Consider the following 57671-nt stretch of genomic DNA (forward strand, 5'->3'; position numbering starts at 1 on the left):
ATCAAATTAAGTAGTAAGCCGGTGCATAAATCCGGTGGTTACAAGCAGTCTTCGGTGGAGCGGTAGTTCAGTCGGTTAGAATACCTGCCTGTCACGCAGGGGGTCGCGGGTTCGAGTCCCGTCCGTTCCGCCACTTATTAAGACATTAAGCCTGCCTTATCGGCAGGCTTAATGGCAAAAACTTTAGGGGCGTAGCTCAGTTGGTAGAGCACCGGTCTCCAAAACCGGGTGTCGCGAGTTCGAGTCTCTCCGCCCCTGCCATATAGAATCCTTTGCTTCGGCAAAGGATTTTTTTTGCCTGAAACGCTGCAGAAAACGCTCTTCTTAATTTTTCAGCCAGCATTCCTGCTGGCTGATGTATCAATCCATTACATTGATTTTTAACAGATCTTTTATCTGTGATTGCTTATCACTGTTTTGCAGCCAAATCGCATACAGCGGCCTGGTAAGCGTGGTGGAATCCAGCACCGTATGCAGCCCCGCTTTAGTATCTGCCCAGCGCACAGGTAACCAGGTACAACCTCTCAGCAAGGGCAGCTGCTGACAGGCGATCTCTGCAGAGCTGGTCGTTAACTGCGGAACATCATCAGGTGCGATCAATCCCGTCTCATGCTGCTGGAAATCTGGCCCCCATTCCAGGCGCAAATAGGTCAGGTCTGCCTTCATCATTGAAGGTTCAGAGGCATAAAGCGCCAGTCCAAACTGACCCACAATCTGGCTGCTAAATTCGTCCATCTTGGGGGCTTCGGTTGTGATCAGAAGATCAAGCTGGCGCTCATGAAGTTGCTTAACCAGCGACTGCCGTTGCGCAATCCTGGCTTCGAATTGCAGGTGACTGTGTGAATGATAAAGCCGGGTAAGCCACTGACTTAGCATACATTCCCACAGGGAAGCGCTGGCCCCTATCGAGAACTCATTATGCCTCGACGTATGTGCCACCTCTTTGCGTGCCGCCTGCCAGGTATTCATAAGCGTTTCAGCGTACGGCAGCAGTTTCTCGCCGGCAGGCGTTAAGCGAATATTGTTACGATGGCGGGTAAAAAGATTCACACCCAGTTGATTTTCCAGCTGTCGAATACGAAAACTGACGGCTGACTGCGTCAGGTAAAGGGCTTCAGCTGCTCGCCCAAAGTGGCGTGTTCTGCTCACTTCAAGGAAAGTTTTAAGCAATTCCGTATCCACATCTTTCTCCGCAAAATTATTTGTCGTTATGATTTAAATGTTTTGTTTTACACTCTGTCAAGCGTAACTAATACTCCGCGCCATAAATAGCTCGGCCAAAGAATTAGGAGCGTGTAGGATGGCGGAAAGCTTTACGACGACTAATCGTTTTTTCGACAATAAACATTATCCGCGCGGGTTCTCTCGTCACGGCGATTTCACCATCAAAGAAGCTCAACTGCTTGAGCGCCATGGTTATGCCTTTAACGAGCTGGATCTGGGTAAGCGTGAACCTGCAACCGAAGACGAAAAACAGTTTGTTTCTGTTTGCCGTGGTGAGCGTGAGCCGCAGTCTGAAGCGGAACGTGTGTGGATCAAGTACATGGCGCGCATTAAGCGTCCAAAGCGCTTCCATACGCTGTCTGGCGGTAAGCCGCAGATGGAAGGTGCAGAAGACTACACCGAGTCTGATGACTAAGATGATAAGAAGGGGCTACGGCCCCTTTTTTATGCCAGCAACTTCTGCAGATGCAGCAGCAAACGATCGATAGCGCGATAGCTCAGCGCCTCCTGCAAATGTTTCCTCTCAATGTCAGTGCACCCCTCCACGTCAGCAATGGTTCTGGCCACTTTCAACAAACGCTGCCACGCACGTATGGACAGCCCGAACCGCGTCAACGTCTCCTCCAGCCATCCCGCATCCTCAACGTTAAGAGAACAAAACTGCCGGATCCCGGCATTATCGAGCCGCGCATTTAGCCTGTTCTGACGAGCGTACTGCCGCTTCTGGGCTGCAATCACCCGCTCGCGTACCTCTGCTGAGCTTTCACCCGTGATGCCCGTTTGCCTGAGCAGACCCGGTGGGGGAAGCGGGATTTCGAGAGATAAATCGAAACGGTCGAGGAACGGACCGGATAACTTACCGAGATAGCGCAATGTCTGCTCTGGCGTACAGCGGTTATGGTTGCCCTGGTAGTGACCCGTCGGGCTGGGGTTCATCGCGGCGACCAGCTGAAACTGCGCGGGATAGCTTATTTTGGCCCGCGTGCGCGATATATGTATTTCGCCGGATTCAATGGGTTCTCTCAGTGCATCCAGCACGCGGCGCTCAAACTCCGGCAATTCATCAAGAAACAGAATGCCATTGTGTGCCAGCGAGATCTCACCCGGCCCGGGGATAGACCCACCGCCGACCATTGCCGTCAGTGAAGCGCTATGATGTGGGGAACGAAAAGGGCGACGGCGCCACTGTTTTTGCAACGATGCAGAACTGATGAGGCTGTATATGGCGGCACTTTCCAGCGCTTCATGATTGTTGAGCGGTGGAAGCAACCCACTCAACCTGCTCGCCAACATGGTTTTACCCGTACCCGGCGGACCAATTAACAGAAGATTGTGTCCCCCTGCAGCCGTAATCTCCAGCGCCCGTTTCCCTTGTTCCTGCCCCATAATCTCGCTGAGATCCTCTGGAGCATCCGCTATAACATCATCACACTCCTCCGGCTCGGACAGTTCATGCCGCCCTTCCAGCCATGCACAAACTTCCTGTAAATGCCCCGCGATGAGGCATCCTTTTTCCGCGATAAGACTCACTTCTGATGCGTTTTCATTGGCCACAATGATTTGCCGCCCTGCACGTATGGCTTCCAGCGCTCCCGATATCGCCCCGGGAACGCCTCTTAACGCGCCTGTAAGCGCGAGTTCGCCAACGAACTCATACGAGCCTAGCCGTGTCGTATTAAGCTGCTCAGAAGCCGCGAGAAGGGCAATTGCGATAGGTAAATCGTATCGTCCCCCCTCTTTAGGCAGATCGGCAGGAGCAAGGTTGATGGTGATCTTCTTCGCGGGGAAGGCATAACCGCTATTTATTATTGCGCTGCGGACGCGATCCCTGGCCTCTTTAACCGTCGTTTCAGGTAATCCGACAAGCGTGAGTCCGGGCAGCCCATTACTCAAATGTACCTCTACGGAAACAAGCGGTGCCTTTACCCCGAGAGCCGCACGCGTATAAACAACTGACAGTGACATTTGCACTACCTCCTGGTGTGACTATGTCAGTGCTCGTTATATTTGTTTAGCGCCATTTCGTGAATTTACGCCGCTTGTTCAGGGATTTTAATGGTGTATTGCAACAATCTCATAATCGTGGAAACCTCCTCGCAGAACGTAAAAAATCCTGTTTTGACGGTTAGCGCCACAGTAAAAAAATGAAAAATATTCATTTTCTAATTTCCGTATATAAAACAACGCTTTTAAGAAATATGATTCGCGGACTAACCAAATCCGTCATAAATAAATCTTGTGTTTGATTTGAAAACTGTGATAACTCTTTAGGTATTCCTTCGAACAAGATGCAAAAAGAACTGAAAATGACAGCCCTTCTACGAGTGATTAGCCTGGTCGTGATTAGCGTGGTGGTGATTATTATCCCACCGTGCGGGGCTGCACTTGGACGAGGAAAGGCTTAGAAATCAAGCCTTAACGAACTAAGACCCCCGCACCGAAAGGTCCGGGGGTTTTTTTATGACTAAAAAACGCAAATGAGGAGCAGAGCATGACGACTAGCACAAAATTCTGTTTCTCCCGATTTATGACGGGGAACTAACTATGAATGGGGCACAGTGGGTAGTACATGCGTTGCGCGCGCAGGGAGTCGAGACAGTATTCGGTTATCCGGGTGGCGCAATTATGCCGATTTACGATGCACTGTATGACGGCGGCGTGGAACATCTCTTGTGCCGACACGAGCAGGGCGCAGCGATGGCAGCCATCGGCTATGCCCGCGCGACAGGTAAAACGGGCGTATGTATGGCGACTTCAGGCCCGGGCGCAACTAACCTCATCACCGGCCTGGCTGACGCGCTGCTGGATTCCGTTCCCGTTGTCGCCATCACCGGGCAGGTGGCGTCTCCGTTCATCGGTACCGACGCTTTCCAGGAAGTCGACGTCCTCGGTTTATCGCTGGCCTGCACCAAACACAGCTTCCTCGTCCAGTCTCTGGAAGAGCTGCCGCGCGTAATGGCAGAAGCGTTCGAAGTGGCAAACTCAGGTCGTCCTGGTCCGGTTCTGGTCGATATCCCGAAAGATATCCAGGTGGCATTCGGCGATTTGGAACCGCACTTCTCAACCGTTGAAAGCGACAATGCGTTTCCGGATGCGGAAGTTGAAGAGGCCCGTCAGATGCTGGCGCAGGCGAAACAGCCGATGCTGTACGTCGGCGGTGGCGTCGGCATGGCGCAGGCCGTCCCAGCCCTGCGCGAATTTATCGCAACAACGCAGATGCCAGCGACCTGTACGCTGAAAGGTCTCGGTGCCGTCGACGCGGATTACCCATACTATCTGGGCATGCTGGGGATGCACGGCACCAAAGCGGCAAACCTGGCGGTGCAGGCGTGCGATCTGCTCATCGCCGTAGGTGCCCGTTTTGACGACCGCGTCACCGGCAAGCTGAATACCTTTGCGCCGAACGCCAAAGTGATCCATATGGATATCGACCCGGCGGAGATGAACAAGCTGCGTCAGGCGCACGTTGCCCTGCAGGGCGATCTCAACGCGCTGTTACCGGCATTGCAGCAGCCGCTGGATATCAATGCATGGCGTCAGCACACCGCAGACATGCGCGCCGAGCACGCCTGGCGTTACGACCACCCCGGCGAGGCCATCTACGCGCCGCTGCTGTTGAAGCAGTTGTCCGACCGTAAACCGGCTGACAGCGTCGTCACCACCGACGTAGGCCAGCACCAGATGTGGTCCGCGCAGCACATGACCTACACCCGCCCGGAAAACTTCATCACCTCCAGCGGGTTAGGGACGATGGGCTTCGGTCTGCCAGCCGCCGTTGGCGCACAGGTTGCCCGCCCGAACGATACCGTTATCTGTATCTCCGGTGACGGCTCCTTCATGATGAACGTTCAGGAGCTCGGCACCGTTAAGCGTAAGCAGTTGCCGCTGAAGATCGTGTTGCTCGACAACCAGCGTTTAGGGATGGTTCGTCAGTGGCAACAGCTGTTCTTCCAGGAGCGCTACAGCGAAACGACGCTCACCGATAACCCCGATTTCCTCACCCTGGCCAGCGCCTTTGGCATCCCTGGTCAGCACATCACCCGTAAAGGTCAGGTTGAAGCGGCGCTCGACACCATGCTGAACAGCGATGGGCCTTACCTGCTTCATGTCTCAATCGATGAACTCGAGAACGTCTGGCCGCTGGTACCGCCTGGTGCCAGTAACTCACAAATGATGGAGAAATTATCATGATGCAGCATCAGGTCGCCGTACAGGCTCGCTTCAACCCGGAAACCTTAGAACGCGTTTTGCGCGTGGTGCGTCATCGTGGTTTTCAGATTTGCTCTATGAATATGGAGACGGCCACTGACGCCCGGAATATCAGTATCGAATTAACCGTTGCCAGCCCGCGGTCGGTCGACTTACTGTTTAGTCAGTTATCAAAGCTGGTAGACGTTGCCCATGTTGCCATCTGCCAGAGCACAACCACATCACAACAAATCCGCGCTTAAGCGTGACAGGACGAAAAAATGACGACAAAAAAAGCTGATTACATTTGGTTCAACGGTGAGATGGTTCGCTGGGAGGACGCGAAGGTCCACGTGATGTCCCACGCGCTGCATTACGGTACCTCCGTGTTTGAAGGCATCCGCTGCTACGATTCTCACAAAGGGCCAGTGGTGTTCCGCCATCGCGAACACATGCAGCGTCTGCATGACTCAGCCAAAATTTATCGTTTCCCGGTATCTCAGAGCGTGGATGAGCTGATGGAAGCCTGCCGCGACGTGATCCGTAAGAACAACCTGACCAGCGCCTATATTCGTCCGCTGGTCTTCGTGGGCGACGTCGGTATGGGCGTGAACCCGCCAGCGGGCTATACCACGGATGTGATCATTGCCGCGTTCCCATGGGGTGCCTACCTGGGTGCAGAAGCCCTGGAGCAGGGGATCGACGCAATGGTCTCTTCCTGGAACCGCGTTGCGCCAAACACCATCCCGACCGCCGCGAAAGCGGGCGGTAACTACCTCTCTTCACTGCTGGTCGGTAGCGAAGCGCGCCGTCACGGCTATCAGGAAGGTATCGCTCTGGACGTAAACGGCTACATCTCCGAAGGCGCAGGTGAAAACCTGTTTGAAGTGAAAGACGGCATCCTGTTCACGCCGCCGTTCACCTCGTCCGCGCTGCCGGGCATCACACGTGATGCCATCATCAAGCTGGCGAAAGATCTGGGTATCGAAGTGCGCGAGCAGGTGCTGTCTCGCGAATCCCTGTACCTGGCGGATGAAGTCTTTATGTCCGGTACCGCGGCTGAAATCACGCCGGTGCGCAGCGTAGACGGTATCCAGGTGGGCGAAGGCCGCTGTGGCCCGGTCACCAAACGCATTCAGCAAGCGTTCTTTGGCCTCTTCACCGGCGAAACAGAAGATAAATACGGCTGGTTGGATCAGGTTAATCACTAAGTATAAATTTGGGACGGCACGCACCGTCCCATTACATAGTCAGACGGGAGTAAATAAAGCATGCCTAAGTATCGTTCAGCCACCACCACCCATGGCCGTAACATGGCGGGTGCCCGCGCACTGTGGCGCGCCACCGGAATGACCGACGCCGATTTCGGTAAGCCGATTATCGCCGTGGTGAACTCCTTCACCCAGTTCGTTCCGGGCCACGTTCACCTGCGCGATCTGGGTAAGCTGGTTGCCGAGCAAATCGAGGCCTCCGGCGGCGTGGCGAAAGAGTTCAACACCATTGCGGTGGATGACGGTATCGCGATGGGGCACGGGGGCATGCTCTATTCACTGCCGTCGCGCGAGCTGATCGCCGACTCGGTGGAGTACATGGTTAACGCCCACTGCGCCGATGCAATGGTCTGTATCTCCAACTGCGACAAAATCACCCCGGGGATGCTGATGGCCTCCCTGCGCCTGAATATTCCGGTGATCTTCGTCTCCGGTGGCCCAATGGAAGCGGGGAAAACCAAGCTCTCCGACAAAATCATCAAGCTCGACCTGGTTGATGCGATGATCCAGGGTGCTGATCCGAAAGTCTCTGACGAGCAGAGCGATCAGGTTGAGCGCTCCGCGTGCCCGACCTGCGGCTCCTGTTCCGGGATGTTCACGGCGAACTCCATGAACTGCCTGACCGAAGCGCTGGGTCTTTCTCAGCCGGGCAACGGCTCGCTGCTGGCGACCCACGCCGACCGTAAGCAGCTGTTCCTCAATGCCGGTAAACGTATCGTTGAGCTGACCAAACGCTACTACGAGCAGGATGACGCCAGCGCGCTGCCGCGCAGCATCGCCAGCAAAGCGGCGTTCGAGAACGCCATGACGCTGGATATCGCCATGGGCGGTTCCACCAACACCGTTCTGCACCTGCTGGCCGCCGCGCAGGAAGCCGAAATCGACTTCACCATGAGCGACATCGACAAGCTGTCCCGTAAAGTGCCGCAGCTGTGTAAGGTCGCGCCGAGTACGCAGAAGTACCACATGGAAGACGTGCACCGTGCCGGTGGCGTCATCGGTATCCTCGGCGAGCTGGATCGCGCCGGGCTGCTGAACCGTGACGTGAAAAACGTCCTCGGCCTGACGTTGCCGGAATCGCTGGACCAGTACGACGTGATGCTGACCAAAGACGACGCGGTGAAAAAAATGTTCCGCGCGGGTCCTGCCGGTATTCGCACCACCCAGGCGTTCTCGCAGGACTGTCGCTGGGATACCCTGGACAATGACCGCGCCGAAGGCTGCATCCGCTCGCTGGAACACGCCTACAGCAAAGACGGCGGCCTGGCCGTGCTGTACGGTAACTTTGCGGAAAACGGCTGCATCGTGAAGACCGCTGGCGTGGACGACAGCATCCTGAAATTCACCGGTCCGGCGAAAGTGTACGAAAGCCAGGATGAAGCGGTAGACGCTATCCTGGGCGGTAAAGTGGTGGAAGGCGACGTGGTTGTCATCCGTTATGAAGGGCCGAAAGGCGGCCCGGGCATGCAGGAGATGCTCTACCCAACCACCTTCCTGAAATCGATGGGCCTCGGTAAAGCCTGCGCGCTGATCACCGACGGACGTTTCTCCGGCGGCACCTCCGGCCTCTCTATCGGTCACGTTTCGCCGGAAGCGGCAAGCGGCGGCAACATCGCCATCATCGAAGACGGCGACCTGATCGAAATCGACATTCCGAATCGCGGCATTCAGCTCAAGCTGAGCGACCAGGAAATTGCGGCCCGTCGTGAAGCGCAGGAAGCCCGCGGCGACAAAGCCTGGACGCCGAAAGACCGCCAGCGCGAAGTCTCCTTCGCCCTGCGCGCCTACGCGAGCCTTGCCACCAGTGCAGATAAAGGCGCGGTGCGCGATAAATCTAAACTTGGGGGCTAATGATGGCCGAGTCGCAACCCTTATCCGCCGCCCCCGAGGGGGCGGAATACCTCAGAGCGGTGCTGCGCGCGCCGGTCTATGAAGCCGTGCAGGTCACACCCCTGCAGAAAATGGAAAAACTCTCTTCGCGCCTCGACAACGTGATCCTGGTCAAGCGCGAAGACCGTCAGCCGGTGCACAGCTTCAAGCTGCGCGGCGCCTACGCGATGATGGCCGGGCTGACCGACGAGCAGAAAGCGCGCGGCGTGATTACCGCCTCAGCGGGCAACCACGCGCAGGGTGTAGCTTTCTCTTCGGCCCGTTTAGGTCTGAAAGCGCTGATCGTGATGCCGGTCGCTACCGCCGACATCAAAGTCGATGCGGTACGCGGTTTCGGCGGCGAAGTGCTGCTCCACGGCGCCAACTTTGACGAAGCGAAAGCCAAAGCGATCGAGCTGGCGCAGCAGCAGGGGTTCACCTGGGTGCCGCCGTTCGACCATCCGATGGTTATTGCCGGGCAGGGGACGCTGGCGCTTGAACTGCTGCAGCAGGATGCCCATCTCGACCGCGTGTTTGTGCCGGTCGGCGGCGGCGGTCTGGCCGCGGGCGTGGCGGTGCTGATCAAACAGCTGATGCCGCAGATTAAAGTCATCGCCGTTGAAGCGGAAGACTCTGCCTGCCTGAAAGCGGCGCTGGATGCGGGTCACCCGGTAGATCTGCCGCGCGTCGGGCTGTTTGCCGAGGGCGTGGCGGTGAAGCGCATTGGCGACGAAACGTTCCGCCTGTGTCGGGAATATCTCGACGATATCGTCACGGTGGATAGCGATGCCATCTGCGCGGCGATGAAAGATCTGTTCGAGGATGTGCGCGCGGTGGCGGAACCTTCCGGCGCGCTGGCGCTGGCAGGGATGAAAAAATACATCGCGCAGCACAACATTCGCGGCGAGCGGCTGGCGCACGTGCTGTCTGGTGCCAACGTGAACTTCCACGGTCTGCGCTACGTTTCCGAGCGCTGCGAACTGGGCGAACAGCGGGAAGCGCTGCTGGCGGTGACCATCCCGGAAGAGAAGGGCAGCTTCCTGAAGTTCTGTCAGCTGCTGGGTGGTCGTTCTGTGACGGAATTTAACTACCGTTTTGCCGATGCCAAAGACGCCTGTATTTTTGTCGGCGTGCGCCTGAGCCGCGGCGTGGAGGAGCGCAAAGAGATCCTCAACCTGCTGCATGAGGGCGGCTATAGCGTGGTCGATCTCTCTGACGACGAGATGGCGAAGCTGCACGTGCGCTACATGGTCGGCGGGCGTCCATCGAAGCCACTCAGGGAACGTCTGTTCAGCTTCGAGTTCCCGGAATCGCCGGGCGCGCTGCTCAAGTTCCTTCACACGCTGGGCACGCACTGGAACATCTCTCTGTTCCACTACCGCAGCCACGGCACCGACTACGGGCGCGTGCTGGCGGCGTTTGAACTGGGCGAGCACGAGCCGGATTTCGAAACGCGGCTGAACGAACTGGGCTATGAGTGTCACGACGAAACCCATAACCCGGCCTTCCGCTTCTTCCTCGCGGGCTAAGGGCTGGCCGGGTAAGCGCAGCACCATCCGGCTTTAGTGGTTCGGCAATATCGTCCAGAACGCATCAATAAGCGGCTCATGCAGCCGCTTTTTTTGTGCGCACACGCCAAGCTCAAACGGCGTCTTCTCGTCGCTGCGCTCCAGAATCATTACGCGATTGCGCACCGGTTCCGGGCTATTTTCCAGCACCACTTCCGGCAGCAGCGCCACGCCGCAGCCCAGCGCCACCATCGACACCATCGCCTCATGGCCGCTGACCGTGGCGTAAATCGACGGGTTGCTGATTTTCTGACGGCGGAACCACAGCTCAATGCGACGTCGCACCGGCCCCTGATCGGCCATGATAAACGGCACCGTGGACCAGTCCGGTTTTTCCACCGACACCTGATTACGCACCGGGCAGGGCAGCGCGGGGGCAATCAGCACCACCGCCAGATTCTCCAGCATTGAGAATGCCACCGCGCCCGGCAGGGTTTCCGGCTTCCCGGCAATGGCGAGATCCGCTTCGCCCGTCACCACTTTCTCCATTGCGTCGGAGGCGTCGCCGGTAGTGAGTTTAATTTCAACCGACGGATGCGCCGCGCGGAAGCGGTCGAGAATGGGCGGCAGATGGCTATAGGCGGCGGTCACGGAGCAGAAAATATGCAGCTCACCGGAAAGTGACGGCCCCTGCTGGTCAATCGAGTGACGCAGCTGCTGGTACTGCAACAGCGTCTGCTGGGCAAAAATGCGCAACTCTTCGCCCGCTTCCGTGAGGGTGACGGTGCGGTTGTCGCGCACGAACAGCGGCTGGCCGAGGTCTTCCTCAAGGCGCTGGATCTGGCGCGAAAGCGTGGAGGGGCTAACGTGCATCGCCCGCGCGCTGCGGCCAAAGTGACGGCTTTCCGCCAGGTGCAGGAACATTTTCAGATCGCGTAAATCCACTGATTCCACTCCCTCTTTTTATATTGCAAAAATTGCAACGTGACGTTGTGAATATATCAATTTCCGCAATAAATTTCCTGTTGTAATGTGGGTACATTCTCGCTGAAACGCGAACCGAACAATAAGACACACAACATCACGAGGTATCACCCATGGCTAACTACTTTAATACACTGAACTTGCGCCAGCAGCTGGCGCAGCTGGGCAAATGCCGCTTCATGGCGCGCGACGAATTTGCCGATGGCGCGAGCTACCTTCAGGGTAAAAAAGTGGTCATCGTCGGCTGTGGCGCACAGGGTCTGAACCAGGGCCTGAACATGCGTGACTCCGGTCTGGATATCTCCTACGCCCTGCGTAAAGAAGCGATTGCCGAGAAGCGTGCTTCCTGGCGTAAAGCGACCGAAAACGGCTTCAAAGTGGGTACCTACGAAGAGCTGATCCCGCAGGCGGATCTGGTGGTTAACCTGACCCCGGACAAACAGCACTCAGACGTTGTGCGTTCCGTACAGCCGCTGATGAAAGACGGTGCCGCGCTGGGCTACTCCCACGGCTTCAACATCGTTGAAGTGGGCGAGCAGATCCGTAAAGACATCACCGTAGTGATGGTGGCACCGAAGTGTCCGGGTACGGAAGTGCGTGAAGAGTACAAACGTGGCTTCGGCGTGCCGACGCTTATCGCAGTTCACCCGGAAAACGATCCGAAAGGCGAAGGCATGGCGATTGCCAAAGCATGGGCAGCGGCGACCGGCGGCCACCGTGCGGGCGTGCTGGAATCTTCCTTCGTTGCCGAAGTGAAATCTGACCTGATGGGCGAGCAGACCATTCTGTGCGGCATGCTGCAGGCCGGTTCTCTGCTGTGCTTCGACAAGCTGGTAGAAGAAGGTACTGACCCGGCCTACGCGGAAAAACTGATTCAGTTCGGCTGGGAAACCATCACCGAAGCGCTGAAGCAGGGTGGTATTACGCTGATGATGGACCGTCTGTCCAACCCGGCAAAACTGCGTGCTTACGCGCTGTCTGAACAGCTGAAAACCATCATGGCGCCGTTGTTCCAGAAACACATGGACGACATCATCTCCGGCGAGTTCTCTTCCGGTATGATGGCGGACTGGGCGAACGACGATAAGAAACTGCTGACCTGGCGTGAAGAGACCGGTAAGACCGCGTTCGAAACCGCGCCGCAGTATGAAGGTAAAATCGGCGAGCAGGAGTACTTCGATAAAGGCGTCCTGATGATCGCGATGGTGAAAGCAGGCGTTGAGCTGGCGTTCGAAACCATGGTCGATTCCGGCATCATCGAAGAGTCTGCGTACTACGAATCACTGCACGAACTGCCGCTGATTGCGAACACCATCGCCCGTAAGCGTCTGTACGAAATGAACGTGGTGATCTCTGATACCGCAGAATACGGTAACTACCTGTTCTCTTACGCCTGCGTACCGCTGCTGAAAGAGTTTATGACCACTCTGCAGACGGGCGATCTGGGCAAAGCGATTGCGGAAGGTGCTGTGGACAACGCGCAGCTGCGCGATGTGAACGAAGCCATTCGCAGCCACCAGATCGAGAAAGTGGGTCACAAACTGCGTGGCTACATGACCGATATGAAGCGTATCGCGGTAGCGGGCTAACAATCTTGTCGGGTGGCGCTTCGCTTACCCGACCTACAAAACCGTAAGATGTAGGCCGGGTAAGGCGCAGCCGCCACCCGGCTTTTTTATTTGCGATACAGCACTTTAATCACGTGGTAGCCGAACTGCGTGTGCAGCGGGCCGGTTGGCTCCAGCACCGGGCAGGAGAAGACCACTTTATCGAACGCCGGAACCATCTGACCCTGGCGGAATTCACCCAGATCGCCGCCGCGTTTGCCTGACGGACAGATGGAGTGCTTCTTCGCCAGCTTGCCGAAGTCGGCGCCGTTTTTGATCTGCTCCAGAAGATCTAAAGCCAGTTTCTCTTCTTTAACAAGAATATGCAGTGCTGCTGCTGTTTTTGCCATGATCGTGCCTTGAATAGGTTGAGATAAATCGGGGCGCAATATACCACGCGTCAGCGGCGATAAAGCACCTTAATGATATGGTAGCCAAATTTGGTTTTTACCGGGCCGTAGGGCTTCAGAAGCGGGCAGCTAAAGACCGCCTGATCGAACGGGCCGACCATTGCACCTTGTTGAAACTCCCCAAGATCGCCGCCATTGCGCCCGGACGGGCATTTAGAGTAACGCTTCGCCAGATGATCAAAGCTGATGCCGCGCTCCAGCCTGGCCAGGATCTCCTGGGCCAGTTTCTCTTCTTTTACCAGAATATGCAGGGCTGCTGCGGTCTTTTTCATGGTTCTGCTCTAAGGGTTAAACGCGATTTCTCCACTTTATCATTAGCCGGTAAATCTGCGCCCGGCTTTCTGCTACAATCCACACCCCGTTCGAAGATTGAGCAATACTCCCATGCGTTTAAACCCTGGACAACAACAAGCGGTCGAATTCGTTACTGGACCATGCCTGGTGCTGGCAGGGGCCGGTTCGGGTAAAACCCGCGTGATCACCAACAAAATCGCCCATCTGATCCACAACTGTGGGTATCAGGCGCGACACATTGCGGCGGTCACCTTTACCAATAAAGCGGCGCGCGAGATGAAAGAGCGTGTCGGTCAGACGCTGGGCCGTAAAGAGGCGCGCGGCCTGATGATCTCCACCTTCCACACGCTGGGGCTGGATATCATCAAACGCGAGTATGCGGCGCTGGGAATGAAGTCCAACTTCTCGCTCTTCGATGACACCGATCAGGTGGCGTTGCTCAAAGAGCTCACCGAGGGGCTGATCGAAGATGACAAGGTGCTGTTGCAGCAGCTGATCTCGACGATCTCAAACTGGAAAAACGATCTGATGACCCCGGCCCAGGCCGCGGCGATCGCCAAAGGCGAACGGGATCGCATCTTTGCCCACTGCTATGGTCTGTACGACGCGCACATGAAAGCGTGCAACGTGCTGGACTTCGACGACCTGATCCTGCTGCCGACGCTGCTGCTGCAGCGCAATGAAGAGGTTCGCGAGCGCTGGCAGAACAAAATCCGTTACCTGCTGGTAGATGAGTATCAGGACACCAACACCAGCCAGTACGAGCTGGTGAAGCTGCTGGTGGGGCAGCGCGCGCGTTTTACCGTTGTAGGCGACGACGATCAGTCAATTTACTCCTGGCGCGGCGCGCGCCCGCAAAACCTGGTGCTGCTGAGCAAAGATTTCCCCGCCCTGCAGGTGATTAAGCTGGAACAGAACTATCGCTCCTCCGGGCGTATCCTGAAAGCAGCTAACATCCTGATTGCCAATAACCCGCACGTGTTTGAGAAGCGTCTCTTCTCCGAACTGGGTTACGGTACGGAGCTGAAAGTGCTCAGCGCCAACAATGAGGATCATGAAGCGGAGCGCGTGACGGGTGAACTCATCGCCCACCACTTCGTCAACAAAACCGAATATAAGGATTACGCGATCCTCTATCGCGGCAATCACCAGTCGCGCGTCTTTGAAAAGATGCTGATGCAGAACCGCATTCCGTACAAAATCTCGGGCGGCACGTCGTTCTTCTCACGACCAGAAATCAAAGATCTGCTGGCCTATCTGCGCGTGCTCACTAACCCGGATGACGACAGCGCGTTTCTGCGCATCGTGAATACGCCAAAACGCGAGATTGGCCCGGCGACGCTGCAAAAGCTCGGCGAGTGGGCGATGACCCGCAACAAAAGTATGTTTACCGCCAGCTTCGACATGGGGCTGAGCCAGACGTTAACCGGACGCGGGTATGACTCGTTAACCCGCTTCACCCACTGGCTCGGCGAAGTGCAGCGTCTCGCGGAGCGCGAGCCGGTGGCGGCAGTGCGCGATCTCATTCACGGCATCGACTATGAGTCCTGGCTGTACGAAACGTCGGCCAGCCCGAAAGCGGCTGAGATGCGCATGAAGAACGTTAACCAGCTCTTCAGCTGGATGACCGAAATGCTGGAAGGCTCTGAAATCGACGAGCCGATGACGCTGACGCAGGTGGTCACTCGCTTTACCCTGCGCGACATGATGGAGCGCGGCGAGAGCGAAGAAGAGGCCGATCAGGTTCAGCTGATGACGCTGCATGCGTCAAAAGGTCTGGAGTTCCCGTATGTCTATCTGGTCGGTATGGAAGAGGGGTTGTTACCGCATCAGAGCAGCATTGATGAAGACAACGTCGACGAGGAACGCCGTCTGGCCTATGTGGGGATCACCCGTGCGCAGAAAGAGCTGACGTTCACGCTGTGTAAAGAGCGCCGTCAGTATGGCGAACTCGTCCGCCCTGAGCCGAGTCGTTTCCTTCTGGAGCTGCCGCAGGATGACGTGATCTGGGAACAGGAGCGCAAAGTGATTACCGCAGAAGAGCGGATGCACAAGGGGCAGGCTAACGTGGCAAACATCCGCGCCATGCTGGCAAAAGCCAAAGAGAAAGGATAATGATGAGTAGGCCGGGTAAGGCGAAGCCGCCACCCGGCAATGTTCAGCGTATTACTTCACTTCCAGCACCCAGTGCACATAGCTCTGCCACTGGCACTCCTGCTCGATCATCTCTGCCCCAAGCGGGTGACGATCAATCCAGTTCTCCGGTAACGTCAGCGAAAGCTTCTCGTCATCGGCCACCAGACTAATGGCTGGCAGCAAATCATCGCGGCGGCGGCTGGCAAACAGGATCGCCAGACGCAGCAGGCGGCACAGATGCTCGGCCACGCGCGGCGGTACGGCGTTTTGCTGATGCAAAGACGAGAGATCAACGGCATTGGTCTGGTTCAGCAGCAGCGTTGCCAGCAATTTTTTCTGCGCAGGTGTATAGCCCGGTAAATCCAGGTTGCGCACCAGATACGCTGCATGAGCCGGTGCCTGCTTAAAATCAATGCTCAGCCCCACTTCATGTAGCGCACAGGCGCTTAGCAATAAATCTCGGCTCAGAGGATCAAGATCCCAGACGTTAGCGACCTGATCGGCGAAGCGTGACGCCAGCTGCGATACGCGTCCTGCCTGATCGATATCAACCAGAAAACGACGCTGCACGTTGCGCAGGGTACGGCTGCGGATATCCTGATCGACCGACAGATGCAGCATCCCGTAGACCAGACCTTCGCGCAGCGCGCCGCCGGCCAGGGTCATACACTGGATGTTCAGCTCGGTGAAAATAGCGATAAGAATGGCCAGTCCGCTCGGGAAGACCAGCGCGCGCTCCAGCGTCAGGCCTTCAATTTCCAGCTCTTCCAGGCGTCCGCACTGAATGGCGCGCTGTTTCAGCTGCTGAAGTTTGGCAAGCGTAATCCGTTCGTCCATTCCCTGCGCCATCATGATTTCCTGCAGAGCCTGCACGGTACCCGAGGCACCCACGCAGACTTTCCAGCCGTGATAGCGCAGCTCGTCCATCACCGGGCGTAACACTTCGCGCGCGGCGTTCTCTGCCTCGTCGAAGTTCTCTTTCCCGAGATTACGATCGGTAAAGTAGCGCTCAAGCCAGGTCACGCAGCCCATCGACAGGCTGAACAGCGACGTTGCCTGCGCGCCGGTGCCGGTCACAAGCTCGGTACTGGCACCGCCGATATCCACTACCAGGCGACGATCGTCACCCCCCGTGGTGTGTGCAACACCCTGATAAATCAGGCGAGCTTCTTCTTCACCGCTGATAACCTGAACCGGACAACCGAGAATTTCCTGCGCTCTGGCAATAAAATCCACGGCGTTAACCGCCAGGCGGAGTGTCGCAGTGGCGACCACGGTGATTTGGGCATGCGGGATATCCTGCAGACGCTCGGCAAAGAGCCGCAGACACTGCCAGCCACGTTCCATGGCTTCAGGTGAGAGGTGATTGTCGCTGCTCAGGCCCGCCGCGAGGCGGACCTTGCGCTTAATGCGCGTCAGCGTTTGTATGCTTCCCGCCACCTCGCGCACAACCAGCATATGAAAACTATTCGAACCGAGATCAATTGCCGCATAAAGCGAGGTGGAGCTGAGCATATTTTTTAACCTGAACGACGACGATTACGCGGTGCGCCGCCTGAACGACGCGGACCATTGCCGGAGCGTGGGCGGGTTAGACGCTTAGGCGGCGGCAGTTCGCTTAACAGCGCTTCCGGATTGTATTTGCTCTGCGGAATAGAGTGACCGATATAAGTCTCAATGGCTGGAAGATTCAGCGCATACTCTTCACACGCAAGGCTAATCGAGTGACCGCTTGCGCCCGCACGACCGGTACGACCGATACGGTGTACGTAGTCTTCGCAGTCGTCTGGCAGATCGTAGTTAAAGACGTGCGTCACGGCCGGAATGTGTAAACCACGTGCCGCCACGTCGGTTGCGACCAGAATATCGAGATCGCCACGGGTAAATTCTTCAAGAATGCGCAGGCGTTTTTTCTGCGCCACGTCGCCGGTCAGCAGGCCAACACGGTGACCGTCTGCAGCCAGATGGCCCCAGATGTCTTCACAACGGTGTTTGGTGTTCGCGAAGATAATGGCGCGATCGGGCCATTCTTCTTCGATCAGAGTTTGCAGCAGACGCATTTTCTCTTCATTGGAAGGATAGAAGAGCTCTTCTTTAATGCGGTGACCCGTTTTCTGCTCCGGTTCCACTTCCACGTATTCGGCGTTGTTCATCTGTTCGAACGCCAGTTCGCGCACACGGTAGGAGAGGGTTGCAGAGAACAGCATATTCAGGCGCTGATTGGCCGGAGGCATACGGCGGAACAGCCAGCGGATGTCTTTAATGAAGCCCAGATCGTACATGCGGTCAGCTTCATCGAGCACCACAACCTGGATTGCACCGAGGTTAATGTGGTTCTGTTTAGCGTAGTCGATAAGACGGCCGGTGGTACCGATCAGGATATCCACACCGCTTTCCAGCACTTTCAGCTGTTTGTCGTAGCCGTCGCCGCCATAGGCCAGTCCAAGCTTAAGGCCGGTAGCCTGCGCCAGGGGTTCAGCGTCTGCATGGATCTGTACCGCCAGTTCTCGCGTCGGGGCCATAATTAGCGCGCGCGGCTGGTTAACTTTGCGGTCTGCAATCGCTGGGTGAGAAAGTAAATAATGAAACGTTGACGTTAAAAACGCCATCGTTTTGCCGGTACCGGTTTGCGCCTGCCCGGCAACATCGCGACCGGCCAGCGTCAGCGGCAGCGCGAGGGCCTGAATGGGCGTGCAGTTATGAAACCCTTTATTTTCAAGGGCTTCAATCACCTTCGGGTGCAGCGCGAAGTCGGAAAACTTCTGTTCTGTTAAATGTGTTTTGCTCATAGTGTGGTAGAATATCAGCTTACTATTGCTTTACGAAAGCGTATCCGGTGAAATAAAGTCAACCTTTAGTTGGTTAATGCGACATCAACACGTCGTTGGTGGAGACAAAACCAACGTACCAGGCTTATTCCTGTGGAGTTATATATGAGCGATAAAATTATTCACCTGACTGACGACAGTTTTGACACGGACGTACTTAAGGCTGACGGGCTGATCCTCGTCGATTTCTGGGCTGAATGGTGTGGTCCTTGCAAAATGATCGCCCCGATTCTGGATGAGATCGCCGACGAATATCAGGGCAAACTGACCGTTGCCAAGCTGAACATCGACCAGAACCCGGGCACCGCACCAAAATACGGTATCCGTGGCATTCCGACCCTGCTGCTGTTCAAAAACGGCGAAGTGGCGGCGACCAAAGTGGGCGCGCTGTCCAAAGGTCAACTGAAAGAGTTCCTGGACGCTAACCTGGCGTAAGGTTTCTCCGCTGTGCGTTCAGAGCTCCCGGCTAAATGATGTGGAACTCTGGACGCCCGGCTGAAGTCGTGCTAAGTTAGCTATGACTTCGTTTTAAACATATCTTGTTGTTTGAATCTTGTTTTACCCGATACTTCCCGTTGTTGACATGAACAGTGCGTGAAGTGGCTAAATTCCGGGCTTGTCACTCAATCCGTCTTGTCGTTTCAGTTCTGCGTTCTTTCCCTGTGACCAGACAGCGAACAGACATGAGTTGATGGCCGCTAAACAGGCATGGATGACCCTGCCATACCATTCACAACATTAAGTTCGAGAATCACCCCGAGTTTAAGAACCCACACCATTATGAATCTTACCGAATTAAAGAATACGCCGGTTTCTGAGCTGATCACTCTCGGCGAAAATATGGGGCTGGAAAACCAGGCTCGTATGCGCAAGCAGGACATCATTTTCGCCATCCTGAAGCAGCACGCTAAGAGTGGCGAAGATATCTTTGGCGACGGTGTGCTGGAGATATTGCAAGACGGATTTGGTTTCCTCCGCTCTGCAGACAGCTCCTACCTCGCCGGCCCTGACGACATCTACGTATCCCCCAGCCAAATCCGCCGTTTCAACCTCCGCACTGGTGACACCATTTCAGGTAAGATTCGTCCTCCTAAAGAGGGTGAACGCTACTTTGCGCTGTTGAAAGTCAATGAAGTTAACTTCGACAAACCTGAAAACTCGCGTAATAAGATCCTCTTTGAGAACTTAACGCCGCTGCACGCGAACTCTCGCCTGCGTATGGAACGTGGTAACGGTTCGACCGAAGACTTAACCGCGCGTGTTCTGGATCTGGCATCACCTATTGGTCGCGGCCAGCGTGGTCTGATTGTGGCGCCGCCAAAAGCGGGTAAAACCATGCTGCTGCAGAACATCGCGCAGAGCATCGCCTATAACCACCCAGACTGTGTGCTGATGGTGCTGCTGATTGACGAACGTCCGGAAGAAGTGACCGAGATGCAGCGTCTGGTTAAAGGTGAAGTGGTTGCTTCAACCTTCGATGAGCCAGCATCTCGCCACGTTCAGGTTGCGGAAATGGTTATCGAGAAGGCAAAACGCCTGGTTGAGCACAAGAAAGACGTGATCATCCTGCTCGACTCCATCACCCGTCTCGCGCGTGCCTACAACACCGTGGTGCCAGCGTCTGGTAAAGTGCTGACCGGTGGTGTGGATGCTAACGCCCTGCATCGTCCGAAACGCTTCTTCGGTGCCGCACGTAACGTGGAAGAGGGCGGCAGCCTGACCATCATCGCGACGGCGCTGATCGATACCGGTTCAAAAATGGACGAAGTGATTTACGAAGAATTTAAAGGTACAGGTAACATGGAACTGCACCTTTCTCGTAAAATCGCTGAAAAACGCGTCTTCCCGGCTATCGACTACAACCGTTCCGGTACCCGTAAAGAAGAGCTCCTCACCACGCAGGAAGAGCTGCAGAAAATGTGGATCCTGCGCAAAATCATCCATCCAATGGGTGAAATTGACGCGATGGAATTCCTCATTAACAAACTGGCGATGACCAAAACCAACGACGATTTCTTCGACATGATGAAACGCTCGTAACGCAAATAAAGCCAGCGAACGCCACGTTTTTACGTGGCGTTTTTCTTTTATGGCCTATACGCTAGTACCACCTACTCCCAATTTTGACCGGTCAGTGCGACAATAAGATAATTCGCACAGTAAAAACATTAATAGCTTGAATAATAAACAAATGGAACTGTAAGAGGTTTGCTTTATAACTTCAGGCTCAGCGCCTTGATGGTTATACTTGCTTGACTAACATTTGTTGAGAACATCCATTGTGAACCTACTTGATACGTTTACTGAACTAACCAGTATTTTCTTGTTTACCACCTGCTTTTTGTTTCTGGCACGTAAGGTGGCGAAATATCTGGGGTTAGTGGATAAACCCAACTTCCGTAAGCGTCATCAAGGTATGATCCCTTTGGTCGGGGGTATCTCCGTTTTCGCGGGGATCTGCTTCACATTCGCCATAGCGGATTACTATATTCCACATGCCAGGCTGTACCTGACCTGCGCGACTGTGCTTGTGGTGGTTGGCGCTCTTGACGACCGTTATGATATTAGCGTCAAAATCCGCGCCTTCGTTCAGGCTGCTGTGGCTATTGCTATGATGGTGTTCGCTAAGTTGCACTTGAGTAGCCTGGGTTATATTTTTGGCTCCTGGGAGATGGAACTCGGTCCGTTCGGTTATTTCCTGACACTTTTTGCCGTGTGGGTGGCGATTAACGCGTTCAACATGGTTGACGGTATTGATGGTTTGCTTGGAGGCCTGTCCTGCGTCTCATTTGCCGCAATTGGTTTCATTTTATGGTTCGATGGGCAATATAGCCTTGCTATGTGGTGTTTTGCCATGATTGCGGCCATCCTGCCTTATATCCTTTTAAATCTCGGCGCATTGGGCCGGCGCTATAAAGTATTCATGGGTGATGCGGGTAGTACGCTTATCGGCTTTACTATCATTTGGATCTTGCTGGAAACCACTCAGGGTGATGTACACCCCATTAGCCCGGTAACGGCATTATGGATTATCGCTATCCCGTTAATGGATATGGTTGCGATTATGTATCGCCGCCTGCGTAAAGGGATGAGTCCTTTCTCTGCTGATCGTCAGCACATTCATCATTTGATCATGCGAGCCGGATTCACTTCCCGGCAGGCATTTGTGCTTATTACGCTGGCGGCTGCTATTCTAGCGGGGATTGGCGTGACGGCGGAATATACACATTTTGTTCCTGAATGGGCTATGTTGGTATTGTTCTTGCTAGCTTTTTCTCTCTATGGCTACTGCATCAAGCGCGCATGGAAGGTAGCACGCTTCATTAAACGTATTAAGCGCAGGATGCGTCGTAGCAGTGGCAAACATACAACATTAACTAAGTAAAACCGGGACTATGATGACTCAACCGTTGGCGGGAGCGAAATCAGTGGTAACTGAGAATGAACTGGATATTCGGGGTTTGTTTCGCGTGTTATGGGCAGGCAAACTTTGGATTGCCGGGATCGCGCTGGGGTTTGCACTGTTAGCGCTGGCCTATACATTCTTTGCAAAACAGGAGTGGAGCGCCACGGCAATCACGGACAAACCAACGGTTAACATGCTCGGGGGATACTATTCCCAGCAGCAATTCCTGCGAAATCTGGATATCAAAGCCAGTCTTGCAACGCCAGACCAGGCCTCCGTTATGGATGAAGCCTATAAAGAGTTTGTGATGCAGCTGGCTTCGTGGGATACCCGCCGCGATTTCTGGTCCCAGACGGATTACTACAAGCAGCGTCGGGTTGATAACACCAAAGCCGATGCCGCCCTGCTGGACGATCTGATTAACAATATCCAGTTTATGCCGGGCGATGCGCTGCGTAACGTGAATGACAGCGTCAAGCTAATTGCAGAAACTGCGCCGGATGCCAACAACCTGTTGCGTCAGTATGTTGCGTTTGCCAGTCAGCGTGCCGCAAGCCATCTTAACGAAGAGCTTAAAGGCGCCTGGGCGGCTCGTACCATCCAGATGAAAGCGCAGGTGAAACGTCAGGAAGAGGTGGCTAAAGCCATTTTTGCTCGTCGTGTACACAATATTGAGCAGGCGCTGAAAATTGCGGAACAGCACAATATTTCCCGTACTGAAACGGACGTGCCGGCTGATGAGCTGCCTGACTCTGAAATGTTCCTCCTTGGCCGCCCTATGCTGCAGGCGCGTCTGGAAAACCTGAAGGCCGTTGGGCCTGATTTTGACCTCGATTACGATCAAAATCGCGCGATGCTTAACACGCTTAATGTCGGTCCATCCCTGGATCCGCGTTTTCAGACCTATCGTTATTTGCGAACGCCTGAAGAACCTGTAAAACGCGACAGTCCGCGCCGCGCATTCCTGATGATCATGTGGGGAATTGTGGGGGCACTCGTTGGTGCTGGCGTGGCGTTAACGCGTCGTCGTACAAACTAAGAACGCCGTCTACGATGAAGGCTGCGGCCTTCATCGTCTAATCGAAGAGAATCGATGTGAAAGTACTTACCGTATTTGGCACCAGGCCGGAGGCCATTAAGATGGCGCCTCTGGTTCATGCGCTGGCCAGCGATCCTGATATTGAAGCAAAAGTGTGCGTCACAGCTCAGCACCGGGAGATGCTCGACCAGGTCTTAACGCTCTTTTCCATCGTCCCGGATTACGACCTCAATATTATGAAACCGGGGCAAGGTTTGACGGAAATAACCTGCCGCATACTGCAAGATCTCAAGCCGATCCTGGAGTCATTTAAGCCTGACGTGGTGCTGGTACACGGTGATACCACCACTACCGTGGCGACAAGCCTGGCCGCGTTCTACCAGCGAATTCCCGTGGGACATGTTGAGGCGGGGCTGCGTACCGGCAATCTTTATTCACCGTGGCCGGAAGAGGCCAACCGCACGTTAACGGGCCATCTGGCGATGTACCACTTTGCGCCAACGGAAAACTCTCGTCAAAACCTGCTGCGTGAAAATATCGCCGATAATAAAATCTTTGTGACCGGCAATACGGTCATTGACGCGTTAATTTGGGTACGTGACCGCGTCCTGGCAAATAGCGATCTTCAGAAAGAGCTCGCAGCCCGCTATCCGTTCCTCCACAACGGCAAAAAAACTATTCTGGTCACTGGTCATCGACGCGAAAGCTTTGGCCGGGGTTTTGAGCAAATCTGCCATGCGCTGGCTGAAATCGCCGCGCAGAACGACGATGTGCAAATTGTCTATCCAGTACACCTTAACCCTAACGTCAGCGAGCCGGTCAATCGTATTCTGGGCCACGTCGAAAACGTCCTGCTGATCGAACCGCAGGACTACATGCCGTTTGTCTGGCTGATGAACCATGCCTGGCTGATCCTCACCGATTCCGGCGGTATTCAGGAGGAAGCACCTTCCCTTGGCAAACCGGTGCTGGTGATGCGTGAAACGACCGAACGTCCGGAAGCCGTCAAAGCCGGTACGGTGCGTCTGGTCGGCACCAACGCGCAGCTTATCGTCGAAGAGGTCACGCGCCTGCTGCAGGACGATGAAGCGTATCAGGCAATGAGCCGGGCCCATAATCCGTATGGCGACGGGCAGGCTTGCGGTCGTATTTTGCATGCACTTAAACACAATCGGGTATCGCTATGAGTTTTACTACCATCTCTGTCATTGGTCTTGGCTACATTGGCTTGCCCACCGCGGCGGCGTTTGCCTCTCGTCAAAAACAGGTTGTCGGTGTGGATATCAACGCACGCGCGGTGGAAACCATTAACCGTGGCGAAATTCATATTGTCGAGCCCGATCTTGACCGCGTGGTGAAAGAGGCTGTGGACGGAGGCTTCCTGCGTGCCAGCACGACCCCTGTGGAAGCAGATGCCTACCTGATTGCCGTTCCAACACCCTTTAAAGGTGACCACGAGCCCGACATGGCTTTTGTCGAGGCGGCGGCAAAATCCATCGCACCTGTGCTGAAGAAAGGGGCACTGGTGATCCTGGAATCGACCTCTCCGGTTGGTGCTACCGAGCAGATGGCACAGTGGCTGGCCGACGCGCGCCCTGATTTAAGCTTCCCGCAGCAGGTAGGGGAGCAGGCGGATATCAACATCGCCTACTGTCCGGAGCGCGTGCTGCCGGGCCAGGTCATGGTCGAACTGATTAAAAACGACCGCGTCATTGGCGGTATGACGCCCGTCTGTTCCGAACGCGCCAGCGCGCTGTACAAGATTTTCCTGGAAGGTGAATGTGTGGTGACCAACTCCCGCACCGCCGAGATGTGCAAGCTGACGGAAAACAGCTTCCGCGACGTCAATATCGCTTTTGCGAACGAACTGTCGCTGATCTGTGCCGATCAGGGGATTAACGTCTGGGAGCTGATTAGCCTGGCGAATCGCCATCCGCGCGTCAACATTCTCCAGCCAGGCCCGGGAGTAGGCGGACACTGTATCGCCGTCGATCCGTGGTTTATCGTGGCGCAGAATCCGGCGCAGGCGCGCCTGATTCGCACCGCGCGTGAAGTGAACGACAGCAAGCCTCACTGGGTGCTCAATCAGGTTAAAGCGACGGTAGCGGATTGTCTGGCAGAGAGCGGCAAGCGCGCCAGCGAGCTGAAAATTGCCTGCTTTGGTCTGGCATTTAAACCCAATATTGACGATCTGCGTGAAAGCCCGGCGATGGAAATTGCCGAGATGATTGCCGAATGGCACAAGGGCGAAACGCTGGTGGTTGAGCCGAATATCCATGAATTACCGGCAAAACTGGCGGGACACTGCGCGCTGACGGCGCTGGACGACGCGCTGGCGGCGGCGGACGTGCTGGTGCTGCTGGTGGATCATAAAGAGTTTAAAGCGACGTCCGGCGATGCCGTTCGTCAGCAGTATATTGTGGATACCAAAGGTGTCTGGCGTTGAATAGCCTGAATGGGGTACTCGAGCCCCTGCAGTGGGAGAGTGCCTTTTTCGGCCTGCCGTCGGCCATCGTGCGTCTGCGCGATGACGTGCCGGTGCTGGCTGAATCGGATTTTATCGCCTGGCAACGAGTGCAGGCGAAGATCCCGGCGGAGCGCGTCGATCTGCTTGACGCGCTCCAGCAGCACGGCTTTCAGCTGGTTGAAGGTGAGGTCGATCTTTCCATTACCCTCACCCGGCACGATGCGTCCGGCGCGGAAATTGCAACGGAACAGGATATCCCCGTGCTGCGTCGGATGGCGGCCCGGGCGTTTGCGCAGAGCCGCTTTCGTGCGCCCTGGTATGCACCTGACGATAGCGGGCGTTTCTATGCCCAGTGGATAGAGAATGCCGTCAAAGGCACCTTTGACCACGTCTGCCTGGTTTTCCGTGCAGGGGACGGTCAAATCCAGGGGTTCGTCTCGCTGCGTAAGCTCAACGAGCGCGAGGCGCGTATCGGCTTATTAGCCGGGCGCGGCATGGGTGAGAAACTCATGCAGGCGGCGCTGCACTGGGCGCAGCAGCAACAGCTTGTGACGCTGCGGGTCGCGACCCAACTGGGCAACACCGCCGCGCTTAAACGTTATATTGCGAGTGGTGCCAACATCGACGCCACCGCCTACTGGTTATACAGGTGACAAGATGATTCCATTTAACGCACCACCCGTCGTCGGAACTGAACTCGACTATATGCAGTCTGCCATGGGCAGCGGCAAACTCTGCGGTGACGGTGGTTTTACCCGTCGCTGTCAGCAGTGGATGGAACAGCGTTTTCGCAGCGCCAAAGTGCTGCTGACCCCGTCCTGTACGGCATCGTTGGAAATGGCGGCGCTCCTGCTGGATATCCAGCCCGGCGATGAAGTGATCATGCCGAGCTATACCTTCGTTTCCACCGCGAATGCGTTTGTTCTGCGCGGGGCGAAAATCGTCTTTGTGGATATCCGACCGGATACCATGAACATTGATGAGACGCTGATTGAAGCGGCGATCACCGATAAAACACGCGCGATCGTGCCGGTTCACTACGCGGGCGTGGCCTGTGAAATGGACACCATCATGGCCATCGCCAAAAAACATGATCTGTTTGTGGTGGAAGATGCCGCGCAGGGCGTGATGTCTACCTACAAGGGACGCGCGCTGGGTACCATCGGCCATATCGGCTGCTTTAGCTTCCACGAAACCAAAAACTACACGGCAGGCGGAGAAGGTGGCGCGACGCTGATTAACGACCGGGCGCTCGTGGAGCGTGCGGAAGTGATCCGCGAAAAAGGCACCAACCGCAGCCAGTTCTTCCGCGGGCAGGTGGACAAATACACCTGGCGCGATATTGGTTCAAGCTATCTTATGGCGGATCTGCAGGCGGCGTACCTGTGGGCGCAGCTGGAAGCGGCGGAACGTATCAACCTGCAGCGTCTCTCCCTGTGGCAAACCTATTACGATGCCCTTGAGCCTCTGGCCAAAGCCGGGCGTATTGAGCTGCCAACCATTCCGGCTGATTGCGTCCACAACGCGCACATGTTCTACATCAAGCTGCGCGATAACGACGACCGCAGCCAGCTCATTGCCTGGCTAAAAGAGGCCGAAATTATGGCGGTATTCCACTATATCCCGCTGCACTCCAGCCCGGCGGGCGAAACGTTTGGGGTGTTCGCGGGTGAAGACCGTTACACCACCAAAGAAAGTGAGCGTTTGCTTCGTCTGCCACTGTTCTACAACCTCGCGCCAGTTAACCAGCGTACGGTGATTAATACCCTTCTGAGTTATTTCGGCTGATATGTCTCTGGCAAAAGCATCGGTGTGGACCGCCGCGTCCACGCTTGTAAAAATTGGCGCCGGGCTGCTGGTCGTCAAGCTGCTGGCCGTCTCATTTGGCCCCTCTGGTGTGGGACTAGCGGGTAATTTCCGCCAGCTAGTCACCGTCCTTGGGGTGCTGGCCGGTGCCGGTATTTTTAACGGCGTGACCAAATACGTTGCGCAGTATCACGATGATGCGGCTCAGCTTCGCAGAGTCGTGGGCACCTCTTCGGCGATGGTCACGGGTTTTTCGACCCTGATGGCGATTATCTTTCTGCTGGCGGCGGCCCCTATCAGCCAGGGCTTGTTCGGGCACACCCACTATCAGGGGCTGGTGCGTCTGGTGGCGTTGGTTCAGATGGGCATTGCCTGGGCTAACCTGCTGCTGGCGCTGATGAAAGGGTTTCGTGATGCTGCCGGGAACGCGCTTGCCTTAATCCTGGGCAGCGTCATCGGCGTGATTGCCTACTATTTCTGCTATCGCCTGGGAGGCTATGAAGGCGCGCTGCTTGGGCTGGCGCTGGTCCCGGCTCTGGTTGTTGTGCCTGCGGCGCTTATGCTGATGCGTCGGGGCGTCATCCCGCTGAGCTACCTGAAACCGCAATGGGATAAAGTGCTTGCCAGTCAGTTGGGTAAATTTACCCTGATGGCGCTCATTACCTCCGTCACGCTGCCGGTGGCCTACGTGATGATGCGAAACCTGCTGGCGGCGCATTATAGCTGGGATGAAGTGGGGATCTGGCAGGGCGTAAGCAGCATTTCCGACGCCTACCTCCAGTTTATTACGGCTTCCTTTAGCGTTTATTTGCTGCCAACATTATCGCGTCTGACGTCCAGGCAGGATATTACCCGTGAGATTTTCCGATCGCTGCGCTTCGTGTTGCCGGCGGTTGCAGCTGCCAGCTTTACCGTCTGGTTATTGCGTGATGTCGCCATCTGGCTGCTGTTCTCGGCGAAGTTCACCGCCATGCGCGATCTGTTTGCCTGGCAGCTGGTGGGCGATGTGCTGAAAGTGGGTGCTTACGTTTTCGGCTATCTGGTGATTGCAAAAGCGTCCCTGCGGCTGTATATCCTGGCGGAAATTAGCCAGTTTGCGTTACTGACAGCATTTTCACACTGGCTGATACCCGCGCACGGTGCGCTGGGGGCGGCTCAGGCCTACATGGCAACCTATATCGTTTATTTCGCCGCCTGTTGCGGCGTATTTTTATTGTGGCGTAAACGCGCATGACTGCACTGATTCACATCCTGGGATCGGATATCCCACACCATAACCAGACCGTTTTGCGGTTCTTCAACGACGAGCTGGCATCAGGTAATCCTGATGCGCGTGAGTTTATGGTTGCAGGTCAGGATAAGGGCCTGAGCGCAGCATTTCCGGCGCTCGCTATTCGCTTCTGGCCGGATAAGGCCTCGCTGGCGAAGGCGGTTGTTGCCAGAGCGAAAGCGGACCGCGAGCAACGTTTCTTTTTCCACGGGCAGTTTAATACCGGCCTGTGGCTGGCGCTTCTCAGCGGGGGGATTAAACCCTCCCAGTGCAGCTGGCATATCTGGGGAGCCGATCTCTACGAAGTCTCCCGCGGCTGGAAATTCCGTCTTTTCTATCCGCTGCGCCGCATGGCGCAGGGGCGCGTGGGCTGTGTGTTTGCCACCCGTGGCGATCTCAACTATTTTGCTAAACAGCACCCGAGCGTGCGCGGAGAACTCCTCTATTTCCCCACCCGCATGGATCCGGCGCTGAACGCCATGGCGAATGACACGGTGCGTGAAGGCAAGCTAACGATCCTGGTGGGGAATTCCGGCGATCGCAGTAACGAACACACCGCGGCGCTCAGGGCGGTGCATCAGCAGTTTGGCGACACGGTGAACGTGGTGGTGCCGATGGGCTATCCCGCCAACAACGACGCCTATATTGATGAGGTTCGGCAACAGGGACTTGCGCTGTTTAGTGCAGAAAATCTGCACATCCTTAGCGATAAGCTGGAATTTGATGAATATCTTGCGCTGCTGAGAAAATGCGATCTTGGCTATTTCATCTTTGCCCGACAGCAGGGAATCGGCACGCTGTGTCTGCTGATTCAGGCGGGGGTACCGTGCGTGCTCAACCGCGACAACCCGTTCTGGCAGGACATGGCCGAGCAGCATATTCCGGTGCTGTTTACCTCAGATGCGCTAAATGTCGAGGTGGTACGTGAAGCTCAGCGCCAGCTCACGCTGGTGGATAAAAATAGCATCGATTTTTTCAGCCCGAATTACCTCACGCCGTGGCACCGAGCGCTGCGTATCGCGTCAGGAGACAAAGCATGAGTCAGTTGCAATTCAGCGGCTTACTGGTTGTCTGGCTTCTGAGCACCCTGTTTATCGCCACGCTTACCTGGTTTGAATTTCGCCGGGTACGCTTCAACTTTAACGTTTTCTTCTCGTTACTGTTTCTGCTGACCTTCTTTTTCGGCTTCCCGCTCACCAGCATTCTGGTCTTCCGTTTTGACGTGAGCGTCGCGCCGCCGGAAATCCTGCTCCAGGCGCTTCTGGCGGCGACCTGTTTCTATGCGGTCTACTACGTTACCTATAAAACGCGTCTGCGTTCAGCGCAGGCTACAGCCCCGCGTCGGGCGCTTTTTACCATGAATCGGGTGGAGACCCACCTGACGTGGGTGATGCTGATGACCATCGCCCTGGTCAGCGTCGGTATCTTCTTCATGCATAACGGCTTCCTGCTGTTTAAGCTCCATTCCTACAGCCAGATTTTTTCGGCCGAAGTCTCGGGCGTGGCGCTTAAGCGTTTCTTCTACTTCTTCATTCCGGCGATGCTGGTGATCTTTTTCCTGCGTCAGGACAGCAAAGCGTGGCTGTTCTTCCTGGTCAGCACCGTCGCGTTTGGCATCCTGACCTACATGATTGTGGGCGGCACGCGCGCGAACATTATTATCGCCTTCGCGATCTTCCTGTTTATCGGCATCATTCGCGGCTGGATCTCGCTGTGGATGCTGGTTGCGGCAGGCGTGTTTGGCATAGTGGGGATGTTCTGGCTGGCGCTGAAGCGCTATGGGATGAACGTGGCGGGAGATGAGGCGTTTTACACGTTCCTCTACCTGACGCGCGATACGTTCTCGCCGTGGGAAAACCTGGCATTACTGCTGCAAAACTACGACAAGATTGATTTCCAGGGGCTGGCGCCGATTGTTCGCGACTTCTACGTCTTTATCCCTTCCTGGCTATGGCCGGACCGGCCTGGTGTGGTGCTCAATACCGCGAACTATTTTACCTGGGAAGTGCTGAACAACCATTCCGGTCTGGCAATCTCGCCAACGCTGATTGGTTCCCTGGTGGTGATGGGCGGGGCGTGGTTCATTCTACCCGGGGCGGTTGCCGTGGGGCTGATTATCAAGTGGTTCGACTGGCTTTACGTGCGGGGCCACGAAGAGACCAACCGCTATAAAGCCGCTATTTTGCACAGTTTCTGCTTTGGTGCCATTTTCAATATGATCGTGCTGGCGCGCGAAGGGTTGGATTCATTCGTGTCGCGCGTGGTGTTCTTCATGGTCGTTTTTGGCGTCTGCCTGTTACTGGCCAAACTGCTGTACTGGCTGTTTGACAGCGCAGGGCTTGTGCACAAGCGCGAGCGGCAGGGCAGCACAACGCTGTCGCAAGTCTGAGTAAGGATAGTAATGACTGATAAAATTTCTGCACCGCGCTATGCGCTACGTGGCCTGCAGCTTATTGGCTGGCGCGACATGCAGCACGCGCTGGACTTTCTGTTTGCCGACGGCCAGATGAAATCCGGTACGCTGGTGGCTATCAACGCGGAAAAAATGCTGGCGGTTGAGGATAACGCGGAAGTCAAAAGCCTGATTGAAGCGGCTGAATTTAAATACGCTGATGGGATCAGCGTGGTCCGCTCTATCCGTAAAAAGTATCCTGACGCTAATGTTTCCCGCGTGGCGGGGGCCGATCTCTGGGAGCAGCTTATGGCCCGCGCAGGTGCGCAGGGCACGCCCGTGTTCCTGATTGGCGGTAAGCCGGAAATACTGGCCCAGACGGGGGAGAAACTGCGTCGTCAATGGAATGTTAATATCGTCGGCAGCCAGGATGGTTACTTCAAACCGGAAGATCGGCAGGCGCTATTTGAGCGGGTTCGTGACAGCGGGGCGAAAATTGTCACCGTGGCGATGGGTTCCCCGCGCCAGGAGATCCTGATGCGTGACTGCCGTCTGGTCTGTCCGGATGCCCTCTATATGGGCGTTGGCGGTACGTACGATGTCTTTACCGGCCACATTAAGCGTGCGCCCAGGGTCTGGCAAAATCTGGGGCTGGAGTGGCTGTACCGCCTGCTATCGCAACCGACGCGCATTAAACGACAGATCCGTCTGCTTCGCTACCTCGCCTGGCATTACACCGGGAAAATGTAATCAAAATGTAGCGCGATATGCTATTCGCGCTGCAACTCGCCTGCAAAACTGCTGACAATCTGTGCAATGCATTCATTTTTTTAATGCATCGTTTGCCATTTGGCCGATTTTAAGAAACCATTCGCTCCGTATTTTAGTACCCCTAAAAAACAATACCCGGTCTTAAGCCGGGAAACAGCAAACACAATCGAGGATCTATGGCAGAGAAAAAACCGGAGCTACAGCGTGGGCTGGAAGCTCGTCATATTGAACTGATAGCGCTGGGCGGCACTATCGGCGTGGGCCTGTTTATGGGCTCCGCAAGTACGCTCAAATGGGCAGGCCCTTCCGTATTACTGGCGTATATTATCGCCGGGCTGTTTGTTTTCTTCATTATGCGTTCCATGGGCGAAATGCTCTTCCTGGAGCCGGTAACCGGCTCGTTCGCCGTTTACGCGCATCGTTATATGAGCCCGTTCTTTGGCTACCTGACGGCCTGGTCATACTGGTTTATGTGGATGGCGGTGGGCATCTCAGAGATCACCGCGATAGGGGTCTACGTCCAGTTCTGGTTCCCGGACATGGTCCAGTGGATACCCGCGCTCATTGCCGTGGGGCTGGTGGCGCTGGCAAACCTGGCCGCCGTGCGCCTTTACGGTGAAATTGAGTTCTGGTTCGCAATGATCAAAGTCACCACGATTATCGTGATGATTGTCGTCGGCCTGGGCGTGATTTTCTTCGGCTTTGGCAACGGTGGACACGCTATCGGCTTTGGCAACCTGACCGAAAACGGCGGCTTCTTCGCTGGCGGCTGGAAGGGCTTCCTGACGGCGCTGTGTATCGTTGTAGCCTCGTATCAGGGCGTGGAGCTGATCGGCATTACCGCCGGTGAAGCGAAAAACCCGCAGGTCACGCTGCGTAGCGCGGTAGGCAAAGTGCTGTGGCGCATCCTGATTTTCTATGTGGGTGCAATCTTCGTTATCGTAACCATCTTCCCGTGGAACGAAATTGGCACGACCGGCAGCCCGTTTGTTTTAACCTTCGCCAAAATTGGTATCACGGCGGCGGCGGGTATCATCAACTTTGTGGTCCTGACGGCAGCGTTGTCAGGCTGTAACAGTGGGATGTACAGCTGCGGACGTATGCTCTATGCGCTCTCGAAGAACAACCAGCTGCCTGCGGCGATGAGTAAAGTCTCACGTGCCGGGGTGCCGGTGGCGGGGGTGGCGGTCTCCATTGCGATCCTGCTGATTGGCTCTTGCCTGAATTACATCATTCCTAACCCGCAGCGCGTGTTCGTTTACGTCTACAGCGCCAGCGTACTGCCGGGCATGGTGCCGTGGTTTGTTATCCTCATCAGCCAGCTGCGCTTCCGTAATGCGCACAAAAAGGCGATTGAAAGCCATCCGTTCCGCTCAATTCTGTTCCCGTATGCGAACTATTTGACGATGGCGTTCCTGATTTGCGTATTAATCGGGATGTACTTTAATGAAGATACCCGCATGTCGCTGTTTGTCGGGGTGATCTTCCTGGCGGCTGTGACGGCCGCATATAAGCTTTTTGGCCTGGGTCGCCGTGCCACCACGCAGAAAGTGGAGGAATAAGCGGCAAAATGTGCAAACCATAACCAAACGCGCATTTTTTTCAAAAAAGCACTAGACAGCGGGGACGGAGGTACGTAATATCCAGCCCCGCAACGGCGCTAAGCGCCCGTAGCTCAGCTGGATAGAGCGCTGCCCTCCGGAGGCAGAGGTCTCAGGTTCGAATCCTGTCGGGCGCACCATTAACCCGGTGCTGGAGCTGCGGTGGTCTGAGAAGTAGTCAGTACCGCGTGAAAGAATACAGTGGTGGCTATAGCTCAGTTGGTAGAGCCCTGGATTGTGATTCCAGTTGTCGTGGGTTCGAATCCCATTAGCCACCCCATTATTTGAAAGAGTTGTGAATTGCGAAGGTGGCGGAATTGGTAGACGCGCTAGCTTCAGGTGTTAGTGTCCTTTGGATGTGGGGGTTCGAGTCCCCCCCCTCGCACCACGACTTTTTAAATGAATTGAACTAAAAATTCAAAAAAGCAGTACATCGGCGAGTAGCGCAGCTTGGTAGCGCAACTGGTTTGGGACCAGTGGGTCGGAGGTTCGAATCCTCTCTCGCCGACCAATTTTGAACCCCGCTTCGGCGGGGTTTTTTGTTTTCTGCAATTCTTCATCCCTGTCGTCATTCCCCCACAACGTCCTTTTTCATTGTCGCAATCCAGCGACATATAACTCATTGAAAGTTAGGTAAATAACTGTTTATGGGTTTTGCTGTCTCCTCCTGGCGACATCTTCCCGCCTTTTCCCGATACGTTGTAGTGCTTAAGACGTTTCTTAACAGCATAATTTCCTTTTATCTTAAAATGTTGCGTCATGTAAAAGTTCTGGGTGTCATGTTGGCACGTTACGTGCAATAATATGCGTGTAGATGCTCATTCCATCTCTTATGTTCGCCTTAGTGCCTCATAAACTCAGGAATGACGCAGAGCCATTTACGGTGCTTATCGTCCACTGACAGATGTCGCTTCGGCCTCATCAGACACCATGGACATAACGTTGAGTGAAGCACCAAATATGTTGTCTTACAGACCTGTTTTAACGCCTGCTTTTATAGCAGGCGTTTTTTTATGCCTTATTCCCGATACCTGCGCATGATCAGGGCGACCAACAGCAGGGCAACTGACGAGACCGTATAAAGCGCCAGCACTGAGCCAAGCCCAACAGCCACCATCGCTGCAATACCGGTGAAAAGAGAGGCGCTGAGCGTTTGCCAGCGCCAGGCTTTCCCACTGGCTGAAGCGGTTTGCGTGAGATGAAAACTACTGAGTACGCCAAACGTGCCCGCTGCGAAGAGAATATTCGAGGCCAGATGCGCGATAAAGATCATGCTCAGCGCACATGCCGTCCACCCGGACAAAAACGGCAGCACACCATAACCGGTCAGAAAGATACCGAGACAAACGATGATGCGCGGCGTGTGAGCGGCAAAGCGCGTCAGGCTCTCTTTTTTTATCAGCATGGGGCCGCAAAGTTGTCCCATGCTCCTTGCGAAAAGCAGCGGCAGAGCAAGCCCCGCCGCATCCTGAGGATGGATTTGCTGTGCCAGCGCCGGAAGCAGCGCCATGGCCGGTGAGCCGACGGCCGCCAGCGACGGCAGGATGAGCAGGCTGCGTTTCTGCCGAACGGTCAACGTCCGCCAGCGTAATGCCGCAGGGGCTTCCTCTTCCTCGGGGGGCGTGAGTGATGGCGCAGAAAACCGGCGTCCAGCTAGGCATAGCATGAGCAGTGACCCGATAAAGCTGGCGGCATCAATGGCCAGCAGGGTAAACACGGAAGTCTTCTGGAACAGCACCACGCCCAGGCCGGTCCCTAACAATACCTGCGAGGCAAAAATCACATTTTCCAGACAGGTCGCAGCAGGCAGCTCTGCTTCACTGAGGCCGCGCTTGAAGAGCAACGTCAGCGCGGGCCAGCTCATCCCGCTGAGCAGCGCCTCGGTGGATTGTACGGCGAGTAATGCGGCAACGCTGTGATAACCCACACCAAGCAGGGGAAAGAGCAGAGCGAGCAGGCCCAGCCCTTCGGTCAGTATCAGCAGGGATATTGGAGAACAGCGTGAGCACAGCTTTTCGCCGATCGTACTGCCGATAAATCCCGGTACCGTAGCGAAAAGAAAAGCAAGGGTTAGCAGAGCAGGCGAGGCCGACCACGCTAACAGCAAGCCGAAGACCACAACCTGGGTTAAGCCATTCCCCAACGAAGAAAAGATAAAAGCACAGGCAAGCAGGCGCAGCCAGAGGTGGCCGCGCAGCGCTTCAATAAGCGTATATAAAAGCGAGTTCATGACGATTTCCTTTCAAAAACGATTTAATCCACGCTGCAGAATGTGCGCGTGTGTGAAAAAAAGTTAATGAAAAGACATCGTTACATTGGCGGGATCGTTTGTGGATGCGGGTGTAAAGAATGTAGCAGGAGAAAGGCGATAAAAAAAGGAGGCCATCTGGCCTCCTGATTAATTACTGCTGCGTACCGTTATTTTGCAGCGTCAACAGCAACCCATCACGGCGCATGGCGGCCGCTTCTTCCGGCTTATGCTGCTTGTCCAGCGTATCGGCAAGCCATGCGTAGTCAAACGCGTCCGGACGCTGCTTGAGCGCTGCACGGAAGGCGAGGCTTGCCTCCTGCCATTCGCCGTGCTTCATCAACGACTGGCCGAGCGTGCTCCACAGCAGTGGACGATCGCCAACAGTTTTAATCTGCTGACGCAGCACTTTTTCGATTTGCTCAGGATTGTTGGTTTTCAGGCGCGGGATCACCATCACCAGACGATCGTCGTACTGGCGCTTCAGACCGTCGAGGAGGATCTCCTGAGCCGTGTCATGGTCGTCACATTCAATAAGATGTTCTGCCATGGCAACCTGCAGAGGAACCTGCTGGCGCGTTTTCCGGCTCTGATTCTTCCACCACGTTTTCAGACCGTCGCTGCCCAGGTCAGCGCGCGCCTGATCCATCAGGCCTATCCACGCCAGACGCTGAAGCTCATCACGATGTTCATCGTCGCCCACCTCGGCCTTCGCCATCGATGGAATGATGTCCAGCAGTGAGCCCCAGGCGCCGGTACGGATGTAGGCCTGCTCGGCAAGGCGCAGCACTTCCGGATGACGTGGTGCGACTTCCAGCAGGCGGTCGATGCCGTGGCGAGCCGCGTGATTCTCATTACGTGCCAGCTGCAGACGAACGCGCGTGATTTCCACCGGAATCGGGTCGCCGTGAGCCAGCTCAGCCGCCCGTTCCAGGTGCTGATTGGCGCGTGCTTCATCACCGCGCTGCTGCGCTGCTTCGGCCGCCAGCAGATAGTTCACCACCGGCTGTTCGGCGTGGTCGGCGTTTTTCGACATCAGCTTTTCAACCTGCTGATAATCACCCTCTGCGAGCTTAAGCAGCGCCTGCTCGGTCTGTTTACGGGCGCGGCGGCGCTTACGGCCAACGAACCAGCCGCGCGTATGGGCACCGGTACGGAAAATACGGCGCAGGATCCACTCGATCGCAAACAGCACCACCACGCCGAGGATAAGAATGATCGTCAAACCCGTTACGCTGGTTTCAATGTTGTAGTTATCGGTCTGGATCAGGACGTAACCCTGATGACCCGCAAGCATGGGGCCCAGCACGATCCCGGCGATCAGCAGGATGAAGAGTAAGAGGACTTTTAGCATCATTACTCTCCTTGTGGTGCGCTTTCAGGCGCAGGAGCCGGAGCAGGTGCTGCTCCGCTCGTCTGCTCTGCCGGTACGCCCGGCTGTGCCAGCAGATTACGCACGCGCGTTTGCATCAGCTTCTCCAGAATCGGCTGGCTGGCCAGCTTATCCGGCACGTTCATGGTGATGTTCTGCTGGCTCAGCTTATCGATGTCTTCGAGGAAGGCGGTGGTCGTCGCATCATCGGTGTTGTAGTAGGCGCGAACCCACGTTGAGACGTTATCCAGCGCCTGCTTGTAGGTCTCTTCCTGATGACGCGGCACGGCCTGCGCCGCCACCAGCAGACGGGAACGAATGTTCTCGCGCAGATAGATGTCCTGGTTCGGTGCCAGCAGCGGCACGGCGGTTTCGTCGCGACGGCGGATAGTGATGAAGCTGTCCATAAAGTTCTGCCAGCTTTTCTGCAGGTTTATGCGCCATTCGCTCAGGGAGCTGGAAAGTTCGGTACCGTCGGAATCCATCGGGGAGTCGTCGTCGTTGTTATCCGCCAGCTGCAGGTTATCAATCTGATTTGAAAGCTGATTCACTTTAAGGATAATGCCGTCGTAGTCCACCTGTGTGACGGCGGAGAGGCTGGCGATGTCTTCGGTGATCGCGCGACGGGCGGTGATAAGGCTTGGATCGTTCATGTCTGCCAGGCTCGCATCGGCGCTTTTCAGCAGCGCCGCGGCAGTGGTGACGTCCTGATCGCTCCAGAGCTTACGTCCGGCGAGCTTCACCAGGAAGTCGGCCTGCGAGAGCAGCCAGGTTTTGGCATCGGTTCCGGAAATGGTGGCGACTTTTTGCTGTACTTCACCCAGCTGTTTGGTCAGCTCTTCCTGTTTGCTGTTCGCTTCGGCAAGCGCAGCGGCCTGCTGCTTAATCACGGCTTCCAGCTCGGTTTTCTGCGTCTCCTGCTCTTTTTGCAGGGCAGTGAGCTGATTCACCAGCGCATCGCTGGTGGACGTCTGGTTAGCGCCCTGTTGTTTCACCAGACCGTACAGGCCAACCCCTGCTGCCAGCGCGATGGCAATGGCAATCGCGCTCAGCGTGAGGCTCGTTTTGTTGCTGCCGTTTTTCTTCTCAGCGGTTTTCTCTGTCGTCTCTGGCTGTGGCGTCGTCTCCACAGTCTCCCTGGTCTCTTCAACCACGGCGGAGGATTTGTCGTGTTCCGTCATTATGGCTTCCCATTTGAGAGTTATTGTAATGCGCGCAGCAGCGCATCGTTGTCGGCGTTATCAGCGATCCGAATATCCTGCCAGCCCAGTTCCCGGGCCTGGTTCGCCAGACGCTCACTGACGACCAGAAGCCGACAGCGGAGTAACCAGTTTTCGCGATACCAAAGCGGTATCAGCGACCAAAGCTGTTGTAACATTTCACCGCTGGTGACCACCAGCGTATTAATGCCGCGCGCGTGCCAGCGCATCGCCTCTTCCGCGCCATCGTAGTGTTTTGCACAGCGCTGATAGCACTCAATGAACGTCACGTCTGCACCACGTTCACGCAGCGTTTCGCCCAACAGTTCGCGGCCACCATTACCGCGCAAAATGAGCGCATGCTTTCCGGCTACAGTTTGTAATTCAGGTAATTGTAGCAAGACTTCACTGATTTCCCGATCTAACGGGTAACGAACGTCCGCGCTGCTTACGGTATGCAGCGCCAGGGCCGTTGTACGGCCAATCGCGAAATAGCGGGGGGCGGTTGGCCAGGTCAAACCCTGCTGTTGGAGCTGCGCGTGGGCAAATTCCACGGCATGTTGCGACAGCGCAAACAGCAGGTCGCCGTCCTGAAGGGTATCCATCTGGTCGGCGAGCGCAGAGAGCTCGCGACCGGGGGAGAATTCTATGAGCGGAAAACTCCAGGCCACCTGCCCCAGTGCGCGCAGACGGCTCACTAACTGCTCTCCTGCGGGAGAAGGGCGGGTGACGAGAATACTCATGCAGGGGGTTCTCCATTGTAAACGTCAGCCAGAATCTCGCGGGCGCCGTTATCCAGTAACTCTTCGGCCAGCGACACGCCAAGCCGCTCGGCATCTTGCGCTTTACCGCGACGTTCGCCGCGCACCATCTGCGAACCGTCAGGGGCGCCCACCAGCGCGCGCAGCCACAGTTCGCCATTCGTCAATTCAGCATAGCTGCCAATTGGAACCTGGCATCCCCCTTCGAGGCGGGTATTCATCGCACGCTCGGCTTTTACGCGGGTAGCGGTATCGTCATGGTTCAGCGGTGCGAGCAGTTCGCGGGTACGCGCATCGTCCAGACGGCACTCGATGCCGACGGCACCCTGGCCCACGGCCGGCAGCGACAGCTCTGGCGGCAACGCCACGCGAATGCGCGACTCCAGCCCCAGACGCTTCAGGCCGGCAACGGCGAGGATAATAGCATCGTAATCGCCGTTATCCAGCTTGCCCAGACGCGTGCCGACGTTACCGCGCAGCGAGCGAATGATCAGATCGGGACGACGCTCCGCCAGCTGACACTGACGGCGTAAACTGGACGTGCCAACCACGCTACCTTCTGGCAGCGCGTCGAGGGAGTCATAGTGGTTAGAGACAAACGCATCGCGCGGATCTTCGCGCTCGCAGATAGTCACCAGCCCCAGCCCTTCCGGGAACTCGACGGGTACGTCTTTCATCGAATGTACGGCGATATCGGCGCGGTTCTCAAGCAATGCCAGTTCCAGTTCTTTGACAAACAGGCCTTTGCCGCCCACTTTCGCCAGGGGCGTATCGAGGATCACGTCACCGCGCGTGACCATCGGTACCAGCTCGACGCGCAATCCACTGTGGCAGGCCTCAAGGCGCTGCTTCACATAATGTGCCTGCCAGAGCGCGAGAGGGCTTTGGCGTGTGGCAATTCTCAAAACATTGTCTAACATGCTTGTTACCGTCATTATCAATCGCTAACCATCCTAACATTGTTGACTCTGGGATGGCAGTTTTACGGTTGATGAAGCGCGAGAGGGACAAGGCGGCGTATTCGCCAGCCATAGCCGTATTCAGGAATTTACACGTACAGAACGGTGCTACACTTGTATGTAGTGCATCTTTCTTTACGGTCAACCGGCAAGGTGTTAAATTGATCACGTTTTAGACCATTTTTTCGTCGGTACCACCAAAAATGATAAGGGCGAAAAAGGGTAACGGTTATCTTTTTGAAATACTGCGGGTCCGCTGTTACTCGTGTTTTGAATAGCTGCGACACCCGGAAACATCAGGCGATACGTCTTGTACCTCTATATTGAGACTCTGAAACAGAGACTGGATGCCATAAATCAACTGCGTGTGGATCGCGCGCTTGCTGCTATGGGCCCTGCTTTCCAGCAGGTATACAGTCTGCTGCCGACATTATTGCACTATCACCACCCGCTGATGCCTGGCTACCTTGATGGTAACGTTCCCCAGGGCATTTGCCTTTTCACGCCTGATGAAACCCAACAGCATTATTTGAACGAGCTGGAACTCTACCGCGGCATGCCGCCACAGGAGTCCCCGAAAGGTGAACTGCCGATTACCGGCGTTTACTCAATGGGGAGCACCTCATCGGTAGGGCAAAGCTGTTCTTCGGACCTGGACATCTGGGTCTGCCATCAGTCCTGGCTCGATAACGACGAGCGTCAGCTGCTGCAGCGTAAATGCAGCCTGCTGGAGAGCTGGGCGGCATCGCTCGGTGTGGAAGTGAGCTTCTTCCTGATTGATGAAAACCGTTTCCGCCATAACGAAAGCGGCAGTCTGGGTGGTGAGGACTGCGGCTCGACTCAGCACATCTTATTGCTGGATGAATTTTACCGTACTGCTGTGCGCCTGGCCGGGAAGCGTATTCTGTGGAATATGGTCCCGTGCGAAGAAGAAGAGCATTACGATGATTACGTCATGTCGCTTTACGCGCAGGGCGTACTGACGCCAAACGAATGGCTGGATCTCGGCGGCCTGAGTTCCCTGTCAGCAGAAGAGTATTTCGGCGCAAGCCTCTGGCAGCTCTATAAGAGTATCGACTCACCGTACAAAGCGGTGCTGAAAACGCTGCTGCTGGAAGCCTATTCCTGGGAATACCCTACGCCGCGCCTGCTGGCGAAAGATATCAAGCAGCGTCTGCACGACGGGGAGATCGTCTCCTTCGGTCTGGACGCCTACTGCATGATGCTTGAGCGCGTGACCGAATACCTGAAAGCCATTGATGACACCACGCGTCTTGACCTGGTGCGTCGATGTTTCTATCTCAAAGTCTGTGAGAAACTGAGCCGCGAGCGCGCCTGCGTGGGCTGGCGTCGTGAAGTGGTCAGTCAGTTAGTGAAAGAGTGGGGATGGGACGAAGCGCGTCTGTCCATGCTCGACAACCGGGCCAACTGGAAAATCGATCAGGTGCGCGAAGCGCACAACGAACTGCTCGATGCGATGATGCAAAGCTACCGTAATCTGATCCGCTTTGCGCGCCGTAACAACCTCAGCGTTTCCGCCAGCCCGCAGGACATCGGGGTATTGACCCGTAAGCTGTACGCCGCGTTTGAAGCGCTGCCGGGCAAAGTCACCCTGGTTAACCCGCAGATTTCGCCTGACCTGTCAGAACCGAACCTGACCTTTATCTACGTGCCGCCGGGCCGCGCGAACCGCACCGGGTGGTATCTGTACAACCGTGCGCCAAGCATGGATTCAATCATCAGCCATCAGCCGCTGGAATATAACCGCTATCTGAACAAGCTGGTGGCCTGGGCCTGGTTTAACGGCCTGTTGACCTCGCGTACGCGCCTGTTTATCAAAGGCAACGAGGTGGTCGATCTCGCTAAGCTACAGGAGATGGTCGCGGATGTGTCGCACCACTTCCCGCTGCGTCTGCCTGCCCCAACGCCGAAAGCGCTCTACAGCCCGTGCGAGATTCGCCATCTGGCGATCATCGTCAACCTGGAATATGACCCGACGGCGGCCTTCCGCAATCAGGTGGTCCATTTTGACTTCCGCAAGCTGGACGTCTTTAGCTTTGGCGAGCAGCAAAACTGCCTGGTCGGCAGCGTGGACCTGCTCTATCGCAACTCGTGGAACGAAGTGCGTACCCTGCACTTCAACGGCGAGCAGGCGATGATCGAGGCGCTGAAAACCATTCTCGGCAAGATGCACCAGGATGCCGCGCCGCCGGACAGCGTGGAAGTGTTCTGCTACAGCCAGCACCTGCGTGGGTTGATTCGTACCCGCGTGCAGCAGCTGGTTTCTGAGTGTATCGAACTGCGTCTCTCCAGTACCCGTCAGGAAACCGGGCGCTTTAAAGCGCTGCGCGTCTCCGGTCAGACCTGGGGCCTGTTCTTCGAGCGCCTGAACGTGTCGGTACAGAAGCTGGAAAACGCCATCGAATTCTACGGCGCGATTTCGCATAACAAGCTGCACGGTCTGTCGGTGCAGGTGGAAACCAACCACGTTAAGCTGCCGCAGGTGGTGGACGGCTTTGCCAGCGAAGGGATTATTCAGTTCTTCTTTGAAGAGTCGGGCGACGATGCCGGGTTCAACATCTACATTCTGGATGAGACCAACCGCGCCGAGGTGTATCACCATTGTGAAGGCAGTAAAGAGGAGCTAGTGCGCGACGTCAGCCGCTTCTACTCCTCTTCGCATGACCGCTTTACCTACGGCTCAAGCTTTATCAACTTTAACCTGCCGCAGTTCTACCAGATTGTGAACGTCGACGGTCGTACGCAGGTGATCCCGTTCCGTACCCAGGCCGTAACGCCTGCCGCGCCTGCCAATCAGGACACCGCGCCGCTGTTGCAGCAGTATTTTTCCTGAGTCTTTTCGCCGGGTGGCGCTAACGCTTACCCGGCCTACGGTTCGAGCCGTTGTAGGCCCGGTAAGGCGTAGCCGCCACCGGGCGACAAAACTACCTGAAACTCACTGCCTCACCCGCCTGCGCGGTCGCCGCCTGTTCCAGCAGATCCCAGAACGTTACGCCGCTACGGTCGCAAACCCATTCCCCGTCTTTCAGATCGAAATGATAGCCGCCCTGTTTCGCGGCCAGCCAGACCTGGTGAAGCGGCTCCTGGCGGTTAATAATAATTTTGCTGCCATTTTCGAAGCTCAGGGTCAGAATACCGCCGTTAATTTCACAATCGATATCGCTGTCGCCGTCCCAGTCGTCAATACGCTCTTCGATGGTCATCCACAGGTTGTCGGCAAGGCGATGGAATTCACTGTCGTTCATGGTTTTGTTCCTGTTTTTCGTGATGCCGGCAGTATAACCCTAAATAATTCCCGTTGCAGGAAAGCGGCAAACTCTTGCTTTTGTGTCTTCTCCTGCGATGATAGAAACAGATTTGAACTTACGGGCAACTTTATAATGAAAAACGCTTTCCGAACGCTTGCCGTTCTCATCACGCTGTTTAGCCTGACTGGCTGCGGACTGAAGGGACCACTGTACTTCCCACCTGCGGATAAAACCGCACCGCCGCCGACGAAACCGGTTAACAGCGGCATTGAGTCTACCACGCCAAATACTAATGACCGTGGCGACAACGGTGGCCCGACTCAGGTTAATCTCTGACGACAACGTTCTGTACCCGCGCAATGGAGCAAATGATGCAGTTCTCTAAAATGCATGGCCTTGGCAACGATTTTATGGTCGTCGACGCGGTAACGCAGAATGTGTTTTTCTCCCCGGAACTGATCCGTCGCCTGGCGGATCGGCATCTGGGCGTGGGGTTCGATCAGCTGCTGGTGGTTGAGCCGCCGTACGATCCCGACCTCGATTTCCACTACCGTATTTTTAACGCTGACGGCAGCGAAGTTAACCAGTGCGGCAACGGCGCGCGCTGTTTTGCCCGCTTTGTTCGTCTGAAAGGGCTGACCAACAAGCGTGATATTCGCGTCAGCACGGCCAATGGTCGCATGGTGCTCAGCGTCACTGATGATGAACTGGTGCGCGTGAACATGGGCGAGCCTAACTTCGAGCCCTCCGTCGTGCCGTTTCGCGCAAACAAAGCGGAAAAGACCTATATTATGCGTGCGGCCGAGCAGACAGTATTGTGCGGCGTCGTCTCTATGGGTAACCCACACTGCGTGATTCAGGTTGATGATGTGCAAACCGCCGCGGTCGAAACGCTCGGCCCGGTGCTGGAAAGCCACGAACGTTTCCCGGAGCGCGCGAACATCGGTTTTATGCAGGTGGTGAAGCGCGAGCACATTCGCCTGCGGGTTTACGAGCGCGGCGCGGGTGAGACTCAGGCCTGCGGAAGCGGTGCCTGTGCGGCGGTGGCCGTGGGCATCTCTCAGGGGTTACTGGCAGAAGAGGTTCGCGTGGAATTACCGGGCGGTCGGCTTGATATCGCCTGGAAAGGACCGGGTCATCCACTGTATATGACTGGCCCGGCGGCACATGTCTATGACGGGTTTATCCATCTATGAAACAACCAGGGGAAGAACTGCAGGAAACAGTGACGGAACTGGACGACAGAGCTGTTGTTGATTATCTGCTGCGCAATCCTGAGTTTTTTATTCGCAATGCACGCGTTGTCGAAGAGATGCGCGTGCCGCATCCGGTTCGCGGGACCGTGTCGCTGGTGGAATGGCACATGGCGCGCGCGCGCAACCATATCAACCAGCTTGAAGAGAACATGACGCTGCTGATGGAGCAGGCCAGCACCAACGAAAGCCTGTTCTATCGTCTGCTGCATCTGCAGGCGCGTCTGGCGTCGGCCCACAGCCTTGACGAGTTCCTCAGCCGCTTCCACCGCTGGGCCCGCGAGCTGGGGCTGGCAGGCGCAACGATTCGCCTGTTCCCTGACCGCTGGCGCATTGGCGCGCCGTCGGGGTTTACCCATCTGGCACTGAGTCGTCAGGCGTTTGAACCGCTGCGCATTCAGCGTCTGGGCCATGAGCACCACTATCTGGGGCCGCTGAACGGACCTGAGCTGCTGGTGGTATTACCGGAGGCCAAAGCGATTGGCTCGGTGGCGATGTCGCTGATGGGGCGCGATGGCGATCTGGGCGTCATGTTATTTACCAGCCGCGACGCGCATCACTATGAGCAGGGGCAAGCCACGCACCTGCTTCAGGAGATTGCCCTGATGCTGCCCGAGCTGCTGGAGCGCTGGATTGAGCGCGTATGACGGACGGACTGCTCGCCACTGACGTTTCGCGCTTTCTGCGCTATCTGGGCGTGGAACGCCAGCTAAGCCCCATTACGCTGCTTAACTACCAGCGTCAGCTTGATGCCATCATGCAGATCGCCGATGAAATCGGCCTGAAAAGCTGGCAACAATGTGACGCTGCGACGGTACGCGGGTTCGTCGTGCGTAGCCGTAAAAAAAATCTCAGCCCGGCGAGCCTGGCGCTCAGGCTTTCAGCGCTGCGCAGTTTCTTCGACTGGCTGGTCAGTCAGGGTGGCTTAAAAGCCAACCCGGCAAAGGGGATCGCCACGCCGAAAGCCCCGCGCCATCTGCCCAAAAATATCGACGTCGACGACGTAAACCGCCTGCTGGATATCGACCTTAACGATCCGCTCGCCGTACGCGACCGCGCAATGCTGGAGGTGATGTACGGCGCAGGCCTGCGTCTGTCTGAACTCGTCAACCTTGACCTCAAGCATCTCGATCTGGAATCTGGCGAAGTGTGGGTAATGGGTAAGGGCAGCAAAGAGCGCCGCCTGCCGATTGGCCGCAATGCGGTCTCCTGGATTGAGCACTGGCTTGACCTGCGCGGGCTGTTTGGCTCCGACGAAGATGCGCTGTTCCTGTCGAAACTCGGCAAGCGGATCTCGGCGCGTAACGTGCAAAAGCGCTTTGCGGAGTGGGGCATTAAGCAGGGGCTGAACAGCCACGTGCATCCGCACAAGCTGCGCCACTCCTTTGCAACACATATGCTTGAGTCGAGCGGCGATCTGCGCGGCGTGCAGGAGCTCCTCGGGCACGCAAATCTGTCTACCACTCAAATCTATACCCACTTAGACTTCCAACACCTTGCCTCGGTGTATGACGCGGCGCATCCACGCGCCAAACGGGGGAAATAATGCGTTTTTACCGCCCACTCGGTCAGATCTCAGCTCTGACGTTTGACCTTGATGACACCCTTTATGACAACCGCGAGGTGATCCTGCGTACCGAGCAGGAGTCGCTGGCGTTCGTGCAGAACTACCATCCCGCGCTGAAGGCGATACAGAACAAGGATTTCCAGAAGCTGCGCCAGTCCCTGCGGGAGACCGAGCCGGACATTTACCACGACGTGACCGAATGGCGTCGTCGTGCGGTAGAGCAGGCGATGCTTAACGTGGGTCTGAGCGCACAGGATGCCGCTATTGGGGCGGAAGCAGCCATGGAAAACTTCGCCAAATGGCGCAGCCGTATCGACGTGCCGCAGGAAACCCACGACACGCTGGCGAAGCTTGCCGAAAAGTGGCCGCTGGTGGCCATCACCAACGGCAATGCCCAGCCGGAGCTGTTTGGCCTGAGTGATTATTTTGAGTTCGTGCTGCGTGCGGGTCCTCACGGGCGCGCGAAGCCGTTCAGTGACATGTACCATCTGGCGGCAGATAAGCTTAACCTGCCGCTGGGTGAGATCCTGCACGTGGGGGATGACCTGACCACGGACGTGGCCGGGGCTATTCGCTGTGGCATGCAGGCCTGCTGGATCAAGCCGGAAAACGCTGACCTGATGATCACCTCCGATAGCCGTCTTCTGCCGCACGTGGAAATTTCGCGGTTGGCATCCCTCACGACGCTGATATAATCATCAATTGTTCTGTATAAATTAACAGGGTTTTGGCGAATGCTATTCGCCTGCCCGACATGACGTGACGGTGCCAATGGACGTTTCTTACCTGCTCGACAGCCTTAATGACAAACAGCGTGACGCGGTTGCCGCCTCGCGCACCAACCTGCTGGTGCTGGCTGGGGCGGGCAGTGGTAAGACGCGCGTGCTGGTTCACCGTATCGCCTGGCTGCAGAGCGTGGAAAACTGCTCGCCGTACTCCATCATGGCGGTGACGTTCACCAACAAGGCGGCGGCGGAGATGCGCCACCGTATCGCCCAGCTGATGGGCACCAGCCAGGGCGGCATGTGGGTCGGTACCTTCCACGGCCTGGCGCACCGCCTGCTGCGTGCGCACCACATGGACGCCAACCTGCCGCAGGATTTCCAGATCCTCGACAGCGAAGACCAGCTCCGTCTGCTGAAGCGCCTGATCAAGGCGATGAACCTCGACGAGAAGCAGTGGCCGCCGCGTCAGGCGATGTGGTACATCAACGGCCAGAAAGACGAAGGGCTGCGCCCGCACCACATTCAGAGCTTCGGCAACCCGGTCGAGCAGACCTGGCAGAATGTCTACAAGGCCTATCAGGAAGCGTGCGATCGCGCCGGCCTGGTGGATTTCGCCGAGCTGCTGCTGCGCGCCCACGAGCTGTGGCTCAACAAGCCGCACATTCTGCAGCACTACCGTGAACGCTTTACCAATATCCTGGTGGACGAATTCCAGGATACCAACAACATCCAGTACGCATGGATCCGTCTGCTGGCCGGTGATACCGGCAAGGTGATGATCGTGGGCGATGACGACCAGTCGATCTACGGCTGGCGCGGGGCGCAGGTGGAGAACATCCAGCGCTTCCTCAACGATTTCCCCGGCGCGGAAACTATCCGTCTGGAGCAGAACTACCGCTCAACCAGCAACATTCTGAGCGCGGCCAACGCCCTGATTGAGAACAACAACGGGCGTCTGGGTAAAAAGCTGTGGACCGACGGCGTCGACGGCGAACCGATTTCGATTTACTGCGCGTTTAACGAACTCGACGAAGCGCGCTTCGTGGTCAACCGCATCAAAACCTGGCAGGACAACGGCGGCGCGCTGGAGCAGTGTGCCATTCTCTATCGCAGCAACGCCCAGTCGCGCGTGCTGGAAGAGGCGCTGCTGCAGGTGAGCATGCCGTACCGCATTTACGGCGGCATGCGCTTCTTCGAACGTCAGGAAATCAAAGATGCGCTCTCGTATCTGCGTCTGATTGCCAACCGTAACGACGACGCGGCGTTTGAGCGCGTGGTGAACACCCCAACCCGCGGGATTGGCGACCGTACGCTGGACGTGGTGCGTCAGGCCTCGCGCGACCGCCAGCTGACGCTGTGGCAGGCGTGCCGCGAGCTGCTGCAGGAAAAGGCCCTCGCCGGACGTGCCGCCAGCGCATTACAGCGCTTCCTTGAGCTGATTGACGCCCTGGCGCAGGAAACCGCCGACATGCCGCTGCACGTGCAGACCGATCGGGTGATTAAAGACTCCGGCCTGCGCACCATGTACGAGCAGGAGAAAGGCGAGAAGGGCCAGACCCGTATTGAGAACTTAGAGGAACTGGTCACGGCAACGCGCCAGTTCAGCTACAACGAAGAAGACGAAGACCTGATGCCGCTGCAGGCGTTCCTCTCCCACGCCGCGCTGGAAGCGGGTGAAGGGCAGGCGGACACCTGGCAGGATGCGGTTCAGCTGATGACCCTGCACTCCGCCAAAGGTCTGGAGTTCCCGCAGGTGTTCATTGTTGGCATGGAAGAGGGGATGTTCCCGAGCCAGATGTCGCTGGATGAAGGCGGCCGTCTGGAAGAGGAGCGTCGTCTGGCCTACGTGGGCGTGACGCGTGCGATGCAAAAGCTGACGCTGACCTACGCCGAAACCCGCCGTCTGTACGGTAAAGAGGTCTACCACCGTCCGTCGCGCTTTATCGGTGAACTGCCGGAAGAGTGCGTGGAAGAGGTGCGTCTGCGGGCGAGCATCAGCCGTCCGGTCAGCCATCAGCGCATGGGCTCGCCGATTGCGGAAACCGATACCGGCTACAAGCTGGGCCAGCGCGTGCGCCATTCGAAGTTTGGTGAAGGTACCATTGTGAATCTGGAAGGCAGCGGCGAGCATAGCCGCCTGCAGGTGGCGTTCCAGGGGCAGGGGATCAAATGGCTGGTGGCGGCCTATGCGAAGCTGGAAACAGTCTAACATTCAGAAAAATATCATTATTTTGTAATAATCTGCTAGCCTTATACAGTGAAGGTCAATTAATGCCCTTCAGCGTTCCGTTGCGTGTTGACGCCGCAGTTATAGCTGGCGTAACATGCGCGCACGATTACGCTAAGAGGACATTCGCCTTGGACACACCCAGTAGATACTGGCTCAATTCCCTGTCATCCAGGAACAACTCCTAAGGCTATCTCCTCTTGCTGATGGCCTTAGTGGTTGTCAGCGACTGCTCTATTCCCGTCGCGCTGAGTCAGGCTGTTTAATGGTCTGAAACCCAATTTGTTTCTGTGTGCCCACCGAACTGTCCGATATTTTTTGCATTGGGAGTCCCGGTCATGTTGAGCGCATTTCAACTCGAAAATAACCGACTGACTCGGCTTGAAGCCGAAGAGTCACAGCCCCTCATTGATGCCGTATGGGTGGATCTGGTCGAGCCGGACGACGATGAGCGCCTTCGCGTACAATCTGAGCTGGGGCAAAGCCTGGCAACCCGCCCGGAACTGGAAGACATCGAAGCATCCGCCCGTTTTTTTGAAGACGAAGACGGTCTGCACATTCACTCCTTCTTCTTCTTTGAAGATGCGGAAGACCACGCGGGTAACTCCACCGTGGCGTTTACCATTCGCGACGGCCGTTTGTTTACCCTGCGCGAGCGTGAGCTACCGGCATTCCGTCTCTACCGCATGCGCGCCCGCAGCCAGGCAATGGTGGACGGCAACGCGTACGAGCTGCTGCTCGATCTGTTCGAGACCAAAATTGAACAGCTGGCGGACGAAATTGAAAACATCTACAGCGATCTGGAAAAGCTGAGCCGCGTGATCATGGAAGGCCATCAGGGCGATGAGTACGACGAAGCGCTCTCCACGCTGGCGGAGCTGGAAGATATCGGCTGGAAGGTGCGCTTGTGTCTGATGGATACCCAGCGTGCGCTGAACTTCCTGGTGCGCAAGGCGCGTCTGCCGGGCGGTCAGCTGGAGCAGGCGCGTGAGATCTTACGAGATATCGAATCCCTGCTGCCTCACAACGAATCCCTGTTCCAGAAGGTCAACTTCCTGATGCAGGCGGCGATGGGCTTTATCAACATCGAGCAGAACCGCATCATCAAGATCTTCTCGGTGGTTTCCGTGGTGTTCCTGCCGCCGACGCTGGTGGCATCAAGCTACGGGATGAACTTCGAGTTTATGCCGGAGCTGAAGTGGAGCTTTGGTTACCCGGGGGCGATTATCTTTATGATCCTCGCGGGGCTGGCGCCGTATCTCTATTTCAAACGCCGGAACTGGCTGTAAAAATCTGGCGGGTGGCGCTGCGCTTACCCGCCCTACGATCGAATTCCCTCTCCCTGTGGGAGAGGGTTAGGGTGAGGGCAACATCACAGCCCTTTGCGCACCCTGCGTTGGGTATAAATCGCATCAGCGACGAAAATCGCCAGCGCCACCCAGATAAAGGCGAACGTCACCATCTTATCCGCCCCCGGTACCTCTCCGTAAAACACCACTGCCAGCAGGAACATCAGCGTCGGGCCAATGTACTGGAAGAAGCCCAGCGTGGAGAGACGCAGACGCGTCGCGGCACCGGTGAAGCACAGCAGAGGAATGGTAGTTACCACGCCCGCCGCCATCAGCATCAGGTTCAGCGACCACGGGTTGCTGCCCATATGGCTGGTTGGACTGTCGGCGATGCCGAAGAGATAAATCGCCGCCACCGGCAGCAGCCAGAGGGTTTCAAACAGCATCCCCGTCTGCGCTTCCACCGCAATCTTCTTGCGTACCAGGCCGTAGAAGGCAAAGCTGAACGCCAGACCGAGGGCGATAATCGGCAGCGAGCCGAATGTCCACAGCTGCACCAGCACGCCGCAGAAGGCCAGAATCACCGCTAACCACTGCATACGACGGAAGCGTTCGCCGAGGAAAATCATCCCCAGCACAATATTCACCAGCGGGTTAATAAAGTACCCCAGGCTCGCCTCGAGCATGTGATGGTTATTCACTGCCCAGATAAACAGCAGCCAGTTACCACCAATCAGCACGGCAGAGAGTGCCAGCAGGAAGATCTTCTTCGGGGTCTGCAGTAGCGTTTTGACGCCCGACCACTGACGGCTGAGGCTCATCAGCGCGATCATAAAGAAGAACGACCAGATGACGCGGTGAGTGAGGATCTCGTCAGCCGGAACGTAGGCGATAAGCTTGAAGTACGCCGGGGCGATACCCCAAATAAAATAAGCGGCAAGGGCGAGTAAAACGCCCTGCCGCGTCTGTTTAGCATCCATCGGGAAAATCCGTTACAAAAAAGTGAATCAATTTTACCCGATTTTGCCGCCTCAACCCACCATATAAGTGGCGGTTGCGCTGGCGATATAAACCTGTTCTTCGTTGTGTAACTCAACGCGCGCCACGGCAACTTTATTCCCCGCGCGCAGCAGGCTGCTGGTACAGGTAAAGCGATTTCCGCGCCCCGGACGAAGATAGTCGACGCGCAAATCAATGGTGCCCATGCGCGCCAGACGCTGGCGAAGCTCGTCTTCGTTAATGGTGTCATGGCGCGTCAGCGTACTGCCCACGCAGACCAGACCTGCCGCCACGTCGAGCGCGGAGGCAATCACCCCGCCATGCAGAATACTTTGCGCCCAGTTCCCTACCATCATCGGCTGGTTGTTGAAGCTCAGTTGGGCAAAGTCCTTCTCGTAACGCTCCAGCTCCAGTCCCAGCGCGCGGTTAAACGGCATATGGTAAACAAAAATCTCGCCCACGAGTTTTAACACTTCTTCGGCGGTAAGCATGGCTGACATGAGGCATTACATCCTTATTGTTAACGAAATGTTGATTTTATGCCTCAGCAACGAGGAATGCCACTTTCAGAAACGAGGATGCAGCAGTTGTCGCAGAAGTCTGTAGAATGTTCGCCACATAACTATTCAATCAATTTTACTCTTTTGCAGGAGAACACCACCGATGCGGACGTATCTGGCCTGGTTACTGGCGGCGGTTTCGCTGCCCCTCACAGCCTATGCGCAGGAAGCGACAATCAAAGAGGTGCACGATAAGCCTGCCGTTCACGGTAGCATTATCGCGAACCTTCTTCAGGAGCATGACAATCCGTTCACGCTCTATCCGTATGACACCAACTACGTGATTTATACCCAGACCAGCGATCTCAACAAAGAGGCGATAAGCTCCTATAACTGGTCTGATAATGCACGTAAAGATGAGGTGAAGTTCCAGCTCAGCCTCGCCTTCCCGTTCTGGCGCGGCATTCTGGGGCCGAACTCGGTGTTTGGTGCCTCTTATACGCAGAAGTCCTGGTGGCAGCTCTCTAACAGCGGGGAATCCTCGCCGTTCCGCGAAACCAACTATGAGCCGCAGCTGTTCCTCGGCTTCGCAACGGATTATGAATTTGCCGGCTGGACGCTGCGCGATGTCGAAGTGGGCTTCAACCATGATTCTAACGGCCGTTCCGATCCGACATCCCGTAGCTGGAACCGCGCCTATACGCGCCTGATGGCGCAGAACGGTAACTGGATGGTGGAAGTGAAGCCGTGGTATGTGGTCGGCAGCACGGATGACAACCCGGACATCACCAAATATATGGGCTACTACCAGCTTAAAGTCGGCTACCAGCTAGGTGATGCCGTGCTGAGTGCGAAAGGCCAGTACAACTGGAACACCGGCTACGGCGGTGCGGAAGTAGGCTTAAGCTATCCGGTAAGCAAGCATGTTCGCCTTTATACGCAAGTCTACAGCGGCTACGGCGAGTCGCTTATCGATTATAACTTCAACCAGACCCGCGTCGGCGTGGGCGTGATGCTGAACGATATTCTCTAGGCTGCTCGAATGTTTTTGCGTTAAACGTTGAAGTTTCTCTCTCAGGCGCTGAAAATAGCGCCTGTTTCATTTCAGGCATATGGGGTTAACGTGGCGCAGGCGGAAGTATTGAATCAGGAGTCGCTGGCTAAACAGGTTTTGCATGAAACCTTTGGCTACCAGCAGTTCCGCCCCGGCCAGGAAACCATCATTGAAACGGTGCTGGAAGGCCGTGACTGCCTGGTGGTGATGCCGACCGGCGGCGGTAAGTCCCTCTGTTATCAGGTGCCCGCGCTGGTGCTTAACGGCCTGACGGTCGTGGTATCCCCACTCATTTCTCTGATGAAAGACCAGGTTGACCAGCTGCTCGCCAACGGCGTCGCGGCCGCCTGTCTTAACTCCACGCAAACCCGGGAGCAGCAGCAAGAGGTGATGGCCGGGTGCCGCACCGGGCAGATTCGCCTGCTGTATATCGCCCCGGAACGCCTGATGCTGGATAACTTCCTCGATCATCTGGCGCACTGGAACCCGGTGCTGTTGGCGGTAGATGAAGCGCACTGTATCTCCCAGTGGGGACACGATTTCCGCCCGGAATACGCTGCCCTCGGCCAGCTGCGTCAGCGCTTCCCCGAGCTGCCGTTTATGGCGCTCACCGCCACGGCGGATGACACCACGCGGCTGGATATCGTTCGCCTGCTGGGGCTGAACGACCCGTATATTCAGGTCAGCAGCTTCGACCGCCCTAACATCCGCTATATGCTGATGGAAAAGTTCAAGCCGCTGGATCAGCTCCTGCGCTACGTCCAGGAGCAGCGCGGCAAGTCCGGCATCATCTACTGCAACAGCCGTGCGAAGGTGGAAGACACCGCCGCGCGTCTGCAAAACCGCGGCTTTAGCGCCGCCGCGTATCACGCCGGGTTAGAGAACCACATCCGCGCCGACGTGCAGGAGAAATTTCAGCGCGACGACCTGCAAATCGTGGTTGCGACGGTGGCGTTCGGGATGGGGATTAACAAGCCGAACGTGCGCTTTGTAGTGCACTTCGACATCCCGCGCAACATCGAATCCTACTATCAGGAAACCGGTCGCGCCGGGCGTGACGGGCTGCCTGCGGAAGCGATGCTGTTTTACGATCCGGCCGATATGGCGTGGCTGCGCCGCTGTCTGGAAGAGAAACCGCAGGGGCAGCTCCAGGATATTGAGCGCCACAAGCTCAACGCGATGGGCGCGTTTGCTGAAGCGCAAACCTGCCGCCGTCTGGTGCTGCTCAACTACTTTGGTGAAGGGCGCCAGGAGCCTTGCGGCAACTGCGATATCTGCCTGGATCCGCCGAAACAGTACGATGGTCTGATGGACGCGCGTAAGGCGCTCTCGACCATTTACCGCGTGAACCAGCGCTTCGGGATGGGCTACGTGGTGGAAGTGCTGCGCGGTGCCAACAACCAGCGTATCCGCGATATGGGCCACGACAAGCTGCCTGTCTACGGTATTGGCAAGGACCAGAGCCACGAGCACTGGGTGAGCATCATTCGCCAGCTGATCCATCTCGGCTTTGCCACGCAGAATATTGCCCAGCACTCCGCGCTTCAGCTCACGGAGGCCGCGCGTCCGGTGCTGCGCGGTGACGTTGAACTCAAGCTCGCCGTGCCGCGCGTCATCGCCCTGAAGCCGCGGGTGATGCAGAAATCCTACGGCGGCAACTACGACCGCAAGCTTTTCGCCAAACTGCGCAAGCTGCGTAAGGCCATCGCCGACGAAGAGAACATCCCGCCTTACGTGGTGTTCAACGACGCGACGCTCATCGAGATGGCCGAGCAGATGCCGCTCAGCGCCAGCGAGATGCTCAGCGTCAACGGCGTGGGGACGCGCAAGCTGGAGCGCTTTGGTAAAGAGTTTATGGCGCTCATCCGCTCTCACGCCGATGGTGATGATGAGGAGTAGTCAGCCGGGCGAAAAAGTGCCAGGATGATGACTCACTGAATTATTTCCCCGCGAGTTAATTATGTTGATGCTATTTCTCACCGTGGCGTTAGTGCACATCGTTGCGCTGATGAGCCCGGGACCGGACTTTTTCTTCGTGTCACAAACGGCCGTCAGTCGCTCCCGCAAAGAGGCGATGATGGGCGTGCTCGGTATCACCATGGGCGTTATGGTCTGGGCGGCCGTTGCGCTGCTCGGTCTGAACCTGATTCTGGCGAAAATGGCCTGGCTGCATAACATCATTATGGTCGGCGGCGGGCTGTACCTGTGCTGGATGGGCTACCAGATGCTGCGCGGGGCGCTGAAGAAAGAGCAGAAAAAACCGGAAGAGCCCAAGGTGGAGCTGGCAACGGGCGGCCGCAGCTTTGTAAAAGGGCTGCTGACCAATCTGGCGAACCCAAAAGCGATTATCTATTTCGGCTCGGTGTTCTCGCTGTTTGTCGGCGATAGCGTCGGTGCGGGCGCACGCTGGGGCATCTTCCTGCTGATCGTTGTTGAAACCTTTGCCTGGTTTACCATCGTGGCCAGCCTGTTCGCCTTACCGGCGATGCGCCGCGGCTACCAGCGTATCGCGAAGTGGATTGATGGCTTCGCCGGCGCGCTGTTCGCCGGCTTCGGCATTCATCTCATCATTTCTCGCTAAGCATGACGCGCTGACGCAAGCAGCGCGCCAACCAGCATAAACAGCGAGCCAAAGACTTTATTCAGGGCCTTCATCTGCTTAGGCCCTTTAATCCACGCCGCAATCCGCTGCGCCAGCGTCGCGTAACCAATCATCACGATGATATCGACAATAATGGTGGTCGCGCCCAGCACCACGTACTGCATCACCTGGGGCTGATGCGGCACGATAAACTGCGGGAACAGCGCGGCGAGGAACACGATGCTCTTCGGGTTGGTCAGGTTGACGAACACCGCGCGCTTAAACAGATGGCCGCGGTTTTGCGTCTGCGCGAGCGTATTCAGGTTGATGGAGCCTGCCGCGCGCCACTGCTGGATGCCGAGCCAAATCAGATACGCCGCCCCGGCCCATTTCAGCACCTCAAAGGCCAGTACCGAGCGGGAGAACAGGGTCCCCAGACCAATCCCAACCAGCACGATATGAATGCCCAGCCCGGTTTGCAAACCGGCAATTGACGCTGCCGCACCGCGATAGCCGTGGTTGATGGAGGTGGTCATGGTGTTAATGGCACCCGAGCCCGGTGAAAGGCTAAGGATGATGGATGTCAGCAGGTAAGCGAACCACCACTCGAAGGTCATTTGAAACTCCCGAATCGTCTGTTTTTATGCCACAATACGCTATTGTTGAGTCATTTTGTGACCGGTTACGAAAAAACGATATTCCTTGGCTTAGGTGAGTAGAAACCCGATGTTTCAGCAGAAAAAGGACTGGGAAACACGAGAAAACGCATTTGCTGCTTTCTCCATGGGGCCGCTGACCGATTTCTGGCGCCAGCGTGAGGAAGATGAGTTTACGGGCGTCGGTGATATACCGGTACGCTTTGTGCGTTTTCACGATAAGAAAAATGACCGGGTCATCGTGGTCTGCCCCGGGCGTATCGAGAGCTATATCAAATACGCCGAACTGGCCTATGACCTGTTCCATCTGGGCTTCGATGTGTTGATTATTGATCACCGCGGGCAGGGGCTTTCTGGCCGCCTGCTATCGGATACGCATCGCGGCCACGTGGATAACTTCAGCGATTACGTCGACGATCTTGCCGCGTTCTGGCAGCAGGAGGTCGAGCCCGGCCCCTGGCGGAAGCGCTATATTCTGGCGCACTCGATGGGCGGTGCGATTTCAACGCTGTTTTTACAGCGCCACGCTCACCAGTGCGACGCCATTGCGCTCACCGCGCCGATGTATGGCATCGTCATGCGTTTTCCTGACTGGATGGTGCGTCATATTCTTGACTGGGCTGAGGGCCATCAGCGCATTCGGGAAGGCTATGCCATCGGGACGGGACGCTGGCGGGCACTGCCGTTTGCGATGAACGTTCTGACCCACAGTCGCCAGCGGTATCGTCGTAACCTGCGTTTTTATGCCGATGAACCGCGCCTGCGCGTGGGGGGCCCGACCTACCACTGGGTGCGGGAAGGTATCCTTGCCGGTGAGCAGGTTCTGGCGGGTGTCGGCAATGACGATACACCAACACTCCTGATTCAGGCGGAAGAAGAGCGTGTGGTGGATAACCGCATGCATGACCGCTATTGTGAACTGCGCGCGGCCGCCGGTCACCCTTGTGAAGGGGGAAAACCGCTGGTCATTAACGGCGCGTACCATGAGATCCTTTTTGAAAAGGACGCTATGCGCTCAGTCGCGCTCAACGCCATTGTTGAATTTTTCAACAGGCATAATTGATTATTGTTTTCCACCAGAGGTTGAAATCCCTATGTACCAGGTTGTTGCATCTGATTTAGATGGCACGCTGCTTTCCCCTGACCACACCCTGTCGCCTTACGCGAAAGAGACCCTAAAGCTGCTGACGGCACGGGGCGTGAACTTTGTGTTTGCCACCGGCCGCCACCACGTCGACGTGGGGCAGATCCGCGATAATCTTGAGATCAAATCGTACATGATCACCTCCAACGGTGCGCGCGTGCATGATACCGACGGCAACCTGATCTTCACCCACAACCTGGATCGCGATATTGCCGCCGATCTGTTTGGCGTGGTGCACAATAATCCGGCTATCGTCACCAACGTTTATCGTGACGACGACTGGTTCATGAACCGCCACCGCCCGGATGAAATGCGTTTCTTCAAAGAAGCGGTATTTAACTACTCCCTGTACGAGCCGGGCCTTCTTGAGCCGGAGGGGATCAGTAAGGTGTTCTTCACCTGCGACAGCCATGAAGAACTGCTCCCGCTGGAGCAGGCAATCAACGCCCGCTGGGGCGATCGCGTCAATGTGAGCTTCTCAACCCTGACCTGTCTGGAAGTGATGGCGGGTGGCGTCTCCAAAGGCCACGCGCTGGAAGCCGTCGCGAAACGTCTGGGCTTCGAGCTGAAAGACTGTATCGCCTTTGGTGACGGCATGAACGATGCCGAAATGCTGTCGATGGCAGGCAAGGGCTGCATTATGGAGAATGCGCACCAGCGTCTGAAAGATTTGCACCCGGAGCTGGAAGTGATCGGCACCAACGCAGACAATGCGGTACCGAAATACCTGCGCAAACTGTTCCTTGAATAATCTTCATTTGGTTGTTTATTGCTCAGATGTCAACTAAAGAGTTCGC

At 56.2% G+C, this 57671-nt stretch carries 53 protein-coding genes and 6 tRNA genes; 43 read left to right on the top strand and 16 right to left on the bottom strand.

Annotated elements, in window-relative coordinates; translation table 11 throughout:
* The first annotated feature begins 56 nt into the window (after positions 1-56).
* Positions 57-133 (top strand) — tRNA-Asp (locus tag AC0TOY_RS01120).
* 52 nt (positions 134-185) lie between these two features.
* Positions 186-261: transfer RNA gene (locus tag AC0TOY_RS01125), tRNA-Trp, on the top strand.
* Positions 262-360: 99 nt separating this feature from the next.
* Here AC0TOY_RS01125 and hdfR read toward each other — a convergent pair.
* The gene (gene hdfR, locus AC0TOY_RS01130; protein WP_024907953.1) at positions 361-1182 is read right to left on the bottom strand and encodes an HTH-type transcriptional regulator HdfR; all 822 of its coding nucleotides are present in this window, start codon (positions 1180-1182) and stop codon (positions 361-363) included.
* Between the two features lie 118 nt (positions 1183-1300).
* On the opposite strand from hdfR, the gene AC0TOY_RS01135 reads away from it, so the two are divergent.
* A complete protein-coding gene (locus tag AC0TOY_RS01135) occupies positions 1301-1639 on the top strand; it encodes a MaoP family protein (RefSeq protein ID WP_008501577.1) in 339 nt (112 codons plus the stop codon).
* Positions 1640-1668: 29 nt separating this feature from the next.
* Here AC0TOY_RS01135 and AC0TOY_RS01140 read toward each other — a convergent pair whose 3' ends face one another.
* Complete coding sequence (locus tag AC0TOY_RS01140; protein ID WP_061716303.1) at positions 1669-3189, bottom strand: YifB family Mg chelatase-like AAA ATPase; 1521 nt, start codon at positions 3187-3189, stop codon at positions 1669-1671.
* Between the two features lie 341 nt (positions 3190-3530).
* Between AC0TOY_RS01140 and ilvL the strand changes: the two genes are divergently transcribed.
* From ilvL to ilvA, 7 genes are all read left to right on the top strand, one after another.
* Positions 3531-3629: an ilv operon leader peptide gene (gene ilvL / locus AC0TOY_RS01145; protein ID WP_001311244.1), complete on the top strand. Its 99-nt coding sequence runs from the start codon at positions 3531-3533 to the stop codon at positions 3627-3629.
* An 86-nt stretch (positions 3630-3715) separates the two neighbouring features.
* Positions 3716-3766, top strand: a complete 51-nt coding sequence (gene ilvX / locus AC0TOY_RS01150) for a peptide IlvX (protein ID WP_166792073.1) — start codon at positions 3716-3718, stop codon at positions 3764-3766.
* Between the two features lie 2 nt (positions 3767-3768).
* A complete protein-coding gene (ilvG, locus tag AC0TOY_RS01155; protein WP_473721395.1) occupies positions 3769-5415 on the top strand; it encodes an acetolactate synthase 2 catalytic subunit in 1647 nt (548 codons plus the stop codon).
* A complete protein-coding gene (ilvM, locus tag AC0TOY_RS01160) occupies positions 5412-5675 on the top strand; it encodes an acetolactate synthase 2 small subunit (protein ID WP_024907956.1) in 264 nt (87 codons plus the stop codon). The genes ilvG and ilvM overlap by 4 nt, the downstream gene beginning before the upstream one ends.
* An 18-nt stretch (positions 5676-5693) precedes the next feature.
* Positions 5694-6623 carry a branched-chain-amino-acid transaminase gene (ilvE, locus tag AC0TOY_RS01165; protein ID WP_023309654.1) on the top strand — a complete coding sequence of 310 codons (930 nt, stop codon included), beginning with the start codon at positions 5694-5696 and terminating at the stop codon, positions 6621-6623.
* A 60-nt stretch (positions 6624-6683) separates the two neighbouring features.
* Positions 6684-8534: a dihydroxy-acid dehydratase gene (gene ilvD, locus AC0TOY_RS01170; RefSeq protein ID WP_473721396.1), complete on the top strand. Its 1851-nt coding sequence runs from the start codon at positions 6684-6686 to the stop codon at positions 8532-8534.
* A gap of 2 nt (positions 8535-8536) precedes the next feature.
* Positions 8537-10081 carry a threonine ammonia-lyase, biosynthetic gene (gene ilvA, locus AC0TOY_RS01175; protein ID WP_039267211.1) on the top strand — a complete coding sequence of 515 codons (1545 nt, stop codon included), beginning with the start codon at positions 8537-8539 and terminating at the stop codon, positions 10079-10081.
* Between the two features lie 33 nt (positions 10082-10114).
* On the opposite strand, the gene ilvY is transcribed toward ilvA, so the two are convergent.
* On the bottom strand, positions 10115-11005 hold the full coding sequence (ilvY, locus tag AC0TOY_RS01180; protein ID WP_023333829.1) for an HTH-type transcriptional activator IlvY: 891 nt from the start codon (positions 11003-11005) through the stop codon (positions 10115-10117).
* A gap of 152 nt (positions 11006-11157) precedes the next feature.
* On the opposite strand from ilvY, the gene ilvC reads away from it, so the two are divergent.
* Positions 11158-12633: a ketol-acid reductoisomerase gene (ilvC, locus tag AC0TOY_RS01185; protein WP_021242831.1), complete on the top strand. Its 1476-nt coding sequence runs from the start codon at positions 11158-11160 to the stop codon at positions 12631-12633.
* 86 nt (positions 12634-12719) lie between these two features.
* Here ilvC and ppiC (AC0TOY_RS01190) read toward each other — a convergent pair whose 3' ends face one another.
* Both ppiC (AC0TOY_RS01190) and ppiC (AC0TOY_RS01195) read right to left on the bottom strand, forming a co-directional pair.
* Positions 12720-13001 (bottom strand): peptidylprolyl isomerase PpiC, encoded by a 282-nt coding sequence (gene ppiC, locus AC0TOY_RS01190; protein WP_008501570.1) that lies wholly within the window; start codon positions 12999-13001, stop codon positions 12720-12722.
* Positions 13002-13051: 50 nt separating this feature from the next.
* Positions 13052-13333: a peptidylprolyl isomerase PpiC gene (ppiC, locus tag AC0TOY_RS01195; RefSeq protein ID WP_048989374.1), complete on the bottom strand. Its 282-nt coding sequence runs from the start codon at positions 13331-13333 to the stop codon at positions 13052-13054.
* 112 nt (positions 13334-13445) lie between these two features.
* Between ppiC (AC0TOY_RS01195) and rep the strand changes: the two genes are divergently transcribed.
* Complete coding sequence (gene rep / locus AC0TOY_RS01200; protein WP_032646096.1) at positions 13446-15470, top strand: DNA helicase Rep; 2025 nt, start codon at positions 13446-13448, stop codon at positions 15468-15470.
* Positions 15471-15521: 51 nt separating this feature from the next.
* Here rep and gppA read toward each other — a convergent pair whose 3' ends face one another.
* Positions 15522-17006, bottom strand: a complete 1485-nt coding sequence (gene gppA, locus AC0TOY_RS01205) for a guanosine-5'-triphosphate,3'-diphosphate diphosphatase (RefSeq protein ID WP_024907961.1) — start codon at positions 17004-17006, stop codon at positions 15522-15524.
* A 5-nt stretch (positions 17007-17011) separates the two neighbouring features.
* Complete coding sequence (gene rhlB, locus AC0TOY_RS01210) at positions 17012-18280, bottom strand: ATP-dependent RNA helicase RhlB (RefSeq protein WP_021242834.1); 1269 nt, start codon at positions 18278-18280, stop codon at positions 17012-17014.
* A 144-nt stretch (positions 18281-18424) separates the two neighbouring features.
* Between rhlB and trxA the strand changes: the two genes are divergently transcribed.
* The 17 genes from trxA (at position 18425) to AC0TOY_RS01295 (ending at position 33582) form a co-directional block, all read left to right on the top strand.
* Positions 18425-18754 (top strand): thioredoxin TrxA, encoded by a 330-nt coding sequence (gene trxA, locus AC0TOY_RS01215; RefSeq protein WP_006179218.1) that lies wholly within the window; start codon positions 18425-18427, stop codon positions 18752-18754.
* Between the two features lie 345 nt (positions 18755-19099).
* Positions 19100-20359, top strand: a complete 1260-nt coding sequence (rho, locus tag AC0TOY_RS01220; protein WP_008501566.1) for a transcription termination factor Rho — start codon at positions 19100-19102, stop codon at positions 20357-20359.
* A gap of 241 nt (positions 20360-20600) precedes the next feature.
* Positions 20601-21704, top strand: a complete 1104-nt coding sequence (gene wecA, locus AC0TOY_RS01225; protein WP_032646094.1) for a UDP-N-acetylglucosamine--undecaprenyl-phosphate N-acetylglucosaminephosphotransferase — start codon at positions 20601-20603, stop codon at positions 21702-21704.
* Between the two features lie 13 nt (positions 21705-21717).
* A complete protein-coding gene (gene wzzE, locus AC0TOY_RS01230) occupies positions 21718-22764 on the top strand; it encodes an ECA polysaccharide chain length modulation protein (RefSeq protein ID WP_032646093.1) in 1047 nt (348 codons plus the stop codon).
* A gap of 56 nt (positions 22765-22820) precedes the next feature.
* Positions 22821-23951 (top strand): non-hydrolyzing UDP-N-acetylglucosamine 2-epimerase, encoded by a 1131-nt coding sequence (wecB, locus tag AC0TOY_RS01235; protein ID WP_248166420.1) that lies wholly within the window; start codon positions 22821-22823, stop codon positions 23949-23951.
* Entirely contained in the window at positions 23948-25210 is a 1263-nt protein-coding gene (wecC, locus tag AC0TOY_RS01240; RefSeq protein ID WP_148769917.1) for a UDP-N-acetyl-D-mannosamine dehydrogenase, read from the top strand. The genes wecB and wecC overlap by 4 nt, the downstream gene beginning before the upstream one ends.
* Positions 25207-25884, top strand: a complete 678-nt coding sequence (rffC, locus tag AC0TOY_RS01245; protein ID WP_473721397.1) for a dTDP-4-amino-4,6-dideoxy-D-galactose acyltransferase — start codon at positions 25207-25209, stop codon at positions 25882-25884. Before wecC ends, rffC begins: the two co-directional genes overlap by 4 nt.
* 4 nt (positions 25885-25888) lie before the next feature.
* Complete coding sequence (gene rffA, locus AC0TOY_RS01250; RefSeq protein WP_024907967.1) at positions 25889-27019, top strand: dTDP-4-amino-4,6-dideoxygalactose transaminase; 1131 nt, start codon at positions 25889-25891, stop codon at positions 27017-27019.
* Between the two features lies 1 nt (position 27020).
* Positions 27021-28271 (top strand): lipid III flippase WzxE, encoded by a 1251-nt coding sequence (gene wzxE, locus AC0TOY_RS01255; protein WP_024907968.1) that lies wholly within the window; start codon positions 27021-27023, stop codon positions 28269-28271.
* Positions 28268-29347 carry a TDP-N-acetylfucosamine:lipid II N-acetylfucosaminyltransferase gene (locus tag AC0TOY_RS01260; protein WP_407821119.1) on the top strand — a complete coding sequence of 360 codons (1080 nt, stop codon included), beginning with the start codon at positions 28268-28270 and terminating at the stop codon, positions 29345-29347. The genes wzxE and AC0TOY_RS01260 overlap by 4 nt, the downstream gene beginning before the upstream one ends.
* Positions 29344-30696 (top strand): ECA oligosaccharide polymerase, encoded by a 1353-nt coding sequence (gene wzyE, locus AC0TOY_RS01265; protein ID WP_473721398.1) that lies wholly within the window; start codon positions 29344-29346, stop codon positions 30694-30696. Before AC0TOY_RS01260 ends, wzyE begins: the two co-directional genes overlap by 4 nt.
* A gap of 12 nt (positions 30697-30708) precedes the next feature.
* Positions 30709-31449: a lipopolysaccharide N-acetylmannosaminouronosyltransferase gene (gene wecG / locus AC0TOY_RS01270; RefSeq protein ID WP_407859227.1), complete on the top strand. Its 741-nt coding sequence runs from the start codon at positions 30709-30711 to the stop codon at positions 31447-31449.
* A 197-nt stretch (positions 31450-31646) separates the two neighbouring features.
* A complete protein-coding gene (gene thrP / locus AC0TOY_RS01275) occupies positions 31647-33032 on the top strand; it encodes a bifunctional threonine/serine APC transporter ThrP (RefSeq protein ID WP_473721399.1) in 1386 nt (461 codons plus the stop codon).
* Between the two features lie 102 nt (positions 33033-33134).
* Positions 33135-33211, top strand: a tRNA-Arg gene (locus AC0TOY_RS01280).
* A 64-nt stretch (positions 33212-33275) separates the two neighbouring features.
* A tRNA-His gene (locus tag AC0TOY_RS01285) sits at positions 33276-33351 on the top strand.
* A gap of 22 nt (positions 33352-33373) precedes the next feature.
* Positions 33374-33459: transfer RNA gene (locus AC0TOY_RS01290), tRNA-Leu, on the top strand.
* Positions 33460-33505: 46 nt separating this feature from the next.
* Positions 33506-33582, top strand: a tRNA-Pro gene (locus AC0TOY_RS01295).
* 507 nt (positions 33583-34089) lie between these two features.
* Here AC0TOY_RS01295 and AC0TOY_RS01300 read toward each other — a convergent pair.
* The 5 genes from AC0TOY_RS01300 to hemC all read right to left on the bottom strand — a co-directional run bounded on the left by AC0TOY_RS01300 (position 34090) and on the right by hemC (position 39571).
* On the bottom strand, positions 34090-35301 hold the full coding sequence (locus tag AC0TOY_RS01300; protein ID WP_473721400.1) for an MFS transporter: 1212 nt from the start codon (positions 35299-35301) through the stop codon (positions 34090-34092).
* Positions 35302-35473: 172 nt separating this feature from the next.
* Positions 35474-36673 carry a protoheme IX biogenesis protein HemY gene (gene hemY / locus AC0TOY_RS01305; protein WP_008501551.1) on the bottom strand — a complete coding sequence of 400 codons (1200 nt, stop codon included), beginning with the start codon at positions 36671-36673 and terminating at the stop codon, positions 35474-35476.
* 2 nt (positions 36674-36675) lie between these two features.
* On the bottom strand, positions 36676-37872 hold the full coding sequence (gene hemX, locus AC0TOY_RS01310; RefSeq protein WP_048989626.1) for a uroporphyrinogen-III C-methyltransferase: 1197 nt from the start codon (positions 37870-37872) through the stop codon (positions 36676-36678).
* A 20-nt stretch (positions 37873-37892) separates the two neighbouring features.
* Complete coding sequence (gene hemD / locus AC0TOY_RS01315; protein WP_463727438.1) at positions 37893-38633, bottom strand: uroporphyrinogen-III synthase; 741 nt, start codon at positions 38631-38633, stop codon at positions 37893-37895.
* The gene (hemC, locus tag AC0TOY_RS01320) at positions 38630-39571 is read right to left on the bottom strand and encodes a hydroxymethylbilane synthase (RefSeq protein ID WP_473721401.1); all 942 of its coding nucleotides are present in this window, start codon (positions 39569-39571) and stop codon (positions 38630-38632) included. The genes hemD and hemC overlap by 4 nt, the downstream gene beginning before the upstream one ends.
* A gap of 349 nt (positions 39572-39920) precedes the next feature.
* Here hemC and cyaA point away from each other — a divergent pair, with 349 nt between their 5' ends.
* Positions 39921-42464, top strand: coding sequence for a class I adenylate cyclase (cyaA, locus tag AC0TOY_RS01325; protein ID WP_023309629.1), 2544 nt, complete (start codon positions 39921-39923; stop codon positions 42462-42464).
* Positions 42465-42555: 91 nt separating this feature from the next.
* Here the strand turns inward: cyaA and cyaY are convergent, their stop codons facing one another.
* Positions 42556-42876, bottom strand: coding sequence for an iron donor protein CyaY (cyaY, locus tag AC0TOY_RS01330; protein ID WP_048989629.1), 321 nt, complete (start codon positions 42874-42876; stop codon positions 42556-42558).
* Positions 42877-43011: 135 nt separating this feature from the next.
* Between cyaY and lptM the strand changes: the two genes are divergently transcribed.
* From lptM to corA, 8 genes are all read left to right on the top strand, one after another.
* Positions 43012-43215, top strand: coding sequence for an LPS translocon maturation chaperone LptM (lptM, locus tag AC0TOY_RS01335; RefSeq protein ID WP_024907980.1), 204 nt, complete (start codon positions 43012-43014; stop codon positions 43213-43215).
* A gap of 35 nt (positions 43216-43250) precedes the next feature.
* The gene (gene dapF, locus AC0TOY_RS01340) at positions 43251-44075 is read left to right on the top strand and encodes a diaminopimelate epimerase (protein ID WP_024907981.1); all 825 of its coding nucleotides are present in this window, start codon (positions 43251-43253) and stop codon (positions 44073-44075) included.
* Positions 44072-44779, top strand: coding sequence for a DUF484 domain-containing protein (locus AC0TOY_RS01345; protein WP_048989630.1), 708 nt, complete (start codon positions 44072-44074; stop codon positions 44777-44779). The genes dapF and AC0TOY_RS01345 overlap by 4 nt, the downstream gene beginning before the upstream one ends.
* Positions 44776-45678, top strand: coding sequence for a tyrosine recombinase XerC (gene xerC / locus AC0TOY_RS01350; protein ID WP_024907983.1), 903 nt, complete (start codon positions 44776-44778; stop codon positions 45676-45678). The genes AC0TOY_RS01345 and xerC overlap by 4 nt, the downstream gene beginning before the upstream one ends.
* Positions 45678-46394 carry a 5-amino-6-(5-phospho-D-ribitylamino)uracil phosphatase YigB gene (gene yigB / locus AC0TOY_RS01355; protein WP_473721402.1) on the top strand — a complete coding sequence of 239 codons (717 nt, stop codon included), beginning with the start codon at positions 45678-45680 and terminating at the stop codon, positions 46392-46394. The genes xerC and yigB overlap by 1 nt, the downstream gene beginning before the upstream one ends.
* A 76-nt stretch (positions 46395-46470) precedes the next feature.
* Positions 46471-48633, top strand: coding sequence for a DNA helicase II (uvrD, locus tag AC0TOY_RS01360; RefSeq protein ID WP_032646073.1), 2163 nt, complete (start codon positions 46471-46473; stop codon positions 48631-48633).
* 149 nt (positions 48634-48782) lie between these two features.
* Positions 48783-48839 carry a YsgD/CorL family protein gene (ysgD, locus tag AC0TOY_RS01365; RefSeq protein ID WP_212743980.1) on the top strand — a complete coding sequence of 19 codons (57 nt, stop codon included), beginning with the start codon at positions 48783-48785 and terminating at the stop codon, positions 48837-48839.
* 150 nt (positions 48840-48989) lie between these two features.
* The gene (gene corA, locus AC0TOY_RS01370) at positions 48990-49940 is read left to right on the top strand and encodes a magnesium/cobalt transporter CorA (RefSeq protein WP_008501540.1); all 951 of its coding nucleotides are present in this window, start codon (positions 48990-48992) and stop codon (positions 49938-49940) included.
* Between the two features lie 83 nt (positions 49941-50023).
* Here corA and rarD read toward each other — a convergent pair whose 3' ends face one another.
* Positions 50024-50920 (bottom strand): EamA family transporter RarD, encoded by an 897-nt coding sequence (gene rarD, locus AC0TOY_RS01375; RefSeq protein ID WP_045909225.1) that lies wholly within the window; start codon positions 50918-50920, stop codon positions 50024-50026.
* A 51-nt stretch (positions 50921-50971) separates the two neighbouring features.
* The gene (yigI, locus tag AC0TOY_RS01380) at positions 50972-51439 is read right to left on the bottom strand and encodes an acyl-CoA thioesterase YigI (RefSeq protein WP_008501538.1); all 468 of its coding nucleotides are present in this window, start codon (positions 51437-51439) and stop codon (positions 50972-50974) included.
* Positions 51440-51602: 163 nt separating this feature from the next.
* Here yigI and pldA point away from each other — a divergent pair, with 163 nt between their 5' ends.
* The 3 genes from pldA to rhtC all read left to right on the top strand — a co-directional run bounded on the left by pldA (position 51603) and on the right by rhtC (position 55074).
* The gene (gene pldA, locus AC0TOY_RS01385) at positions 51603-52472 is read left to right on the top strand and encodes a phospholipase A (RefSeq protein WP_023615553.1); all 870 of its coding nucleotides are present in this window, start codon (positions 51603-51605) and stop codon (positions 52470-52472) included.
* A gap of 90 nt (positions 52473-52562) precedes the next feature.
* Positions 52563-54392, top strand: a complete 1830-nt coding sequence (recQ, locus tag AC0TOY_RS01390) for an ATP-dependent DNA helicase RecQ (protein ID WP_047345452.1) — start codon at positions 52563-52565, stop codon at positions 54390-54392.
* 61 nt (positions 54393-54453) lie between these two features.
* The gene (rhtC, locus tag AC0TOY_RS01395; RefSeq protein ID WP_024907989.1) at positions 54454-55074 is read left to right on the top strand and encodes a threonine export protein RhtC; all 621 of its coding nucleotides are present in this window, start codon (positions 54454-54456) and stop codon (positions 55072-55074) included.
* Here rhtC and rhtB read toward each other — a convergent pair.
* Positions 55071-55691, bottom strand: coding sequence for a homoserine/homoserine lactone efflux protein (gene rhtB / locus AC0TOY_RS01400; RefSeq protein WP_008501533.1), 621 nt, complete (start codon positions 55689-55691; stop codon positions 55071-55073). The genes rhtC and rhtB overlap by 4 nt on opposite strands.
* A gap of 109 nt (positions 55692-55800) precedes the next feature.
* On the opposite strand from rhtB, the gene pldB reads away from it, so the two are divergent.
* Entirely contained in the window at positions 55801-56793 is a 993-nt protein-coding gene (pldB, locus tag AC0TOY_RS01405; protein WP_024907990.1) for a lysophospholipase L2, read from the top strand.
* A gap of 31 nt (positions 56794-56824) precedes the next feature.
* Positions 56825-57625 (top strand): sugar/pyridoxal phosphate phosphatase YigL, encoded by an 801-nt coding sequence (gene yigL, locus AC0TOY_RS01410; protein WP_024907991.1) that lies wholly within the window; start codon positions 56825-56827, stop codon positions 57623-57625.
* The last annotated feature ends 46 nt before the right edge of the window (positions 57626-57671 follow it).

Source organism: Enterobacter sp. PL_is379, from assembly GCF_055817355.1.

What these genes read in the sequence shown, in the direction of transcription:
- AC0TOY_RS01260 (WP_407821119.1), top strand. Translation starts at nt 28,268, where the DNA reads ATGACTGCACTGATTCACATCCTGGGATCGGATATCCCACACCATAAC.
- lptM (WP_024907980.1), top strand. Translation starts at nt 43,012, where the DNA reads ATGAAAAACGCTTTCCGAACGCTTGCCGTTCTCATCACGCTGTTTAGC.
- ilvL (WP_001311244.1), top strand. Translation starts at nt 3,531, where the DNA reads ATGACAGCCCTTCTACGAGTGATTAGCCTGGTCGTGATTAGCGTGGTG.
- wecC (WP_148769917.1), top strand. Translation starts at nt 23,948, where the DNA reads ATGAGTTTTACTACCATCTCTGTCATTGGTCTTGGCTACATTGGCTTG.
- yigB (WP_473721402.1), top strand. Translation starts at nt 45,678, where the DNA reads ATGCGTTTTTACCGCCCACTCGGTCAGATCTCAGCTCTGACGTTTGAC.
- rhtC (WP_024907989.1), top strand. Translation starts at nt 54,454, where the DNA reads ATGTTGATGCTATTTCTCACCGTGGCGTTAGTGCACATCGTTGCGCTG.
- corA (WP_008501540.1), top strand. Translation starts at nt 48,990, where the DNA reads ATGTTGAGCGCATTTCAACTCGAAAATAACCGACTGACTCGGCTTGAA.
- wecG (WP_407859227.1), top strand. Translation starts at nt 30,709, where the DNA reads ATGACTGATAAAATTTCTGCACCGCGCTATGCGCTACGTGGCCTGCAG.
- yigI (WP_008501538.1), bottom strand. Translation starts at nt 51,439, where the DNA reads ATGTCAGCCATGCTTACCGCCGAAGAAGTGTTAAAACTCGTGGGCGAG.
- dapF (WP_024907981.1), top strand. Translation starts at nt 43,251, where the DNA reads ATGCAGTTCTCTAAAATGCATGGCCTTGGCAACGATTTTATGGTCGTC.
- rho (WP_008501566.1), top strand. Translation starts at nt 19,100, where the DNA reads ATGAATCTTACCGAATTAAAGAATACGCCGGTTTCTGAGCTGATCACT.
- gppA (WP_024907961.1), bottom strand. Translation starts at nt 17,006, where the DNA reads ATGCTCAGCTCCACCTCGCTTTATGCGGCAATTGATCTCGGTTCGAAT.
- rhtB (WP_008501533.1), bottom strand. Translation starts at nt 55,691, where the DNA reads ATGACCTTCGAGTGGTGGTTCGCTTACCTGCTGACATCCATCATCCTT.
- ilvC (WP_021242831.1), top strand. Translation starts at nt 11,158, where the DNA reads ATGGCTAACTACTTTAATACACTGAACTTGCGCCAGCAGCTGGCGCAG.
- hemD (WP_463727438.1), bottom strand. Translation starts at nt 38,633, where the DNA reads ATGAGTATTCTCGTCACCCGCCCTTCTCCCGCAGGAGAGCAGTTAGTG.
- hemY (WP_008501551.1), bottom strand. Translation starts at nt 36,673, where the DNA reads ATGCTAAAAGTCCTCTTACTCTTCATCCTGCTGATCGCCGGGATCGTG.
- ilvG (WP_473721395.1), top strand. Translation starts at nt 3,769, where the DNA reads ATGAATGGGGCACAGTGGGTAGTACATGCGTTGCGCGCGCAGGGAGTC.
- pldA (WP_023615553.1), top strand. Translation starts at nt 51,603, where the DNA reads ATGCGGACGTATCTGGCCTGGTTACTGGCGGCGGTTTCGCTGCCCCTC.
- uvrD (WP_032646073.1), top strand. Translation starts at nt 46,471, where the DNA reads ATGGACGTTTCTTACCTGCTCGACAGCCTTAATGACAAACAGCGTGAC.
- AC0TOY_RS01140 (WP_061716303.1), bottom strand. Translation starts at nt 3,189, where the DNA reads ATGTCACTGTCAGTTGTTTATACGCGTGCGGCTCTCGGGGTAAAGGCA.
- AC0TOY_RS01135 (WP_008501577.1), top strand. Translation starts at nt 1,301, where the DNA reads ATGGCGGAAAGCTTTACGACGACTAATCGTTTTTTCGACAATAAACAT.
- rffA (WP_024907967.1), top strand. Translation starts at nt 25,889, where the DNA reads ATGATTCCATTTAACGCACCACCCGTCGTCGGAACTGAACTCGACTAT.
- pldB (WP_024907990.1), top strand. Translation starts at nt 55,801, where the DNA reads ATGTTTCAGCAGAAAAAGGACTGGGAAACACGAGAAAACGCATTTGCT.
- thrP (WP_473721399.1), top strand. Translation starts at nt 31,647, where the DNA reads ATGGCAGAGAAAAAACCGGAGCTACAGCGTGGGCTGGAAGCTCGTCAT.
- rhlB (WP_021242834.1), bottom strand. Translation starts at nt 18,280, where the DNA reads ATGAGCAAAACACATTTAACAGAACAGAAGTTTTCCGACTTCGCGCTG.
- rep (WP_032646096.1), top strand. Translation starts at nt 13,446, where the DNA reads ATGCGTTTAAACCCTGGACAACAACAAGCGGTCGAATTCGTTACTGGA.
- ilvA (WP_039267211.1), top strand. Translation starts at nt 8,537, where the DNA reads ATGGCCGAGTCGCAACCCTTATCCGCCGCCCCCGAGGGGGCGGAATAC.
- ilvM (WP_024907956.1), top strand. Translation starts at nt 5,412, where the DNA reads ATGATGCAGCATCAGGTCGCCGTACAGGCTCGCTTCAACCCGGAAACC.
- ppiC (WP_008501570.1), bottom strand. Translation starts at nt 13,001, where the DNA reads ATGGCAAAAACAGCAGCAGCACTGCATATTCTTGTTAAAGAAGAGAAA.
- ilvE (WP_023309654.1), top strand. Translation starts at nt 5,694, where the DNA reads ATGACGACAAAAAAAGCTGATTACATTTGGTTCAACGGTGAGATGGTT.
- yigL (WP_024907991.1), top strand. Translation starts at nt 56,825, where the DNA reads ATGTACCAGGTTGTTGCATCTGATTTAGATGGCACGCTGCTTTCCCCT.
- hemX (WP_048989626.1), bottom strand. Translation starts at nt 37,872, where the DNA reads ATGACGGAACACGACAAATCCTCCGCCGTGGTTGAAGAGACCAGGGAG.
- rarD (WP_045909225.1), bottom strand. Translation starts at nt 50,920, where the DNA reads ATGGATGCTAAACAGACGCGGCAGGGCGTTTTACTCGCCCTTGCCGCT.
- ilvD (WP_473721396.1), top strand. Translation starts at nt 6,684, where the DNA reads ATGCCTAAGTATCGTTCAGCCACCACCACCCATGGCCGTAACATGGCG.
- AC0TOY_RS01345 (WP_048989630.1), top strand. Translation starts at nt 44,072, where the DNA reads ATGAAACAACCAGGGGAAGAACTGCAGGAAACAGTGACGGAACTGGAC.
- ppiC (WP_048989374.1), bottom strand. Translation starts at nt 13,333, where the DNA reads ATGAAAAAGACCGCAGCAGCCCTGCATATTCTGGTAAAAGAAGAGAAA.
- wzxE (WP_024907968.1), top strand. Translation starts at nt 27,021, where the DNA reads ATGTCTCTGGCAAAAGCATCGGTGTGGACCGCCGCGTCCACGCTTGTA.
- trxA (WP_006179218.1), top strand. Translation starts at nt 18,425, where the DNA reads ATGAGCGATAAAATTATTCACCTGACTGACGACAGTTTTGACACGGAC.
- AC0TOY_RS01300 (WP_473721400.1), bottom strand. Translation starts at nt 35,301, where the DNA reads ATGAACTCGCTTTTATATACGCTTATTGAAGCGCTGCGCGGCCACCTC.
- wzyE (WP_473721398.1), top strand. Translation starts at nt 29,344, where the DNA reads ATGAGTCAGTTGCAATTCAGCGGCTTACTGGTTGTCTGGCTTCTGAGC.
- xerC (WP_024907983.1), top strand. Translation starts at nt 44,776, where the DNA reads ATGACGGACGGACTGCTCGCCACTGACGTTTCGCGCTTTCTGCGCTAT.
- wzzE (WP_032646093.1), top strand. Translation starts at nt 21,718, where the DNA reads ATGACTCAACCGTTGGCGGGAGCGAAATCAGTGGTAACTGAGAATGAA.
- hemC (WP_473721401.1), bottom strand. Translation starts at nt 39,571, where the DNA reads ATGTTAGACAATGTTTTGAGAATTGCCACACGCCAAAGCCCTCTCGCG.
- cyaY (WP_048989629.1), bottom strand. Translation starts at nt 42,876, where the DNA reads ATGAACGACAGTGAATTCCATCGCCTTGCCGACAACCTGTGGATGACC.